Origin of the sequence: Streptomyces olivochromogenes, from assembly GCF_021538895.1 — a bacterium.
In the GTDB taxonomy this organism is placed as follows: Bacteria; Actinomycetota; Actinomycetes; order Streptomycetales; family Streptomycetaceae; genus Streptomyces; species Streptomyces olivochromogenes_A.
This window is the reverse complement of the sequence record NZ_JADDRL010000025.1, coordinates 1-57,671: the sequence shown is the minus strand read 5'-3', so window position 1 is coordinate 57,671 and position 57,671 is coordinate 1. Positions and strand designations below refer to the sequence as shown.

Annotated in this window: 43 protein-coding genes and 5 pseudogenes; 36 read left to right on the top strand and 12 right to left on the bottom strand. The window is 69.1% G+C overall.

Annotated features, from left to right (window positions below):
• Window positions 1-158: 158 nt before the first annotated feature.
• The gene (locus IPZ69_RS15370; RefSeq protein WP_235454679.1) at window positions 159-1,511 is read left to right on the top strand and encodes a hypothetical protein; all 1,353 of its coding nucleotides are present in this window, start codon (window positions 159-161) and stop codon (window positions 1,509-1,511) included.
• A gap of 425 nt (window positions 1,512-1,936) precedes the next feature.
• A pseudogene (locus tag IPZ69_RS15365) lies at window positions 1,937-2,488 on the top strand (transposase); the annotation flags it as partial.
• Between the two features lie 467 nt (window positions 2,489-2,955).
• Here the strand turns inward: IPZ69_RS15365 and IPZ69_RS15360 are convergent.
• Window positions 2,956-3,666: a TetR/AcrR family transcriptional regulator gene (locus IPZ69_RS15360; RefSeq protein WP_235454678.1), complete on the bottom strand. Its 711-nt coding sequence runs from the start codon at window positions 3,664-3,666 to the stop codon at window positions 2,956-2,958.
• Window positions 3,667-3,852: 186 nt separating this feature from the next.
• Here IPZ69_RS15360 and IPZ69_RS15355 point away from each other — a divergent pair, with 186 nt between their 5' ends.
• Window positions 3,853-4,905 carry an alcohol dehydrogenase catalytic domain-containing protein gene (locus IPZ69_RS15355; protein WP_235454677.1) on the top strand — a complete coding sequence of 351 codons (1,053 nt, stop codon included), beginning with the start codon at window positions 3,853-3,855 and terminating at the stop codon, window positions 4,903-4,905.
• Between the two features lie 85 nt (window positions 4,906-4,990).
• On the opposite strand, the gene IPZ69_RS15350 is transcribed toward IPZ69_RS15355, so the two are convergent.
• Complete coding sequence (locus IPZ69_RS15350; RefSeq protein ID WP_235454676.1) at window positions 4,991-5,434, bottom strand: hypothetical protein; 444 nt, start codon at window positions 5,432-5,434, stop codon at window positions 4,991-4,993.
• Between the two features lie 193 nt (window positions 5,435-5,627).
• On the opposite strand from IPZ69_RS15350, the gene IPZ69_RS15345 reads away from it, so the two are divergent.
• The gene (locus tag IPZ69_RS15345) at window positions 5,628-6,374 is read left to right on the top strand and encodes a phosphotransferase family protein (RefSeq protein ID WP_235454675.1); all 747 of its coding nucleotides are present in this window, start codon (window positions 5,628-5,630) and stop codon (window positions 6,372-6,374) included.
• A gap of 108 nt (window positions 6,375-6,482) precedes the next feature.
• Here IPZ69_RS15345 and IPZ69_RS15340 read toward each other — a convergent pair.
• The 3 genes and pseudogenes from IPZ69_RS15340 to IPZ69_RS15330 all read right to left on the bottom strand — a co-directional run.
• Window positions 6,483-6,931: pseudogene (locus tag IPZ69_RS15340) on the bottom strand (transposase); the annotation flags it as partial.
• A gap of 4 nt (window positions 6,932-6,935) precedes the next feature.
• Window positions 6,936-7,161 (bottom strand): annotated as a pseudogene (locus tag IPZ69_RS15335) (IS3-like element ISMyma3 family transposase); the annotation flags it as partial.
• A 247-nt stretch (window positions 7,162-7,408) separates the two neighbouring features.
• Window positions 7,409-7,693: a hypothetical protein gene (locus IPZ69_RS15330; protein WP_235454674.1), complete on the bottom strand. Its 285-nt coding sequence runs from the start codon at window positions 7,691-7,693 to the stop codon at window positions 7,409-7,411.
• Window positions 7,694-7,914: 221 nt separating this feature from the next.
• Here IPZ69_RS15330 and IPZ69_RS47395 point away from each other — a divergent pair.
• Window positions 7,915-8,259: pseudogene (locus IPZ69_RS47395) on the top strand (WhiB family transcriptional regulator).
• Window positions 8,260-8,268: 9 nt separating this feature from the next.
• Here the strand turns inward: IPZ69_RS47395 and IPZ69_RS15315 are convergent.
• A complete protein-coding gene (locus IPZ69_RS15315) occupies window positions 8,269-8,469 on the bottom strand; it encodes a cytochrome P450 (protein WP_235454672.1) in 201 nt (66 codons plus the stop codon).
• Window positions 8,470-8,506: 37 nt separating this feature from the next.
• On the opposite strand from IPZ69_RS15315, the gene IPZ69_RS15310 reads away from it, so the two are divergent.
• Window positions 8,507-8,728, top strand: coding sequence for a hypothetical protein (locus tag IPZ69_RS15310; protein ID WP_235454671.1), 222 nt, complete (start codon window positions 8,507-8,509; stop codon window positions 8,726-8,728).
• Window positions 8,729-9,403: 675 nt separating this feature from the next.
• Here IPZ69_RS15310 and IPZ69_RS15305 read toward each other — a convergent pair.
• A complete protein-coding gene (locus IPZ69_RS15305; RefSeq protein ID WP_235454670.1) occupies window positions 9,404-9,799 on the bottom strand; it encodes a hypothetical protein in 396 nt (131 codons plus the stop codon).
• 197 nt (window positions 9,800-9,996) lie between these two features.
• On the opposite strand from IPZ69_RS15305, the gene fabI reads away from it, so the two are divergent.
• The 13 genes from fabI to IPZ69_RS15240 all read left to right on the top strand — a co-directional run bounded on the left by fabI (window position 9,997) and on the right by IPZ69_RS15240 (window position 34,556).
• The gene (gene fabI / locus IPZ69_RS15300) at window positions 9,997-10,788 is read left to right on the top strand and encodes an enoyl-ACP reductase FabI (RefSeq protein ID WP_235454669.1); all 792 of its coding nucleotides are present in this window, start codon (window positions 9,997-9,999) and stop codon (window positions 10,786-10,788) included.
• A 149-nt stretch (window positions 10,789-10,937) separates the two neighbouring features.
• On the top strand, window positions 10,938-12,116 hold the full coding sequence (locus IPZ69_RS15295) for a zinc-binding alcohol dehydrogenase family protein (RefSeq protein WP_235454668.1): 1,179 nt from the start codon (window positions 10,938-10,940) through the stop codon (window positions 12,114-12,116).
• A gap of 11 nt (window positions 12,117-12,127) precedes the next feature.
• Window positions 12,128-13,474, top strand: a complete 1,347-nt coding sequence (locus IPZ69_RS15290) for an NAD(P)/FAD-dependent oxidoreductase (RefSeq protein WP_235454667.1) — start codon at window positions 12,128-12,130, stop codon at window positions 13,472-13,474.
• A gap of 50 nt (window positions 13,475-13,524) precedes the next feature.
• Window positions 13,525-22,245 (top strand): type I polyketide synthase, encoded by an 8,721-nt coding sequence (locus IPZ69_RS15285; RefSeq protein WP_235454666.1) that lies wholly within the window; start codon window positions 13,525-13,527, stop codon window positions 22,243-22,245.
• Window positions 22,242-26,654 (top strand): type I polyketide synthase, encoded by a 4,413-nt coding sequence (locus IPZ69_RS15280; protein ID WP_235454665.1) that lies wholly within the window; start codon window positions 22,242-22,244, stop codon window positions 26,652-26,654. The genes IPZ69_RS15285 and IPZ69_RS15280 overlap by 4 nt, the downstream gene beginning before the upstream one ends.
• Window positions 26,651-28,312: an FAD-dependent oxidoreductase gene (locus IPZ69_RS15275; RefSeq protein ID WP_235454664.1), complete on the top strand. Its 1,662-nt coding sequence runs from the start codon at window positions 26,651-26,653 to the stop codon at window positions 28,310-28,312. Before IPZ69_RS15280 ends, IPZ69_RS15275 begins: the two co-directional genes overlap by 4 nt.
• Window positions 28,313-28,376: 64 nt before the next feature.
• On the top strand, window positions 28,377-29,798 hold the full coding sequence (locus IPZ69_RS15270) for an FAD-binding oxidoreductase (protein WP_235454663.1): 1,422 nt from the start codon (window positions 28,377-28,379) through the stop codon (window positions 29,796-29,798).
• Between the two features lie 38 nt (window positions 29,799-29,836).
• Entirely contained in the window at window positions 29,837-30,091 is a 255-nt protein-coding gene (locus tag IPZ69_RS15265) for an acyl carrier protein (RefSeq protein WP_235454662.1), read from the top strand.
• A complete protein-coding gene (locus IPZ69_RS15260; RefSeq protein WP_235454661.1) occupies window positions 30,088-31,377 on the top strand; it encodes a beta-ketoacyl-[acyl-carrier-protein] synthase family protein in 1,290 nt (429 codons plus the stop codon). Before IPZ69_RS15265 ends, IPZ69_RS15260 begins: the two co-directional genes overlap by 4 nt.
• Before the next feature lie 138 nt (window positions 31,378-31,515).
• Window positions 31,516-32,235: an ABC transporter ATP-binding protein gene (locus IPZ69_RS15255; protein ID WP_235454660.1), complete on the top strand. Its 720-nt coding sequence runs from the start codon at window positions 31,516-31,518 to the stop codon at window positions 32,233-32,235.
• Entirely contained in the window at window positions 32,235-32,972 is a 738-nt protein-coding gene (locus IPZ69_RS15250; RefSeq protein WP_235454659.1) for an ABC transporter permease, read from the top strand. The genes IPZ69_RS15255 and IPZ69_RS15250 overlap by 1 nt, the downstream gene beginning before the upstream one ends.
• A gap of 26 nt (window positions 32,973-32,998) precedes the next feature.
• Entirely contained in the window at window positions 32,999-33,622 is a 624-nt protein-coding gene (locus IPZ69_RS15245) for a TetR/AcrR family transcriptional regulator (protein ID WP_235454658.1), read from the top strand.
• Window positions 33,623-33,920: 298 nt separating this feature from the next.
• Window positions 33,921-34,556, top strand: a complete 636-nt coding sequence (locus IPZ69_RS15240; protein WP_235454657.1) for a response regulator transcription factor — start codon at window positions 33,921-33,923, stop codon at window positions 34,554-34,556.
• A gap of 181 nt (window positions 34,557-34,737) precedes the next feature.
• On the opposite strand, the gene IPZ69_RS15235 is transcribed toward IPZ69_RS15240, so the two are convergent.
• Window positions 34,738-36,216: an AMP-binding protein gene (locus IPZ69_RS15235; protein ID WP_235454656.1), complete on the bottom strand. Its 1,479-nt coding sequence runs from the start codon at window positions 36,214-36,216 to the stop codon at window positions 34,738-34,740.
• On the bottom strand, window positions 36,213-37,304 hold the full coding sequence (locus tag IPZ69_RS15230; RefSeq protein ID WP_308407468.1) for an acyl-CoA dehydrogenase family protein: 1,092 nt from the start codon (window positions 37,302-37,304) through the stop codon (window positions 36,213-36,215). Before IPZ69_RS15230 ends, IPZ69_RS15235 begins: the two co-directional genes overlap by 4 nt.
• Window positions 37,305-37,771: 467 nt before the next feature.
• On the opposite strand from IPZ69_RS15230, the gene IPZ69_RS15225 reads away from it, so the two are divergent.
• From IPZ69_RS15225 to IPZ69_RS15185, 9 genes and pseudogenes are all read left to right on the top strand, one after another.
• The gene (locus IPZ69_RS15225; RefSeq protein WP_235454654.1) at window positions 37,772-39,091 is read left to right on the top strand and encodes a cation:proton antiporter domain-containing protein; all 1,320 of its coding nucleotides are present in this window, start codon (window positions 37,772-37,774) and stop codon (window positions 39,089-39,091) included.
• Window positions 39,088-39,837 (top strand): 4'-phosphopantetheinyl transferase family protein, encoded by a 750-nt coding sequence (locus tag IPZ69_RS15220; RefSeq protein ID WP_235454653.1) that lies wholly within the window; start codon window positions 39,088-39,090, stop codon window positions 39,835-39,837. Before IPZ69_RS15225 ends, IPZ69_RS15220 begins: the two co-directional genes overlap by 4 nt.
• 102 nt (window positions 39,838-39,939) lie before the next feature.
• On the top strand, window positions 39,940-40,230 hold the full coding sequence (locus IPZ69_RS15215; protein ID WP_235454652.1) for an acyl carrier protein: 291 nt from the start codon (window positions 39,940-39,942) through the stop codon (window positions 40,228-40,230).
• Window positions 40,231-40,428: 198 nt separating this feature from the next.
• On the top strand, window positions 40,429-41,073 hold the full coding sequence (locus IPZ69_RS15210) for a TetR/AcrR family transcriptional regulator (RefSeq protein ID WP_235454651.1): 645 nt from the start codon (window positions 40,429-40,431) through the stop codon (window positions 41,071-41,073).
• On the top strand, window positions 41,057-41,674 hold the full coding sequence (locus IPZ69_RS15205) for a TetR/AcrR family transcriptional regulator (protein WP_235454650.1): 618 nt from the start codon (window positions 41,057-41,059) through the stop codon (window positions 41,672-41,674). Before IPZ69_RS15210 ends, IPZ69_RS15205 begins: the two co-directional genes overlap by 17 nt.
• 131 nt (window positions 41,675-41,805) lie before the next feature.
• Window positions 41,806-42,507 carry a thioesterase II family protein gene (locus IPZ69_RS15200; RefSeq protein WP_235454649.1) on the top strand — a complete coding sequence of 234 codons (702 nt, stop codon included), beginning with the start codon at window positions 41,806-41,808 and terminating at the stop codon, window positions 42,505-42,507.
• A gap of 453 nt (window positions 42,508-42,960) precedes the next feature.
• Complete coding sequence (locus IPZ69_RS15195; protein WP_235454648.1) at window positions 42,961-43,260, top strand: hypothetical protein; 300 nt, start codon at window positions 42,961-42,963, stop codon at window positions 43,258-43,260.
• A gap of 751 nt (window positions 43,261-44,011) precedes the next feature.
• Window positions 44,012-45,201 (top strand): annotated as a pseudogene (locus tag IPZ69_RS15190) (IS110 family transposase).
• Window positions 45,202-45,299: 98 nt separating this feature from the next.
• Window positions 45,300-45,725, top strand: a complete 426-nt coding sequence (locus tag IPZ69_RS15185; protein WP_235454647.1) for a hypothetical protein — start codon at window positions 45,300-45,302, stop codon at window positions 45,723-45,725.
• An 83-nt stretch (window positions 45,726-45,808) separates the two neighbouring features.
• Here the strand turns inward: IPZ69_RS15185 and istB are convergent, their stop codons facing one another.
• Both istB and IPZ69_RS15175 read right to left on the bottom strand, forming a co-directional pair.
• Window positions 45,809-46,579: an IS21-like element helper ATPase IstB gene (gene istB / locus IPZ69_RS15180; RefSeq protein ID WP_235454706.1), complete on the bottom strand. Its 771-nt coding sequence runs from the start codon at window positions 46,577-46,579 to the stop codon at window positions 45,809-45,811.
• Between the two features lie 183 nt (window positions 46,580-46,762).
• The gene (locus tag IPZ69_RS15175) at window positions 46,763-47,632 is read right to left on the bottom strand and encodes a Mu transposase domain-containing protein (protein ID WP_235454646.1); all 870 of its coding nucleotides are present in this window, start codon (window positions 47,630-47,632) and stop codon (window positions 46,763-46,765) included.
• Between the two features lie 70 nt (window positions 47,633-47,702).
• On the opposite strand from IPZ69_RS15175, the gene IPZ69_RS15170 reads away from it, so the two are divergent.
• The gene (locus IPZ69_RS15170; RefSeq protein ID WP_268834604.1) at window positions 47,703-48,119 is read left to right on the top strand and encodes a CPCC family cysteine-rich protein; all 417 of its coding nucleotides are present in this window, start codon (window positions 47,703-47,705) and stop codon (window positions 48,117-48,119) included.
• A gap of 812 nt (window positions 48,120-48,931) precedes the next feature.
• Here IPZ69_RS15170 and IPZ69_RS15165 read toward each other — a convergent pair.
• Entirely contained in the window at window positions 48,932-49,861 is a 930-nt protein-coding gene (locus IPZ69_RS15165) for a hypothetical protein (protein ID WP_235454645.1), read from the bottom strand.
• A gap of 939 nt (window positions 49,862-50,800) precedes the next feature.
• On the opposite strand from IPZ69_RS15165, the gene IPZ69_RS15160 reads away from it, so the two are divergent.
• The 7 genes from IPZ69_RS15160 (at window position 50,801) to IPZ69_RS15130 (ending at window position 57,334) form a co-directional block, all read left to right on the top strand.
• The gene (locus tag IPZ69_RS15160) at window positions 50,801-51,130 is read left to right on the top strand and encodes a hypothetical protein (protein WP_235454644.1); all 330 of its coding nucleotides are present in this window, start codon (window positions 50,801-50,803) and stop codon (window positions 51,128-51,130) included.
• Window positions 51,131-51,210: 80 nt separating this feature from the next.
• Window positions 51,211-51,849, top strand: a complete 639-nt coding sequence (locus IPZ69_RS15155) for a hypothetical protein (protein ID WP_235454643.1) — start codon at window positions 51,211-51,213, stop codon at window positions 51,847-51,849.
• Between the two features lie 268 nt (window positions 51,850-52,117).
• A complete protein-coding gene (locus IPZ69_RS15150; protein WP_235454642.1) occupies window positions 52,118-52,315 on the top strand; it encodes a hypothetical protein in 198 nt (65 codons plus the stop codon).
• 757 nt (window positions 52,316-53,072) lie between these two features.
• Complete coding sequence (locus tag IPZ69_RS15145) at window positions 53,073-53,351, top strand: hypothetical protein (RefSeq protein WP_235454641.1); 279 nt, start codon at window positions 53,073-53,075, stop codon at window positions 53,349-53,351.
• 7 nt (window positions 53,352-53,358) lie between these two features.
• On the top strand, window positions 53,359-54,279 hold the full coding sequence (locus tag IPZ69_RS15140; RefSeq protein ID WP_235454640.1) for a helix-turn-helix domain-containing protein: 921 nt from the start codon (window positions 53,359-53,361) through the stop codon (window positions 54,277-54,279).
• Between the two features lie 800 nt (window positions 54,280-55,079).
• Window positions 55,080-56,258: an NAD(P)/FAD-dependent oxidoreductase gene (locus tag IPZ69_RS15135; RefSeq protein ID WP_235454639.1), complete on the top strand. Its 1,179-nt coding sequence runs from the start codon at window positions 55,080-55,082 to the stop codon at window positions 56,256-56,258.
• Window positions 56,259-56,329: 71 nt separating this feature from the next.
• Complete coding sequence (locus IPZ69_RS15130) at window positions 56,330-57,334, top strand: RNA polymerase sigma-70 factor (RefSeq protein ID WP_235454638.1); 1,005 nt, start codon at window positions 56,330-56,332, stop codon at window positions 57,332-57,334.
• The last annotated feature ends 337 nt before the right edge of the window (window positions 57,335-57,671 follow it).

Here is a 57,671-nt window from a genome sequence, read left to right as displayed (position 1 = left end):
CTTCTGTCCTTCTCTGTGATTACGCTGAGCGCAAAGAATGTCACTCTGTGCTGATTGCTGGCCGTCGGGTCACTAGCGTCGCAGGAGCCCGGCGGGGCACGCCTGACGGCGGCTGTCGTGGCCGCGTGCCGCCGTCACGACAGTCAGGAGAGAACACGATGGCCACCGAGGAATTCGTGACTGGGGAAGAGAACAGTACGGCTCCATCGGGCACCGGTCAGCCTGAGCCGTCGCCGCAGGCTGTAGATGAGGCCGAGGCGGCGCGTAAGGAACTCGCCGCCCGTGGACTGGAAGCCTGGGCCGTCACGAAGTGGTGGGGCTTCGAATTCCACCTCAACTCCGAGGCGGCCGACGTTGCTGGGCAGATCGCCTCCCTCGTCGGTGCCGTCGCCGGAGAGATCCTTCCGCAGCCATTCGGCAGAGTCGTGGAGGCGTACTGCGAGCTGAAGGAGCGGTGGATCAGCGAGGTGGACAGGGGCCATGGGGTCAAGCTCGTCTCTCCGTGGATTGCGCCGGGGATGCTGATCCCCATCGGTAAGGGGCCTGGTGAGGACCCCCGCCTGTGGTGGACCGTGTTCGAGCCGAGGAGCGGCTGGAACGAGGATCAGAAGTTCCGCGCCCACGTGAGCGCCTCGAACCCTGCCCTGGCTGAGCTCGACGGCCGGCTCTACTGCGTGCACCGCGGCGCCGGCGACGAGCGCCTGTGGTGGATGACGTACGACCCCGACAAGGGCTGGAGCGAGGACCGGCAGTTTCCCGCTCACGCCAGCAGCGACGGCCCGGCCGTGGCGAAGTTCGGCGGCAAGCTTCACGTCGTCCACCGAGGCGGTAACGGCGACACCAGTCTGTGGCATACCTTCTCCTCCGACGGCACCGCGTGGAGCCGCGACGAACGGCTGCCCGGTCACCACAGCTCACGTGGCCCGGCGCTGGCCGAGTTCGGCGGCGAACTCCATCTCGTCCACCGCGGCGCGGGCAGCGACCAGCGCCTGTACCACGCCACCTACAACGGCAGCTCCTGGAGCCCCGACACCCAGCTGCCGGGCCACATGAGCGCCGCGAACCCGGCCATGGCCGAGTTCGGCGGCAAGCTCCACCTCGTCCACCGCGGCTCCGACAACGACGCCCGCCTATGGCATGCCACCTACGACGGCAGCTCCTGGAGCACAGACACCGCGCTGCCCGCCCACCACAGCCTGGAAGGTCCGGCCCTGACTGTTTTCGACAGCAAGCTGTACTGCGTCCACCGCGGCTACGGAGGCGGTGACCAGAACCTGTACTGGGCCACCTGCAGCGGTACCTCGTGGAGCTCCGACCAGCTGTTCCCCGGTCACAACAGCGCTGCCGGCCCGGCCGCCGTCGCCTTCCGCGACCCGCGCGGCACCAAGAACCAGCTCCTGGTCGTACACCGCGGATACGGCCTGCAGGCTGCCGGCACCGACACAGCAGCGATGGAAGAGCTGACCGCCAGCGAACAAGCCGCCGCCGGAGAATCAGGCGCCACCGCGTAAGACGCGGACCAGGACGGAGTGCCCAGTCCCGGCAGAGCCCGGTCTGGGCACTGTGCAGCTGCCAGTAGATGCGATGCGCTGCGCCCACCCTGGACCAGCCACCACAGCCCTGGTGCTGGCTGGCTGTCGGTCGACCCCTCACATGTGGCGCTCGTCCACCAGTCAGCGAAGGTCCGCCTGGGGAATCAAGCAGAGCAACTCTGACTGGGCATCTAGCGATGGTCTATGTCGGTAAGTAGCTTTCATGGCCGTCAGGCTTGAGGCGTTTGCCCTATACGCGCACCCTTGTGTTCATCGAGCTGCGAACTTGGCCGCCCGTTTACTCCGGTTCTCGTGCACGAAGTCCGTCTGGTTTGAAGGTCAGCCAGAAACGCCCAGCAGCAGCGGAACAGCACCGTCCGCCGCATCCATGATCACGCTACGGCGTGAGCCATCGGAAGCCGTACCCCAGTGACCTGTCCGACGCCCGATGGGCCTTAATCGAGCCGACGTTGACGGCCTGGAGAAAGGCTCGGCTCGACCGCAGGTCCACCGGGCAGCCGGCCAAGGTCGACCTGCGCGACGTATTCAATGCACTCCTCTACATCAACCGCACCGGAACCCCACGGAAATACCTCCCGCACGACTTCCCCAATCACGGCACTGTCTACGCCTACTACGCCGCCTGGCGCGACGAGGGAATCCTCACCCAGCTCAACTACGACCTGACCGGCCTGGCCCGCGTGAAAGAAGGACGCAAGCCCGAACCGGCCGCTTCCGTGATCGACACCCAGTGCGTGAAGACCTCCACCATTGTGCCCCTGACCAGCCAGGGAACCGACGCCGCCAAGAAGACCGTCGGAATCCAGCTCCTTGACCAGGCCAAGAAGACCTACCCGACCCTCTCCAAGAGCGGGGTCGACACCGGCTTCAAGAACGCCGTCATCGAGCACGGCGCCAGACTCGGAATCGACGCCGACCTAGGACCAACCCGACCTGCCGTCAACCCAGACCACCGCCGGATTCAACGAACTACCGGTAGTAGGCAGCACTGAAAGGTCAGGCCGATGGACTTGGAACGCCGGACTGGGATCTGTCGAAAACCCGCGGAGCCAGTCGCCGGCTTAGCGCGCAGGACGCTGAACCGCCGTTTCCTGATGTCAAAGGGGGCCTGATCGGCATCGTGGAGCGCACCCACAGCCGCCCAGCAAGGCACCGCTTGACCCTGCCGGCCCAGCCGTCCTCCGAGTACCCCATGGCACCTTGCTATTTCCAGCGGTGTGCACGTGGGCCACGCCGAAGGTCCCGCAGAGGATAGGGAGCATCTCCCGCCCTGCCGGAGGCAGATCACAGCGGCACGAACGCGGCTGCTCGCTCTCGCTCTGGAGCGGCGCAAGCTCCCGCAGCGCGGGGAGACATGGGCGCCGCAATGCCCGCCGCTGTGCGCATCGGCTGCAAGGGCCGGTCAGCGAGTTGAGGCCTGCTGACGGGTCCGACCCTTCGGGCCTCGCTCGTGCAGCAATCGTGCGGTCTGCTCGGACACCGGTGTGGCCAGCAGTGCGGTAACCAGGTCCACCAGCCTGCTGGTGAACAGCCGGTCGTCCCTGCGAGGGCGGGCGGCGGCACGGGCGGCGAGTTCGGCGTGGCAGAAGCGCATGGCGGTGAAGCGGGTGTGGAGCACCGTGGTCGACTCGGTAGCCAGCAAAGGCTCCACCAGGCGCCGCCACGCGAAGATGCTGGACCCCTTCGTCACGACGACCTCCACCAGGGCTTCTGGCCGGTTGAGCAGTTCGGCCACGATCTGCAGGAACTCGCGGCCGCCGTCGGGATCAGCGAGTTTCGCGGCAGCCGGCAGTACCAGGGCGGCGGCGAGGGAGCGAAGATCGGCGGTCCCGCTGTCCTCGTACTGCTGCAGCAGTACCTCCCGGCGGGCATCCACCGCAGGGAGGTGCTTGTCGAGTATGGCCCGCAGCAGACCCGCCCGGTCGCCGAAGTGGTACTGCAGGGCCATCGCGTTTCGCTGGCCGGCGGCCCGCTTGATCTCGCTGAGCGACACGCCGTCGATCCCTCTCGCCGCGAACAACTGCTCGGCGGCCCGGATGAGTTTGCCGCGGGTGTCACGGGGCTCCCGGCTCCGAGACGGCGCGGCCTGTTCGGGCATCTCTTGGGCTGTCACGGAGCCCATGATAGCCTCTCATGCCAAAATGATACGGTTGCATTAAATGTTGATCCAAGCGTCTGAGGCGCGAGGGAGACCGGTCCATGTCCTGGGGCTTCCAGCCGACCCCCATGCTCTGTACCTCTCCACTCCGGCGTCCCCGTGCTGCACCGGCGCCGCCCCGCGCCCGGACGGAGGAATCCCATGAAGGCATTGACCTACCAGGGCCGCCACGACATCCGCTACGGAGACGTCCCCGACCCGGCCGTCACCAGCCCCACCGACGCGGTCGTCCAGGTCACCACGGCCGGCATCTGCGGTAGCGACCTGCACATCTACGGCGGCAACGGCTTCAGCCCGGAGACGGGCTACACCCCGGGGCACGAGTGCGTCGGGGTGGTCGTCGAGACCGGCAACCAGGTCACCCGCTTCAAGCCCGGCGACCGAGTCCTGGTTCCCGCCTCGGTCGGCTGCACCCTGTGCAGAACCTGCGCGGCCGGGCTCACGGCCCGGTGCGAGCGCGCCCAGTCCCCAACGGACCTCTGCTACGGAGTGAGCCCGCAGCTTCCGGGCAGCCAGGCCCAGGCCCTGGCTGTGCCACACGCCGACGTCAACCTGGTGCATCTGCCCGAAGGAGTCTCCGACGAAGCCGCCGTCGTCCTTACGGACAACGCTCCCACAGCCTGGTACGGCTGCCGCCGCGCCCGTATCCAGCCCGGCGAAACGGTCCTGGTCATCGGCCTCGGCCCCGTCGGCCTCATGGCCGCACAATCCGCCTTCGCCATGGGCGCCGCCCGTGTGCTGGGCGCGGACCTGGTCGCGGAGCGCCGCGCCTTCGCCGCCACCCTGGGTGTCGAGCCGGTCGAGGGCGAGGACGCACGGACAGCCATACGGGAGATGACCGCAGGACGCGGACCGCACGCCGTGGTAGAAGCCGTGGGCTCGGACGCCACCATCGAGCTCGCCCTCAAAGCCGTCCGGCAGGCCGGACGAGTCAGCGTCATCGGGGTCAGCCATAACAAGGCCTTCCCGTTCCACATGGGACTGGCCCAGGTCAAGGAGCTGGAGTTCGCCATCGGACTGTGCTCGATCCACTACGAGCTCCCTGCCCTGATCGCCCTCACCCAGGCCGGCCGGATCACACCGGAGGTCGTGGTCTCCCACCGCTATGGCCTCTCCGAGGGCCCCGCAGCGTACGAGCTGTTCAACAGCCGCGCCGACGGTGTCCACAAGATCCTTCTCAACCCTGCCCGTTGACCCGTTTTGGTGCTGCTGCCGCTTCACGTCTTCCGCGCCGGCGGCAGCACGAACCCCCGGCCACCCGTCACACGCCGGGAAGCGTTCAAGATCCGCGCCAACCCGCGCCGTCGGAAGCATTCCCCACCGGGCTCCACTCCTGGTCGTACCGCGACCACCACCGCCCACCGGCCAGCGCGCACTTCGGCCCGATCTTCGGCGCCTCCAGGGCCTTGGCGAGGATGACATCCTTGCGGGTGTTGCAGCCGTCGGTGGGGTTCAGTCCCTTGTTCCAGTGCCCGAACTGCTCGCGGCTGTAGCCGTCCCGGGAGCCTTCCTCTGCCTGTTCGATCCAGGCCAGCGCCGGGTACAGGGGCGCGTCTGCTGCCGAGGGCGGTGGGAGCGTCTTGCGAGCCGAAGCGGGCAGGGCAGCGGCCGACGGCCGTTCACCGGCCGGCCGGAGCGGGCCGGGAGTTGCGGTGGCGGGGGCGGCCAGGGGAATGACGGACAGAGCGAGCGCGGGCAGGGCGCGCAGCACGTTCTTGATCACGGCACGGGTGTACCGATGCCGAATGGGACCCGCCCGCGTTCGCCGCCGTCACTCAAGGTAGCGCTCGTGTAGATGCGCCTTTCAGAGGTCGGTGTCGTGCACGAGGCCGCTGGGTAGCGGGACGCGGTCAGCCGCGTAGTCGCACGCGAAATCCCGGCGACGTCGGCGAACATCCCCGGGATACTGGTCGCCGATGGATGAGGTCAAAGTCGTCGTCGCCCATTCAGAGCGCGCGACTCTGCGCGTGGGCGACGTGTTCCTGAAGGTGGACGCCGATCAGGCACGCATCGACGCCGAGGTCGAGGCGATGTCCCTCGCGCCGATCCCGACCCCGGAGGTCCTGTGGCGCAAGCCGCCCGTGCTCGCGACCGCCGCACTCCCGGGGACGACGCTTGGGCGCCTCGGCGGGCCGTCGGCCGGGTCGCCGGCGGCGTGGGCCGCGGCGGGCGCCGCCATCCGGAAGCTGCACGACGCGCCGCTACCGCCCCGGCCGGGCCGGGCCGGCCGGAGCATCGTCGCGCTGGCGGCGGAACTCGACGACGAGTGCGAGTTGCTCGTGACGAACGGCGTCCTGCCCGCCGACCTGGTCACCCGCAACCGCCAGGTCGCCGAGGCCGCCCTCCGGCCGTGGAGTCCGGCGTTCACGCACGGCGACCTGCAGATCGCGCACGTCTTCGTCGACGGCGACGAGGTCACGGGCATCATCGACTGGTCCGAGGCGGGCCAGGGTGATGCCCTGTACGACCTCGCCACCTTCACGCTCGGACACGAGGAGCACCTCGACGACGTCATCGCCGGCTATGGCACCGACATCGACCGCGACGTGATTCATGCGTGGTGGTCGTTGCGAAGCCTGCTGATAGTTCGCTCGCTGATCGAGCACGGCTTCGACCCCTTCGCGCCGGGCTGTGAGGTCGACGTGCTGAGATCCCTGATGTGAGGCTGCGCGGGCCCGACTGCCACGTATGCGTTCTGACGCATCGAGCAAGCCATCCCCTGGGGCGCATCGCCTGCCCTTACTCTCAACAAAGTGCCGTGCGCAGTCGTCGCGTCGCCGGCAGATGACGGCGCAGCCGAGGGTGACGAACGCGTGGTGGATGTCGTCGCGGATCTCCGAGCGGATGCGCAGGCGGCGGAACCAGTGCAGCAGCGCGATCGTTCCTTCCACGACCCAGCGGTTGACGCCCAGGCCAAAGCCGTGCCCGGCGCCGCGCCGGGCGATGTGCTGGGTGATCTGGAACCGGCGAACCTTGTCCCGGTAGACCTCGTGGTCATAGCCGCGGTCGGCGTACAGGTGCTTGAGGCGGCGCAGTGGCTGGCCGCGCTTGCCGCGGATCGGCGGGACGGCCTGGATCAGCGGGAGCAGTTGGGTGACGTCGTTGCGTTGCCGCCGGCGGTGATTGCCGCGAGCGGGATGGCGTGCGCCTCGACGATCAGGTGGTGGTGCTTGCTGCCGGCCTTGCCCGGGTCCACCGGGGACGGACCGGTGGCCGGCCCGCCCCCGCTTGATCTCCGCGGCCTCCTTCGAGGTCACCCCTGGGGCGCTGGCCGGCGTCGACTTCGGACTTGCGGACCCGCGTCCGCACCGTCTCAGCGGAACCGATGCCCAGCTTCGCGGCGACCGCCTTCATCGCAGCCCGCTCAGTCGGGTAGTTGGTGCGGATCTCCGCGACCATGCGCACCGCACGCTCACGAAGCTCGGCAGGGTAAGGCGATGGACGGGCTATGACTCGATCCTCTCAGGGAATCGAACCTCCACCAGCCCCGGAGCGCTTCACCTTCACCGCGGCACGTTTTGCCGTCGGTTCCGTTTTCGTGTGTCGAGCCTCAGTTGCCCCTCGCCGTCCTGCGGCGCGAGCTGGCCAATTCCAGGATCGCCCCGTTCCGCGAGCGGCTCGCCCGTTCGCTCCGCACCGGTCTGTCGGGTCAGGAGTAGCCCGCGAGCCGGGGGTGCGGAGCGAACGCCACGTGCCGTCAGGCGATGAACAGGCTCATGCCGGGGGCCGGTCGTACGACCTGACCTGGCAGCACGGCGCGCGTCACCTGTCCGGTGCAGTTGGGCCCTGACCACACGAAGGCCACCTCGTCTGTGAGGTTGGTGACCTTCGAGGGCGCGAAGTCCCCGAGCGGGAGGCAACCCGACGGGTCCGTGTGCAGCGCCCCGTCGATGATCAGCACGCCGTTGGCCGCCTGTGCTGTGCCCGGCGTCGCCAGCGCCAGTGTCAGCGTTGCCGCACATGCTCCGAGCACCCACGTCACGCGTCGCGTCCCACGCATCCGTCGTCCACCCGTCTCTTCCGTCTTGCCACGATCACTGTTCGTCACTGAAGGTAGCTGGCTGCCACGTTAGGTGACACGGTGACACGGCAGCGCAGGTGACGATCTTTTCTGCCCGGCTGCGGTTGCCGTACGGTCTCGCATTCGTGTTCCGCGTGTTGGGGGAGCGGGGCCGGTTGGTCGGGGAGAAGGGTGGCATCAGGATGGGCACGGACGAAGGGTGGAGCGAGCACGCGGCGTGCCGTGCGGCCGATCCGGATGAGCTGTTCGTCGAAGGCGCCACCCAGACCCGGGCGCAGACCGTCTGAGGAGACCGCAAAGTGCGGACCGAGCGCCTCGCCTATGCCCTCAACCACCGGATCGAGCACGGGGTCTGGGGCGGTATGACGGAGCGGGAGCGGCATGCCCTGGTGCGGCGTCGTCCGACGGTGTCCCGACGGCCCGCGGCACCCGGTACGCCAGTTCCCCCCAGCCTGGATGAGATATTCGGCAAGGGCGGCGTTGTCGCGGTGCTGGGTTTGGATTCCTTTTGTGGTTACGTAATATAATGCGCTGGCTCATGCTGGAAGGTTTCGCCCGTGCAGGTCGATCGACTTGGTGGCGCAGCGGAAGGTCGCGTCGCGTACGGGCGAGTCGTAGCGCAGGAGTTCCTCGATGGCGGTGGTGAGCAGCCCTGGACCGGTGTCCTGCGCGGTGAGGCGCGCGGCCTGCTCGGGGTGACCGAGCAGGGCGAGCATTCCGTTGCCGATCAGGTTCATGGTGGTGTCGTGGCCGACCAGCAGCAGAAGGTAGGCGGTGGAGCGCAGCTCCTCCTCTGTCTGGCGTGTCGAGGCGGTCGGGGACGCCGAGGATCGCGCTGATCATCCGGAACGTCAGTGGCGCCGCGAAGTCCGCGATCAGGTCGATGTGCACGCTGTGCTCGATCCCGTCCAGCAGGCGGTGTCCGGCTTCGGTGATGAAGGGTTCCAGCATCGCGATCCGGCGAGGCACGAACGCCGAGTTGACCAGAGCGCGTAGGCGAGTGTGGTCGGGGGGATCGGCGTGGACCAGGTGTCGGTTGAGCCCGGCCGGCCCCGGCACGTATCCGGGAACGCGGCCCGGGTCCTTGCTCAGACGGGGATCGGTCAGCAGGGCGCGTACGTCCTCGTACCGGGAGATCTGCCACACGGCAGGCCTGCCGGGGCGCCGCGCCAGGTGGGTGGGTGCATGACGGCGCAGCCACGCGAAGTACGGGTACGGATTACGCAGCCGGGCCGCCAACAGGTTGGCGGGTGGGTGGGCGGCGGTCGGGTCGGTCACTGCTTCTCCGGCACTCGGCGTCGATCGACTGACTGACACCCCACCAACGAAGGCCCCGACGCGAGGATGTGGCGCAGACCGGCCCTCATGGCGCACCCCGTCCCACCGGGGAGGAACAGGAATGCGCCGAGCGCACGCGTCCCCCAGGCGACGGAGTTCTCCGTGTACTGGACACCCGATTGGGTGAAGTAGCCGACGTTCGTGCACGCGGGGGAGTGGGAAGTTCGGCGGTCATTGGCGGACGCGGGCGCCGTGGCGAGGAGAGTAACCGGAAGGGGCGCGGCGCAGGCGGAAGTGCCGGCCTGCTGAGGGGACTGCGATGCAGGCCCGGAAGCCATTGGTCCGTACCATCTAGGTCAAGGGATGCGGCGGGGGTCGGCTCTTCGCCGGAGGTCAATACTCGGTCATCTGGTGCACCTCGGCCGTGAGGGCCTCGAACTCGGGGGACTGCAGGGACGGCATCATCGAGCGCAGTCGTGCGACATCGCCGCCCGGCCGGATCTTGCCGGTGATGAGGCCGACGAGCGCCTTGATCTCACCGGTAGTCAGTTTGACGCTGGTCCTGTACGCCATCCGCAGCGAGCACATGGGCTGCTCCAGCCTGCCGCGCCTGGCCTCGACGAGTCGGCCGTCGCGGATTCGGAAGTAGTACTCGATGTCACTGCCTTCCGGATTGTCCTTGATGATGTGCTGGATCTCCACGTTGAGCCCCGGTTTCTCGGGCATTCGCCAGCCCCGTTTTTCCAGCTCCGCCAGATACTCCGGGGAAAGATACTTGATCTTCGGCATGTCACGCTCCAGAGGCTTCGGTTCCAGGACCGTATCGGCTGCTGCCACCGTAAATCCTCATCCCTGGTGGGGAATTACTTGATCTCGATCACCGGGAGTCCCCTCCGAAAGAATGAGGACGTGCGGCCGTATTCACCGGGCTCCGGCACGTGAATTCTGGAGGGCTCAGAAGCCGGGACGGTCAGGGGAGCGGAGCCATGCTGCTGGAGAACAAACGTCTTCTCATCACCGGTGTGCTGACCGAGGCCTCGATCGCGTGGAGCGTTGCGCGGCTGGCGCAGGAGCAGGGTGCGGAGCTCGTGCTGACCGGCTTCGGGCGCGGACTGCGGTTGACCGAACGGGTGGCCAGGAGGCTGCCACACCCGCCGGACGTGCTGGAGCTCGATGTGACCCGAGAGGAGGACATCGCCGCCGTCGCCAAGGACCTCGACGCCCGCTGGGGGCGGGTGGACGGCCTGCTGCACGCGGTGGCCTTCGCTCCGCAGCACACCCTCGGCGGGGGTTTCCTGACCGCACCCTGGCCGGACGTCGCGACGGCGGTGCACGTCTCGGCGTACTCGTTCGTCGCCATGGGCCGGGGTTTCGGCGGGCTGCTGGCCAGGTCGGGCGGCGGCTCGCTGGTCGGCCTGGACTTCGACGCGACCGTCGCCTGGCCCGCGTACGACTGGATGGGAGTCGCCAAGTCCGCACTGGAGGGCTGCTGCCGCTATCTGGCGCGTGATCTGGGGGCCCGGGCGACTCGGGTGAATCTCGTCGCGGCCGGCCCACTGCACACCGCGGCGGCGCGGGCCATTCCTGGGGCGGAAGCGGTGAGCGGACCGTGGGCGCACCGTGCTCCGCTGGGCTGGGACCTCACCGACAGCGAGCCCGTCGCCCGGGTGGTCTGCGCTCTGCTGTCCGACTGGATGCCCACTGTCACGGGCGAGATCGTGCACGCCGACGGAGGGGTGCACGCGGTCGGTGCCGCTCCCGGTCCCACCAAAGGATGAATACTCATCCTTTGGTGGGAGGCCGGTGAATTCATCAGGGCGATGGAAGACGGGCGGAACGCTTCGAACGTAGATTCCGATGCGTCGCTCCGAGGGCTCGTGAACGCCCTGGTGCGGGTGATTCCGAACTCACCGAGGGGTCAACACAGGTGATCACCACCGAGGCATGGGTATTGCATGCGGGACCCGCCGGAGCGGAATCCGGAAATCCCGTTCCCGGGAAACTGGTGCGAGAGGAATTCAGTTTTCCGGATATCGGCGAGGACGAAGTTCTCGTGGAACCGCTCTACGGTTCCTGGGAAGCCAACATGAGTCATGCACTGGAACGTGCCCCGGTCGATGTGTGCCGGCAACGTGGCGAAGACCGCATGGTCATCGGGAACTTCGGGGTCGTACGAGTGGTGCGACCGGGCAAGCGCGTGACCCGGGTCAAGGAGGGTGACCTGTGCCTGATGCAGGCCTTCGCCCGCACCGACGACCACGGCTACGTCAAGTTGGTGCATGCCTACGACGCCCCGGGCACCATCGGTGTCCTGGCTCGCCGGACGAAGATCTGTGAGCGGCTGCTGTTGCCGCTGCCGGACGACACGCGCTATTCGCTCCAGCAGTGGGCCGCGTCGTACGGGCGCTACTGGACGGCATGGGACAACTGGAAGGTCGCCTACGCCTGCTGGCGCTCCCAGGTGCGCGTGAGCCCGGCGGACATGGATCCCCCGCCCCTGGCGTTCGGCTGGGGCGGGGGCGTGGCCGTGGCCGAGCTCGAACTGGCGCAACGCGCGGGCTTCCGGGCCGCGATGGCCTCCGGGAATCCGCAGCGGCTCGCCGAGATCGAGGCGAAGGGCATGACCCCGGTGGACCGCCGCCTCTTTCCCGACCTCGACCACGACGAGGACCGCATGGCGGCCGACCCGGACTACCGGCGGCGCTACCGCCAGTCCGAGCGGACCTTCCTCAAAATCGTGAACGAGCTCAGCGGGCGCCGCGGGGCCGCCGTCGTCATCGACAACATCGGCAAGCCCGTGCACCGGGCGACGCTGCGGGCCCTGGGCCGGCAGGGCGTGCTGGCCACTGTCGGCTGGAAGCACGGCATGCGGCTGGAGAACGTCCGGGCCAACGAGTGCATCAAGCGCCATATCCATGTGCACACCCACGCCTGCTGTTTCTACGACATCGAGGAGATTCTCGAATTCCAGGAGAGCTCCGGATGGATGCTCGAACTCGGCGACCAGCGTGTCTATGGGTTCGATGAGATCCCCCTGCTGGCTCGTGATTACGCCGAGGGAAATCTTGATTCATATTTCCCTCTGTTTCGAATAAACCAGGACTGAAAGGGAGAGCTGTGTCTGAGGTTGACTTCGATATCGGCATCATCGGTGGAGGTCCGGCCGGCTCCACGGCTGCTTCCTACCTTTCCAAAGCAGGTCTGAGGTGCGTGGTCTTCGAGGGTGATCTCTTCCCGCGCGAGCACGTCGGCGAATCGCTGATACCCGCCACGACACCGGTCCTCGCCGACATCGGGTTCCTGCCGCAGATGGAGGAAGCCGGATTCCCCAGGAAGTACGGCGCCGCCTGGACCTCGGCCACGGAGCAGAACATTCCCACCATGGGATTCAAGGGGATGTCCCACGGTTTCAGGTCCGCGGAGATCGAGTTCCATGAACGTGAGCAGCTCGGCGTCAATCAGGACTACACCTACCATGTGGACCGCGGGACATTCGACCTGCTGATGCTCCAGCACGCCAACACACTCGGAGCCAAGGTCTACGAGGGCATCCGCATCCGCAAGGTGGATTTCTCGGAGCCCAACCCGCGGATCGTGTTCCCGCTCGGCGGCCGCGAGTCCTCGGTCGACGTGCGGATGGTCATCGACGCCAGCGGCCGCAACACCTTCCTCGGGCGGCAGTTGGGGCTCAAGGTCAGCGACCCGGTCTTCAACCAGTACGCCATCCACTCCTGGTTCGACAACCTGGACCGCTCCGCCCTCGCGGTCGACAAGGAGCAGGCCGACTACATCTTCATCCACTTCCTCCCGGTCACCGACACCTGGGTGTGGCAGATCCCGATCACCGACACCATCACCAGCGTGGGCGTGGTGACCCAGAAGAAGCACTTCAAGGCATCGAGTTCGGACCTCGAAGGGTTCTTCTGGGAGTGCGTGGGCAGCCGCCCCGATCTGCGCGACGCGCTGAAGAACTCCCAGCAGGTGCGCCCATTCAAGTCGGAGGGCGACTACAGCTACGCCATGAAGCAGATCTGCGGCGACGGCTGGGCTCTCGTCGGTGACGCGGCCCGCTTCGTCGACCCGATCTTCTCCAGCGGCGTCAGCGTCGCCCTCAACGGCGCCCGCCTGCTCTCCGGCGACGTCATCGAAGCCGCCGAGAAAGGCGACTTCAGCAAGCCCTCGTTCGCCAACTACGAGTCCAAGCTGCGCCGCGCGGTCGGCAATTGGTACGAGTTCATCTCCATCTACTACCGGCTGAACATCCTGTTCACGGCCTTCGTGCAGGACCCGCGGTACCGCATGGACGTCCTCAAGATGCTCCAGGGCGACGTCTACGACGACGCCGAGCCCAAGGCGCTCGCCGCCATGCGGGAGATCACCCGCCAGGTCGAGGAGAACCCCGACCACTTGTGGCACAAGCACCTGGGCTCGCTTCGCGCACCGAGCGCGGCGCCCTTGTTCTGACCGCCGTACGGAACGGATCGAGAGCCGGAGCAGTTGGAGGAGACTGGCAGATGCACGCATCGACCGCGGTGTCCGGAGAGCCGTACGGGCGGGTCGTTCCGGAAGCGATCGCCATGGTGGGAGCGGGGTGCCGGTTTCCCCGCGGAGCCCACGGGCTGCCTGAATTCTGGCGCCTCCTGCGCGAGGAGACGGACGCCATCGAGGAAGTCCCCGCCGATCGGTGGGACGTGGACCGTTACTACGACGCCGATCCCCACAAGCGCGGCGCGATGTACAGCCGGTGGGGTTCCTTCCTGGACGGCGTCGACCAGTTCGATCCGGCGTTCTTCGGCATCGCACCCCGCGAAGCCCACGAAATGGACCCACAGCAGCGCCTGCTGCTGGAGGTCGCCTGGGAGGCACTGGAGGACGCCGGTCAGGTACCCACCGACCTGGCCGGTACCCGAACGTCCGTCTTCACCGGCGTCATCGGGATGGACTACACCCTGCTCCACGCCCACCAGGCTGGGCTCTCCGGCATCGGCGCCTGGTACGCCAGTGGGCGCGAATTCAGTTTCGGGCCCGGTCGGCTGTCCCACCTGCTGGGGCTACAGGGCCCCAGCATGTCCGTGAACACCGCCTGTTCGTCCTCGCTCGTCGCCATCCATCTGGCGTGCCAGAGCCTGCGCAGCGGCGAGTCCGACCTCGCTCTCGCGGGCGGCGTCAATCTGATCCTCTCCCCGGAACTCAGCATCTTTCTCTGCAAGGTGCGGGCCATGTCCCGGGACGGGCGCTGCAAGCCGTTCGACGCCTCTGCGGACGGGATCGTGCGGGGCGAAGGCTGCGCCCTTGTCGTCCTCAAGCGGCTATCCGACGCCCTCGCGGACGGCGACGACATTCTCGCTGTCATCCGCGGCACGGCGGTCAACCACGACGGGGCCAGCGCCGGACTCACCGTGCCCAGCGGGGAGGCCCAGCAACGGCTGCTGCGGGACGCCCTGGCCGCAGCGGGTGTCGCGCCCGCCGACATCGACTACGTCGAGGCCCATGGCACCGGAACGCCGCTCGGGGACCCTATCGAACTGAGCGCACTGAGGAACGTTCTCGGTCAGGACCGGCCACGCAGCCACCCGCTCTTCGTCGGCTCGCTGAAGAGCAACTTCGGTCACATGGACTCCGCGGCAGGCGTCGCAGGACTGCTCAAGACCGCCCTGGTCCTCCGGCACGGCCAGATTCCCGCCACCATCCACGTGCGCGAACGCAACCCGCGTATCCGCTGGGACTGGCCGGTGGACGTGGCCACCGAGCTCACCCCGCTGCCGGCGGCCGGCCAGGGCAGGCCGCGGTTGGCCGGGGTCAGCGCCTTCGGGCTCAGCGGCACCAACGCGCACGTGATCATCGAGGCAGCACCGCCACATGCCGACGCCCGGGCCGAGGAGCCGGAAGGCCCGGTCCTCCTGCCCCTCTCCGCCCGCAGTGACGCTGCGCTCACCGACCTGGCCCGTGCCTACCGCGACCGGCTGACCGCCACCGCCGACGTGCCCCCGCTGCGGGATCTCGCGCACACCGCCGGCGCGCGCAGGACCCACCACAAGGAGCACCGCCTCGCGGTCATCGGCAGTGGTACCGGCGAACTCGCCGCGCGACTCGGCGAATTCCTCGAAGGCAGGCCGTCACCCGGCCTGAACCGTGGAAGCGGAGAGACGGAAGGAGAGCGGGAGGCACGCGTCGTCCTCGTCTTCTCGGGCCAGGGCTCCCAGTGGCCCGGCATGGCCCGCGAACTGCTCGGGCGCGACGGTGACGACTGGCGTGCCTTCCGTGACACCTTCGACGCCTGTGACGCCCTCGTCCGTGAGCAAGCCGGCTGGTCGCCGAGGGAGGAGATCTCCGCCCCGGAGGCCGATTCCCGGCTCACGCGCACCGAGTTCGCGCAGCCGGTGATCTTCGCCGTACAGGTCGCGCTCGCCGCGCTCTGGCGTTCCTGGGGCATCGAACCGGCGGCGGTGGTCGGACACAGCATGGGCGAGATCGCCGCGGCGCAGGTGGCCGGGGCACTCACGCTGGAGGACGCGTCGCGGGTCGCAGTCCACCGCGGCCGGCTGCTGGCCGAGTCGACGGGCCAGGGCCGCATGGCCGTGGCCGAACTCTCCGAGCCGGACACGCGGCGCGCGCTCGAACCCTATGCCGGGCTGCTCTGGCCGGCCGCCGTCAACAGCTCCCGCTCGACCGTTGTCTCCGGTGACGCGGAGGCCGCCGAACGGTTCGTCGCCCACCTCACGGAGCGGGGGATCGGCTGCCGCATGCTGCCGGGCGACCACCCCTTCCACAGCCCGTACATGACCCCCTATCAGGACCGGCTGGCGAAGCTTCTGGACGGCTTGCGGCCCAGCCCGCCCACCGTCCCGGTGGTCACCACCACCCACGGCGGAACCGGGGACGAGGAACTCTTCGACACCGCGCACTGGGTACGCAACATCCGCGAACCCGTTCAGTTCGCGGCAGCCGCCGATGCATTGTTGGGCCAGGGGTACAGGACCTTCCTGGAGATCGGCCCTCACCCGGTCCTGACCTTGCCCCTCACACACGCCTTCGAGGACACCGGTAACGAAGGCACGCTGGTGGTGCCGTCCCTGCGGCGCGGTGTCGCCGCGACGGAGACACTCCTGACCTCGGTGGGAGCGCTGTACGCCGCCGGGGCTCCGGTCCGCTGGAAGTCGGTTCCGCCCTCGGGCGGCCGACCGGCCAAACTCCCCTCCTATCCCTGGCAGCGCCGGCGCTACTGGCTCCAGCAGACGCAGCCGCCGTCGAACGAAGGACCGGCGTTGACACCGCAGTTGCCGGTGGCACAACAGTCGTTGGAAGAGCGGTCCGAACCCCCTGTCGCTCGGAATCCCCAATCCCCCCGGGACCGCCGCCAACTGGAGGATCTGGTGGCCAGGTCGGCGGCTCGGGTGCTGGGGCACGAGCCCGGCTCGATCCGGCGGCGGCAGGGGTTCGCCGACATGGGCATGGATTCCCTCACCTCGCTCGAACTCCGGGATCTGCTCCAGCACCAGGTAGGCCCGCTGCCCGCGACCGTCGCGCTCGACCACCCCACGGTGGAGCGCCTGACCACGTATCTGTGGGACCGGCGTGCCGAGCGGCAGGCTCCTGAGGCCGCAGCTCCCGAGCAGGTGGCGGAGAGGCAAGCGTCTTCCGTGCCCGCGGCCGGCCACGAGCCGATCGCGGTCATCGGTCTCGGTTGCCGATTCCCCGGTGGAGGCAACGGGCCCGACGGCTACTGGCGCATGCTGAGTGACGCGACCGACGCGATCGCGCAGTCTCCCGAGGGCCGCTTCGACGACCGCAGCCGCTGGAAGGGCGCCTGGCTGGACGACGTCGATCACTTCGACCCCCGGTTCTTCCGGATACCGCCTCGCGAGGCAAAGGTCATGGACCCGCAGCAGCGGCTCTTCCTGGAAGTCGCCTGGGAGGCCCTGGAGCACGCCGGCCAGACTCCCGACCGGCTGACCGCCACCCGTACCGGCGTATTCGTCGGGATGAACTCCCACGACTACGCCGAGCTCATCGCCAACGCCCCGCAGAACGTCGACGCGTTCTACGGCACCGGCAACTCCTTCTGCTCCACCCCCGGACGTCTTTCCTACTTCCTGGGTGTGCACGGGCCCAGCCTGGCCGTGGACACCGCGTGTTCCTCGTCGCTCGTCGCCGTACATCTCGCCGTCCGCAGCCTGCGCAGCGGCGAGAGCGAGGTCGCCGTCGCCGGCGGGGTCAACGTCATCCTGCGCAGCACCATCCACCGCGCCAGCCAGGCCGCGGGCGCGCTGGCCGGTGACGGGCGCTGCAAAACCTTCGACGCCTCGGCCGACGGGTACAACCGTGGCGAGGGCTGCGGTGTGGTCGTACTCAAACCGCTAGGCAAAGCCCTTGCCGACGGCGACCGTGTGTTGGCGACGATCCTGGGTTCGTCGGTCAACCAGGACGGCCCGAGCAGCGGCCTCACCGTTCCCAACGGGCCTGCCCAGAGTGCCCTCGTCCGTGACGCGCTCGTCGACGCGCGGGTGTCGCCCGCCGAGATCGGGTACGTCGAGGCCCACGGCACCGGCACACCGCTCGGTGACCCGATCGAACTCCAGGCCCTCGGCGCGGCTCTGAGCGCTCTCCCCGGCCGGCAGCGGATCACTGTCGGGTCGGTGAAGACCAACATGGGACACCTCGAAGCGGCCTCCGGTATCGCGGGCCTGATCAAGACCGTCCTGGTCCTGCAACGCGGTGAGATCCCGCCGCATCTGCACTTCAGCGAGCCGAACCCCGCGATCCCCTGGGCCGAACTGCCCTTCGACGTATCGACCCGGCCGGTGCCGTGGCCGCAGGACCGGCACGCGGCCGGGGTCAGCGCCTTCGGCTTCAGCGGCACGAACGCCCATGTCGTACTCGGCCGGGCGCCCCGGCAGTCCGAACCGTCTTTCGGGCAGCTGCCCGATGACGGTCGGCCGTACCTGCTGCCGCTCTCGGCTTCCGACGAGGAGGCGTTGACCGCCCAGGCCGGCAACTACCGTGAACTGCTCACCGGCGGTGCGGAGCGGCAGCCGGGCGCCGACGAGACCACCAGCGCTTCCGGCATCCCACTGCGCGACCTGTGCTACACCGCGAGTACCCGCCGCGCTCATCAGACCCATCGCCTCACCGTCGTGGGCCGCACCCGCACCGAACTCGCCGAGCGGCTCGCCGCGTTCGAGGACGGCGACCGTGGCCTCGGCGTCTCCACCGGCCGTGCGGACGGCCGCGCCGAGCGGAAGCTGGCCTTCGTCTTCTCCGGCCACGGGTCCCAGTGGCGGGGCATGGCCCGGCTCCTGCTGCGGCAGGACCCGGCGTTCCGCGAGGCCATGGCCTGGTGCGACGACCGGTTGCGCCCGCACATCGGCTGGTCGGTGCTCGACCACCTGGAGCGAGGCGCCGACACCCCGTTCGGGCCGAAGCAGCAGGAGCTGGTCTTCGCGGTCCAGATCGCCCTCGCCCGCCGTTGGCAGTCACTCGGAGTCAGGCCCGCCGCGGTGGTCGGCCACAGCATGGGAGAGGTGGCGGCGGCGCATGCGGCCGGCGTCCTCGGCATCGAGGACGCGGTACGGCTGATCCATGAGCGCGCCGCCGTCCAGGAACGCCTGGTCGGGTCCGGCGCCATGGGAGTGGTCGGCCTGCCGGCGGACGAGGCCGAGACGGCGCTCGCCGGATACGAGGACCGGCTGTGGGTGGCCGTGAGCAACAGCGCCCGCAGCACGGTCCTGTCCGGTGACGAGACAGCCCTCGAGGAGGTGTTGGCCGCCCTCAAGCGGCGCCAGGTGTTCAGCCGCCGGATCGACGCCGCGGGCGCGGGTCACTGCCCGCGCGTCGAGCCCCTCGACCGCGAACTGGCCGGCCGTCTCTCCTGGATCAGGCCCGCCGACGGAGACCTGCCGTGCTACTCCTCCGTGACGGGGGGTCTCCTGGACGGAGACGCGTTCGGTGCCGCGTACTGGGGCCGGAACCTGCGTGACCGGGTGCGGTTCTCCAGCGCGGTCCGGGCCATGGCGGGCGACGGGTTCGACACCTTCCTGGAGATCTCCCCTCATCCGCTGCTGCTCACCTTCATCGAGCAGGACCTGCGGGATCTCGGAGTGGACGGCGTCCTCGTGCCGTCCCTGCGCCGGGACAGCGACGATTTCACTGTCATGCTCGACTCGCTGGGCACTCTGCACGCCCACGGCTACGTCGTGGACTGGGAGCGGATGTACCCGGCGGGCGGGCAGTTGACCGACACCCCCGCCTATCCGTGGCAGCGCAAGCGCTACTGGCTGGCAGGCCCGCAGGGTGGGGCGCCGGGTGCCGTACCGCCGCGAGATGCTGCCGGGGCTGTGCAGGACAGGCCCCCACACCCGCTGCTGGCCCGCCGGACCCGGACCGCCGGGAGCGCGGACACGCGCCTGTTCGAGGCCGACCTGGACGGCGGACTGCTCGGCGCACTGCCCGTGGGGAAGCTGTGGGGGGCCGGGCTGGTGCCCGGCGCGGCCTGGCTGGAGATGGCGCTCGCCGCCGGCCGGGAACGTTTCGGCGCCGGGCCGCTCTGTATGGAGGCGGTGGAGCTGCCGGAGCCGCTGCTGCTCGACGGGGCGGTGGGCGGACCTGAGGGAGAACCTGCCGCGACGGTCGCGCAGTTGAGCTTGACGGACACGGACCACATCCATGACATCGCGGGAGCGGCGGACACGGCGCTCTTCACGGTGCACACCTTCCCCGCCTTGCCGGAGACCGGGACGACGACAGCGCTCCGGGCCCGGGGCCGGCTGATGGCCAGCGCGGACACGGCAACCGCCGCTCGGCCGGCGTTCACCGGCACCGACGAAGTGGTGGACCCCGCGGAGCCGGGCGAGGCGCTGGCAGCGGCCGGCGTCGGCATGGACGGTTTGCGGGTGACGGCGGCCGGGCGCGCCGACGGCACCTTCACGGCCGAGTTCGAGAGCGCCCCCGACGGAGCGTGGATCCTGCCCCCCGGGCTGTTGGAGGCAGCGTTGCGCACGCTGGCGCTTGCAGCGGGACAAGACCCGCAGGTGCCGCCGCTGCTGCCACGGTCCGTGGCGCGGCTGGTCCTTCTCCGAGCCCCGGACAGGCCGCGGCTGACGGTGCACGCCTGCCTCACCGACCGCACCGGCCCCGGCGTGCGCGGTGACGTCTCCGTCCTGGACGAGGACGGAACACCAGTCGCCCTGCTGTCCGGTGTGACTCTGGAACCGCCGTCTGTGACACCCGTCGCGGCGGGGACCCGCGACCGGCTCGACGCCCTGCTGTACACCCACCGGTGGCAGCCGTCGCCCCGTGCCGCCGCACTTCCCGCGGCCGAGCCGGTGGACGGCGCTTGGTGGCTGGTGCTGGCGGACCGGGGCGGCGTGGCCGATGCGCTGACCGCACGACTCGCCGCACGTGGCGAGCGGACCGTACTCATCGCCCCCGACGCCGCCGCCGGCCACGGCGGGCTCGCGAAGCTGGTCCGGGACAGTCTCCGCACCCCCGGTTGCCGTGGCGCCGTCCATCTCTGGGCACTGGACCTCCCCGTCGGTGCGGGCACTGCCGCCCTCACCGACCCGGCTGCCGGATGCGCCTACGACGCGGTACTCAACCTCGCCCGCGCACTGGGGGCCAGCGGGACCGCACGGCCCGTCTGGTACGTCACACGCGGCGCCTGCGCGACCGGGACATCCGGTACGCCAGGCCTGCCGGTGGCCGAGACCCAGGCACCGCTGTGGTCCCTGGCCGGAGTCGCCGCCCTCGAACACCCCGCCGCCTGGGGCGGTCTGCTCGACCTGGACCCCCGTACGACCGGCCCTGACGCCGAAGCCGCGGTGCTCGTCGACGAGTTGGTGGCCCCGGACGGCGAGGACCACGTCGCGCTGCGATCCGGGCGGCGTCTGGTGCAACGCGTGGCGCGGGACCGTACCGCCGGGCCGGTGCTGCCCCTGGGACGGATCGAGCCCGGTGGCGCGTACCTGGTCGCCGAGGGCGCGAGCCGCCTCGGCCTGCACATCGCTCGCTGGCTGTCCGAGCGCGGCGCTGGACGTGTGGTCCTCACATGCGGGCCCGAAGCCGATGTGTCCGGAGGGGACTTCGAGGAGGAACTGGACCGGCTACGTGCCGTCGGCGGCACCGAACTGCTGATCGTGCGGTGTGACCCCGCCGATCGCGCCGCCCTGGCCGGTCTGCTGGAGGCCGCGTGCGACGGCGGCCTGCCGCTGCGCGGAGTGGTCTGGCTCGCCGTTGACTGGGAACTGGGCGATACCGCGGCCGTCGGCCTGTCCGAGATCACCGATTCCGTCCGCAGCCGCGCGCTCGGCGCCTGGCACCTGGACGAGTTGCTGAATGCCCAAGGCGCTGACAGCGGACTGGAGTTCTTCGTCGCCTTCAGCGGCATCGCCTCGTTCTGGGGTTCGCTGGGCGTGGCCCGCCAGGCCCCGGCCGACGCGCTGCTGGCCGCCCTGGTCCAACGGCGCCGGGCACAGGGCCGTGCCGGTCTGTGCGTGCGCTGGGCACCGTGGGAGGAGGCCGGGAATCTTACCAAGGACAGCAGGGCGATGCTGGTCCGGGCCGGTCTGGAGCCGCTGCGGCCCGAGACGGCCGTGGAGGTGCTCGACCATCTCGTCGCCGCCGGGTCCGTCGAGGCAGGCGTATGCCAGGTGGACTGGGGCATCATGCTGCCCCTCTACCAACAGGTGGGCTGGCCGCTCTTCCACGACCTGGAAGCGAGCGACGACACGGCGGGTGCCACCGCGGCGGCCTCGCTGCTCCAGGAACTGGCGGCGCTGGACCCCGAGGAGCGCCAAGGCCTCCTCGTGGGCCACGTGCTGACCGAGACAGCCGTGGTGCTCGGCGCCGAGTCGGGTGATGAGTTCGACTCCCGTCAGGGCTTCTTCGACCTCGGCATGAACTCGATCACCGCCCTGGAGATGAAGGTCCGGCTGCAACGGCGCTTCGACTGCACGCTGCCCAACACGCTCGTCTTCGAGTATCCGAACGCCGAGGCTCTGGCCGGATTCCTCGCTTTGGACGTGCTCGGCCTCGGCATCGCGGACGCCCCCGGCCGCACCGGTCACGACCCCACTGGGACCGAACGCCCCCAGACCGCCTCGGAGTTCACCGTCGACGTCGGGGACGACGACCTCACGGCCCGCTTCGAGCGCGAGATGGCCGGGGTGGAGGCCCTGGGACTTGGGCGTGCCGACTGGCCCCGTACCGACACCAAGTACCGCGGAGAGGCGGAGCAATGACCGGAACCGACACGGACGACCGGGCCAGGCTGAGCCACGCCCTCGATACGATCGCGCGGCTCAGGACCCGGCTCGAGCAGTACCAGCAGACGGACGGTCCCGTCGCCATCATCGGCATGGGCTGCCGCTTCCCCGGCGGAGCGGATTCGCCCGAGGCGTTCTGGCAGGTTCTCCGCGAAGGTACCGACACCGTCACTCGCTTCCCGGCCGACCGCGGTGACGCGGACGCCGTGTACGACCCCGACCCGGACGCGCCCGGCAAGGCGTACTGCGTCGAGGGCGGGTTCATCGACCGGCCCGACGCCTTCGACGCCTCACTCTTCGGCATCTCGCCCGCCGAGGCGGTCGCGATGGACCCGCAGCAGCGCATCACGCTGGAAGTGAGCTGGGAGTCGCTCGAGCGTGCCGGTATCGCTCCCGACAGCCTGGAAGGCACCGCGACCGGTGTTTTCCTCGGCGCCAGCACCAGCGACTACGCACGCATGCGCCAACAGCTCACCGCCGCGACGGACGTCGACGCCTACCAGCTGATGGGGGAGCCGGCGTTCCTCGCCGGGCGCGTCGCCTACCACTTCGGGCTGCGGGGTCCCGCGCACGTCGTCGACACGGCCTGCTCCTCGTCGTTGCTGGCGGCCCACCTCGCATGCCAGAGCCTGCGCCGCGGCGAGTGCGATCTCGCACTGGCCGGAGGAGTCAACCTGATGCTGACGCCCTATGGGTTCGTGCTCGTGAGCAAGGCGGGGGCACTCTCGCCCGACGGGCGCTCCAAGGCCTTCGACGCCTCGGCCAACGGGTACGCACGCGGCGAGGGGTGCGGTGTCGTCGTACTGAAACGGCTGGCGGACGCGCTGGCGGACGGCGACCCGGTGGTCGCCGTCATCCACGGGAGCGCGGTCAACCACGACGGACGTTCCAGCGGCATCTCGGTGCCCAGCGGCCCGGCACAGCAGGAGGTGATCCGGGCGGCCCTGGCGGACGCCGGTGTGGCCCCCGGTGGGATCGGATACATCGAGGCGCACGGCACGGGCACACTGCTCGGCGACCCCATCGAACTCCGTGCCCTGGAGGCGGTGTTGGGTCCTGGCCGGCCGACGGACCGCCGCGTATACGTCGGGTCGGTCAAAACGAATGTCGGCCACCTGGAGGCCGCAGCAGGTGTGACCGGGTTGATGAAGCTCGCGCTGGCCCTGCGGCACAGGGAGATTCCGCCGAGCCTGCACTTCAGCGAGCCCAATCCGAACCTGGACTGGGAAAGCCTGCATCTGACCGTCCCACGGGACCGGACGGCCTGGCCCACGACGGCCGTCGGCCGCTACGCGGGCGTCAGCTCCTTCGGGGTGAGCGGCACCAACGTTCATCTGGTCCTTGGCGAGGCCCCCGCGTCGCCGGCCGAGAAACCCCAGCAGACGGCGCCGGTGGCCTCGCACAATCTGCTGGTCCTGTCCGCGACGTCCCAGGCTGCCCTGAGCGACCTGGCCGCCCGCTACGCCGCCCGCCTCGGTCTGCCGCAGGAGTCCTCCTCGGAGACGGCCGCGGACAGCACGGGCGACAGCACTCCAGGTGGTGGTGCCTCGTTGGGGGATGTGTGCCGGGCCGCCGCTCTGGGGCGGGCCCAACTGCCGCAGCGGGTGTCGCTGGTGGCCCGTTCGGCGGGTGAGCTGCGCGACCGGCTGGAGCGGTTCGCCGCGGGACAGGCCGGGCCGGGGGTCGTCACCGGGCGGGCGTCGACCCGCAGGCGGGCGAAGGTCGCCTTCCTCTTCACCGGCCAGGGCAGCCAGTACCCCGGTATGGGGCGCGGACTGTATGACACCGAACCCGTGTTCCGTGCCGCCTTCGACGAGTGCGCTGTCCTGCTCCGCGAACATCTCGACCGCCCGCTGTCCGACGTCGTCTACGGCAGTCCCGACGACACCGCGTTGCTGGACCGGACCGCCTACACCCAGCCCGCCCTCTTCGCCGTCGAGTACGCCCTCGCCCGCCTGTGGCGCTCCTGGGGAATCAGGCCTGCCGCCGTCCTCGGGCACAGCGTCGGCGAGTACGTGGCCGCGTGCGTGGCCGGGGTGTTCAGTCTGGAGGACGCCCTCGCGCTGGTCAGCGTCCGTGCCGGGCTCATGCAGCGGTTGTGTGAACCAGGCGCCATGATCGCTGTGCCGCTCTCCGCCACCGAGGCCGAGGCCGAGGCCTCCACCGATGGCGGTGCCGTCTCGCTCGCCGCCGTCAACGGCGAGCGCCAGACGGTACTTTCCGGTGCCGCCGACGCCATCGACCGCATCGCCGCCCGGCTCGGCGGACGTGGGATCCAGGCTCGCCGCCTGCGTGTCTCGCACGCCTTCCACTCGCCGCTGGTCGAGCCGTCGCTGGCGGAGCTGCGCGCGGCGGCGTCGCGGATCGGTTTCTCCGCGCCGCGTATTCCTGTCATCTCCAACCTCACTGGTGAGGCCGTCGGTTCCGACACCCTCGCCGACCCCGACTACTGGTGCCGGCATGCCCGTGTGCCCGTCCGGTTCGCCGACGGGGTGCACACCCTGGATCGCCTCGGTTTCACCACGTTCCTGGAGACGGGCCCCGGCCGGACCTTGCTCGGCCTCGGCGCCGCCGCCCTTCCCGGGCCGGACCGCAACTGGTTCGCCTCCCTGCGCCGGACCACCGACGACGCCGAGCAGATCCGCACGGCGCTGGGCGGCCTGTACGTGCTCGGTACCCCTGTGGACTGGCGGGCGGTGCACGCCGGGGCACCCTCCCGGCCTGTGGCGCTTCCCACGTACGCCTTCCAGCGGGACCGCTACTGGTTCGACGAGCGAGAGCCGGCGGTGCCCGCCGTCAGCACGAGCACCACCACCGGGACCGCCGGCACCGACGAACCGCCGGCGCTGCTCGCGCGGCTGTCGAAAGCGGTCGCGGACATGCGGCCCGGCCTCGTCGCCGCCCACCTGCTGGAGCAGCTCTCCGCCGCGCTGTGGACCCCCGCGGAGGAGATCGGCCCCGATGCCGACCTGCTCGAACTCGGGGTGGACTCGCTGATGGTGATGCAGGTGGTCACCGTCTGCAAGAACGAGCTGGGGCTCAGTCTCTCGCCGCGCGAACTCTTCGAGCAGCCGACCCTCGCGGAGTGGGCGGCCCTCATCGCGGCACGCGCCACGCAGGACCACGGCCTGTCCGGCGCGGCGGAGCAGGGCGATGCGGCCGTGGCCACCGACTGGACCGACCCGGCCGTACTCAAGGCCCAGGCGGTGCTGGACCCGGACATCAGTCCTGCGGGCGACCTGGGGGAGGCCTGGCGCGACCCGGCCGATGTCCTGCTCACCGGTGCCACCGGCTTCGTCGGCGCGTACCTCCTGGACGAACTGCTCCGCTCCACCAAGGCGACCGTCCACTGCCTGGTGCGCGCCGACGATCCGGACGGCGCGCTCGCCCGGCTGCGTGCCAACACCGAGCGCTATCTGCCCTGGCGGGAGGAGGACGAGGAGCGGATCGTGGCGGTCCCCGGCGATCTCTCCCAACCGCTCCTCGGCCTCCCGGAGAACGTGTTCGACGCACTCGCCCATCGCGTTGACGCGATCTACCACAACGGCGCCAACGTCAATTTCATCCAGAGTTTCCGGCAGCTCCGGGCCACCAACGTGGGCGGTACACAAGAGATACTGCGGCTCGCTTGCCGGGGCCCGCTCACCCCCGTCAACCACGTCTCCACCTTCGCCGTCTGGGGGGTGCCCGACGACCTCACCAGTACCTTCGGCGAGGACGATGCCCTGGACCGGGCCGGCCGACTGCCCAACGGCTATCTGCAGACCAAGTGGGTGGCGGAGAACCTCGTCCAAGCCGCCCGTGAACGCGGAGTACCGGTCAACGTCTACCGACTCGGCCAGATCATGGGCGACTCGCGCTTCGGCGCCTGTGTCACCAACAGCTTCACCTGCGCGGTCATCAAGGGCTGTATCCAGTTCGGCTCCGCGCCCGAACTCGACATGCTCGTGGAGATGACCCCCGCCGACTACGTCAGTCGGGCCCTCGTACACGCCTCCAAGACGAGTGACTTCGGGAAAAACTTCCATCTCCTCAACCCTGACCGCATGCCGTTCCAGGAACTGGTCGGTTACATCCAACGGCGCCAATGGCCGGTCGGTCAGCGGCCGGGACCCGAGTGGGTGGCGGACTTCCACGCCGGCGTCGGCGTCGAGGACAACGCGCTCCACCCGCTCATCGACACCATCAGCGAGATCGTCCGGGTCGGCCAGGACTCCATGACGTATCAGGTGGACAACCTGCTGCGCGCGCTGGACGGAAGCGGCATCACCTGTCCACCGCTCGACGACGCCCTCCTCGACACGTACTTCGACTGGATGGTCCGCACCGGCTTCCTTCCCTCTCCCGGCCAGCCCGCCGCACAGTCCCGGACGGAGCAGCGATGAACACGCGCGATCCCGAACACGCCCATGAACAGGCCCCCCGCGACGTCGCCATCCTCGGCGGTGGGATAGCTGCGGCGACCCTGGCGACTGTCCTCGCGGCCAACCAGGTGCGGGTCACTGTGGTCGACGAGGCCGAGCCGCCGCGATTCCCGCAGGGCGAGATGGGGGTGCACGCGGCCGGGCTCTTCCGCATCCTGGCCGAGCGCTACCAGGTGCCGGAACTGGCCCGGCTCTCCACGGTCAAGGACATCCACGAGCACATCACCCGAACTGTCGGTGCCGAACACTGCCACAGCTTCGTCTACCACCGGGAGGGACGGCCCCAGGATCCGTCCGAACTGCTCCAGGTCTGCCCGCCCAAGGGAGCCCCGCCCGAGCCGCACTTCTACCGGGCGGACATCGACGCCCACCTGCTGCGGGCTGCCGAGAACCGGGGCGCCGACGTGCGCCGGGGCGTCAAGGTCACCGGGGCGGTGCCGGGACCGGCCGATGTGCTGGTCTCCCTCTCGGATGGGGGACGGATCCGGGCGCGGTATCTGGTGGACGCCACAGGCCCCGACTCACCGTTGGTGGCCGCGTTGGGGCTCCGCGAGGAACCCGCGCGCTTCACGACCGTCAGCCGCACGCTCACCACCCATATGACGGGGGTGCGGCCGTTCGCCGATGTGGTGGCCGACCGGGCCGCGGCGTACAAGGCTCCGATGCCGTGGGCCCGGGGAAGCATGCACCATCTCACCGACGGCGCGTATCTCGCGGTGCTGCCCTTCGACAACCACCCGGTTCCCGCCGCCGGCGTGGTCAGCGTCGGTCTGACGCTCGACGCCCGCCGCTTCCCGGCCGAGGACTTCGCCGGGCTTTCCGCCGAGGAGGAGTTCCGGGCGTTCGTCGCGCGCTTCCCCACCCTGGCAGCCCAGTTCGAGGACGCGGTCGCCGAGCACGGGTGGCTGTCCACCGAGCGCAACCAGTACGCGGTGAGCCGCACCGTAGGGGACCGGTGGTGCCTCGTCGCGGATGCCGCAGGTTATGTCGATCCCTTCATCTCAAGGGGACTCGGCATCGCTCTGGAGACCGTGAACGTCCTCGCCCGGCGGCTGCTGGACGCCGTGGCAGACGGTGACTTCTCTACCGAACGCTTTGCGCTGGTGGACGACTTCACCCGCGGCCACCTCGACGCCAATGACGAGCTTGCCGCCATGGCGCACGCGTCGCTGCGCGACCCGGCGCTGGTGAAGGCCGTGCTCTTCGTATTCGAAGTCGGCTTCCGTTTCGGCGGGTTCCCCCTGCTCACCGCCTATTCGGAGCTTCGTTCCACGGGCAGCGACGCGGCGCTGCGGGCTCTGGAGACCGTGCCGTACCGCGGGCACATCTTCGCCGGCCACGAGGGCTACCACCTGCTCTTCGCCGCCACCGGTGCCACCTGCGCGGCGGTGGCGGCCGGCGAGCTCGACCCGCGCACCGCGAGCGAGCGGATCTTCCGGTCGGTCCGCGAGGCGGAGTTCGTGCCCGCGGCCTTCAAGCTCAACGATCCGACCGCCCGTTTTCTGCAGATCACCCCGGTGACCCTTCTCCGGCTCGCCCTGTGGACGGTCCGCGGAGCGCCCAAGGACATCGCCCCGCTGATCCGCACCGGGATAAAGACCGTCCTGCGGGGCGGCTGATCCGAGCCGGTACCGTCCCGCCCTCCCCCGACTGCCACACACAAGGAAGAACCGAGGAGCACGCATGGGAACCCCTGCCCGTTTCACCGGCACCGTCCTCACCCCGGGGGACGCCGGTTTCGAGGACGCGAGCCGCACATGGAACGCGTGCTATGCCTCCCGGCCCCGCGAAGTGATGGTCTGTCACAGCGCCGAAGCCGTGGCGGAGGCTCTGGGGAGTGCGCGGGGTCGCGGTATCCCGTTCCGAGTCCGCTCGGGCGGTCATTCCATGGCCGGGCTGAGCAGCGTGGCGGACGGGGCGATCATCGACCTGGGCGGTCTCGATGCCATCACCCTCAGCGAGGACAGTTCGCTGGTGACCGTCGGTGGTGGGGCCCGTCTCGGTGACATCTACCGTGAGCTGTGGAAGGCCGGTGTGACCGTACCGGCCGGCACCTGCCCGCGGATCGGTATCGGCGGCCATGTGCTGGGCGGCGGCATGGGTGTCCTTTCCCGGTCGCGCGGCGCGCTGGTCGACCACCTCGTGGGCCTGGAACTCGTCGGTGCCGACGGTCGGCTGCGCCAGGTCGACGACGACGAGCACGCCGACCTCTTCTGGGCCTGCCGGGGCGGCGGAGGCGGCAGTTTCGGCATCGCCACCTCGTACACCTTCCGTACCTCGCCGATCTCAGAGGTCACGATCTTCACCATCGCCTGGAGCTGGGCGCAGTTCGCCCCGGCGGTCAAGGCCTGGCAGGGCTGGCTGGCTTCGGCGGAGGACCGCATCAACACCTTCCTCTCGCTCTTCCCGCGACAACAGGACCTGTTGGTGGCCTTCGGCGTCTTCGACGGCCCGGCCGCGGAGTTCGAGGAGCTGCTGCGTCCGCTCGTGGCTGCGGCGGAGCCGCAGACATTGGTCGTCGAGCCGGTGCCGTTCATCCAGGCGGTGGACACGGTGGAGGCTCTCCAGGGTGAGGCGGCCGCGGCCGATCAGGTGCGCGCCCAGGGCAGTTCGGCCATCGTCGCCGAGCCGCTGAACGAGGCAGCCATCGCGACCCTCCAGGAGTTCCTCACCGATCCGCCGAGCCACCGCGCCGAGGTGGCCGTGTACGGCATGGGAGGGGCCATCGGCCACCGGGCGCGCACCGACACCGCGTTCGTGCACAGGACCGGACTGATGGCCTTCGAGTACCGCACCGACTGGGATCTGCCGGAGGACGACGGGAAGAACCTCGCCTGGGTCAGGGCGCTGCGTCACTCGATGGCCGAGCACACCACGGGCGCCGCGTACGTCAACACCATCGACCTGGCCCTGGAGAACTGGCTGTGGGCCTACTACGAGGAGAACCTGCCGCGGCTCATGCAGGTCAAGCGCCAGTACGACCCCGGCGACGTCTTCCAGCACCCGCACAGCATCCCGGTGTCCCTCACCGCGGAGGACATCGCCCGTCACGGCATTCCGGAGCAGGTGGCCGCGGAGATCCGGTCCGCCGGGCTGCTGAGCTGACGACTCATCACATCCAACGATCGAGGAGGTCGTACGACATGGCACGGACCGAACAGGAGATTCTGGCCGGCGTCGCGGAGATCCTGCATGACGTCTGCGGGATCGAACCGGCCAGGAGCACCGTGGACAAGGCCTTCGTCGACGACCTGGACGTCGACTCCCTGTCCATGTACGAGATCGGCATGACGACCCAGGACCGCTTCGGCGTCGAGCTGCCGGACGAGGACATGAGGGGACTGCGCACTGTCGGCGACCTGGTCGACTACATCCGGATGGCGGGAGTCTCGGCATGACCGACGGCCGCCCTGCCGGCCCCGGCTGTCCTGTCTCCGAGGACCGTGAGGTGGTCGTCACCGGGCTGGGGACCTCAAGCCCGGTCGGCGGCGATGCCCCGGCGACCTGGAATGCCCTTCTCTCGGGTGTCTCCGGGGTGCGGGGCATCAAAGAGGCGTGGGCTGACGTACTGCCGGTGCGGATCGCGGCCCCCGTGGCCGTCGAGCCGGCCGAACGACTTGCGACGTACGAAACGCGCCGCCTGGGCAGGGTGCAGCAACTGGCCCTCCTGGCCGCCCGCGAGGCGTGGCAGGACGCGGGGGCACCGGAGACGCCGCCGGAGCGGTTGGCGGTGGCCGTCTCCTCCGGAGGCGGGGGAGTGGGGAGCCTGCTCGATCAGTACGACGTGCTGCGGGAGCGCGGATGGCAGCGGCTCTCCCCACTCACCCTTCCGATGTACATGGCGAACGGCCCCGCGGCCTGGATCTCCGTGGAGTTCGGTGCCGCGGCCGAACTGCACGCCCCCGCCAGCGCCTGTGCGTCGGGCGCCGACGCGCTGGCCCGCGGCCGGGAACTGATCCGGTCCGGTCAGGCGGACGTGGTGCTCGCCGGAGGCGCCGACGCGATGATCCACCCGGTCATCGTGGCCGGGTTCGCGGCCATGCGTGCACTGTCCCGGCGCAATGAGGACCCGGAGGGCGCCTGCCGGCCCTTCGACGCGGGGAGGGACGGATTCGTCCTGGGGGAGGGCGCCGGGGTGATGGTGTTGGAGGCTGCCGGGCATGCTGCACGGCGCGGCGCCCGCGTGTATGCCGAGCTCGCCGGGGCGGGCCGTTCCGCGGATGCCTATCACATCGCCAACCCCGATCCCTCGGGCGCGGGTGCCGCTCGCGCGATGCGCCGGGCACTCGCCGACGCGGGAGTGAAACCCGGCGAGATCGCGCACGTCAACGTACATGCGACCGGTACGACGTTGGGGGACGCGGCGGAGGCGGTGGCGCTGCGGCAGGTGCTGGGGCCGGGCCTTTGCGGGGCTTCGGTGGCCGCGACCAAGTCGCTGACAGGTCATCTGCTGGGCGCGGCGGGTGCGGTGGAGGCGGTGATCACCGCGCTGACGCTCCATCACGGCGTCGTCCCGCCCGCCGTCAACCTCGACGAGCCCGATGCCTCGATCGGTGACGACGTTCTCCGGGCCGTGGTCCGAGGCGGTCCTGGAGTGCTTCCCGAGGGCGCGGCCGCGGCTCTCAGCAACTCATTCGCCTTCGGCGGCCAGAACGTCTCCCTGGTTCTGCGCCGCCGGAGTTGACGTCCGCCGACGCTCACCTCCGCCGACGTGGGCCGTCCCGACCCCGCATCGGCCGGCGAGCACCGGCAGGGTTCACGGCCGGAAGTCTTTCACCTACTGTTGAATTCAACGTCGGGCGAGTTTCCGCAAGGAGAGATCATGAAGACCGCGATCGAGGTCCAGGACCTCGTGGTGACCCGCGGCGGGAAAGAGGTACTGCACGGCCTCTGCACCCGCATCCCACATGGAGGAATCACTGGGCTGCTGGGGCCGAGCGGCAGCGGCAAGACCACGCTGCTGCGTTCGATCGTGGGTGTGCAGCGGGTGAAATCGGGCCGGGTCACCGTGCTCGGCGACACGGCGGGTGCCCCGGCGCTGCGCCGGAAGATCGGCTACTTCACCCAGTCGCCCAGCATCTATGCGGACATGACCGTCCGGGAGAACGTGCGCTATTTCGCCAGTTTCTACAACCTCGGCCAGGCGGCGGCCGAGGAGACGATCAAAGAGGTCGGCCTGCAGGAGCAGGCCGGCCAGATCGTCCGTACCCTCTCCGGCGGCCAGCACAACCGGGCGTCGCTTGCCTGCGCTCTGGTCAGCCGCCCCGAACTGCTCATCCTGGACGAGCCCACGGTCGGCCTGGACCCGGTTCTCCGCGAGGAACTGTGGGCCCACTTCCGCCAGTTGGCGGCCGAAGGCACCACGCTGGTGGTCTCCAGCCACGTGATGGACGAGGCCAACCGGTGCGACCGTCTGATCCTCCTGAGAGAGGGTGCAGTCGTGGCCGATGACACCCCGCAGGCGATCAAGGACAGGGCCGGTACGGACGATCTGGACCGGGCGTTCCTCACCCTGGTCCAGGGAACGCTGGAGGTGGCGTGATGTCGGTGCGACTGACGCTGAGCACCACGGGCCGGGTGCTCGGGCAGCTCAGGCACGACCGGCGCTCCGTCGGCCTCCTGATCGGCGCGCCCCTGCTGCTGCTCACCCTGATCTACTTCATGTTCGAGAAGAACGGCCCGCTCCTCGACCGAGTCATGTTAATCATGCTCGGGGTCTTCCCCTTCCTCCTGATGTTCCTGGTCACCAGCATCGCCATGCTGCGGGAACGCACCTCGGGCACGCTGGAGCGGCTCTTCACCACTCCCTTGGGCAAGCTGGACCTGCTCTTCGCCTATGGTCTGGCCTTCGGTCTGGCCGCCACCGTGCAGGCGACCGTGGCGACGACGGTGGCGTTCTGGCTGCTCGGCCTCGACACGGCAGGCAACGGCGCGCTGGTGGTGCTGATCGCGGTGGCGGACGCCCTGCTCGGCGTCGGCCTGGGACTGCTGTGCAGCGCGTTCGCCCGGACCGAGTTCCAGGCCGTGCAGTTCCTGCCGGTCGTGGTGCTGCCGCAGATCCTGCTCTCCGGCCTCTTCGTGCCGCGGGCCGATATGGCAGGCTGGCTGGACGGCGTCAGCACGGCGATGCCGCTGGCCCACGGGGTGGAGGCGTTGCAGGACGTCGGAACCTCGGCCGACGCGACGGGGGACATGTGGCGCGGCTACGGCATTGTGATGGGATGTGTGGTGCTGGCCCTGGTGCTCGCCGCTGGGACCCTACGGCGGCGCACCGCTTAGCTGTCACCTGGTGAAGAGGAGCGCTCGTGCGCAGACGTAGCGGCCGCCGTCCCGGCAACCCGGACACACGCGGGGCGATCCTGGAGGCCGCTCGCCGGACGTTCGCCGAGCGCGGTTACGACGGCTCGTCCATCCGTCACATCGCGACGAGCGCCGGTGTGGATCCGGCGCTCGTCCATCACTACTTCGGCAGCAAGGAAGATCTCTTCCTGGAAGTCGTGAAGCCGCCCATTGAGCCCGGGGCCGTGATGGACGAAATCTTCGCCGCCGGCATCGAGGCCGTTCCCGAGAATGTCGTGCGTACTTTCCTTGGCGTGTGCGAGGGCCCGGTGAGCGGCCCGGCCTTCCTCGGGTTGCTGCGCGGCGCGGTCGCTCATGAATGGCAAGCGCTGCTCCTCCGCGAGTTCTTCACCACCCAGATCGCCCGCCGGGTGGTGCGCCGCCTCGGGGCGGTCGTCGATCCCGCGGAGGTGCCGTTGCGGGCGTCGCTGGTTTCGAGCCAGCTCTTCGGCCTCGCGATGGTCCGGTACGTCCTGCGTATCCAGCCACTGGCGGGCGCGCCGGAAAAGGTCGTCATCGCGGCTGTGGCGCCGAATATCCGCCGGTACATGGTCGGGGACCTGAGCGCGGAGGATGACCTAGCCGTCTGAAGGTCGACCCCCAACGGGCCAATTCGCGCTGTCCGGATTCATCTCATTGTTTACGGCGGATTTACCGTCACGCTGAGCCGTGGTTTTGCGATCATGTCCGCAGCACATGGAATATTCGCCTCAACATTACGAGTCGGTAGAATTGCTGCGGAAGTGTCAAGTGGTTCTTGGGTAAAGGTTCCCCTCCGACCGTCTTCTATGTTAGCTTGATTAAGCGATGAAGTGCCAGATGGGGGGTTCTTTGCTGATGCGCATATTAGTCGTCAGTGACAGGACGGTCATCCGGGCCGGTTACCGCATGCTCTTCGACGGTAAACCGGATCTTGAAGTTTCCGGAGACGCTGGAGATATACCGCAGATCGCGAGCAGCGTGAGCGATCTGCGACCCGATGTAGTCGTCATAGATTCCGAGACGAATTCGCTGGACGCGGCTGAGGTGGTCAGGTTCCTGGGGTCGGAGGCTCCCGGTTCCCCCTCGCTGGCGCTCGTCGGTGAATTCGACGATCAGGTGCAGAGGCTGCTGCGCGCTGGTGTCCGTGGCCTGCTGCTCAACCGCTCGTCCCCAGTGGAGATCGTATCGGCGGTTCGGCTGGTCGCAGCCGGATACGCCCTGCTCTTCCCTTGTCGTGGCCGGAGGCTCGTCGACTGGCAAGCCCCGGCCGACGGCGACAAGCAGGAAGCCCGGCACGAAGCGCTGAGGAAACTGACGCGGCGTGAAGTGGACGTGCTCCGGCTCATCGCGCGCGGTTGCAGTAATGCCGAAATCGCCGAGATGCTTTTTGTGAGCGAGAGTACGGTGAAATCCCATGTGCAGCGCATGCTGGACAAGCTGGAGCTGCGCAATCGCATACATGCCGTAATCTACGCGTACGAGATCGGAATGGTCCGGACGGCCGGACCGTCGGCACGGATTCCGGTCTCGCCCGTGGGATAAATGTGAGAGCCGCCTTTTCGGGCAGCTCGCTTCAACGGGAAGTCTGACGATCATCCTGTCGGACGGTCCGAGCAGGTCAGCGGCTTGCTGTCCTGCACCACCGAAGCGGCGTTGCCCTATTCAGGTAGGCTCTCACTTTTATCCCCACACGTGGTTCCGATATTGGCGGCGAAATTCTCCGTCACATCATTGTCCGGCCCGTCGTGATGTCCTGGACCATACGCCTGCGGTCCTTCTTGCCGTTCCCGGTGCGCGGCAACTCATCGACCACGTGCAGGGCGTCCAGGATCATGTACGGGGGCAGCCGCTGCGCCGACCACTCCTTCAGCCCGAGCAGCGAGACGGACGACTCCGGGCACGTCTTCGTGACCACCGCGTGGAGCGCGGCCTCCAGGCCGGACCCGACGACCACGACGGCGGCGTCCTCCACTCCCGGATGGGCACCGAGAACGCTTTCCACCTCGCCGAGTTCCACCCGCTGGCCACGCACCTTCACCAGGTGGTCGCGCCGGCCGATGAGTTCCAGGTTCCCGTCCTCGCCGACCCGCACGATGTCGCCCGTCGCATACGGCCCGGTGTGGGGTTCCTGGCCCCAGTAGCCGAGCATGACCGTCGGGCCGGAGATCAGCAGCTCGTGCTCGCCTTCCCGGTCCTGCGGCGCCAGCGTCATCGAGTCGCCGGAACAGACCGTTCCGATCGGCACGGCCGTGGAGCGCCGCACAACGGCCGGCGTCACCTCGTACGAGGTGCAGACATTGGTCTCGGTGGGGCCGTACCAGTTGAACATCCGCACCCCGGGCCACTGGGCACGCAGCTGCTGGACCAGCGGAAGCGGGAACGGCTCACCTGCGAAGAGACAGACCCGCAGAGCCGGCGGCGGGACCTCGTCGAAGAGCCCTCCTTTGGACATCATCAGTGAGAGGGCCGATGGCACCGAGTACCAGACGGTCAGCTCGTGACGGCGCAGGAACCGCACCAACTGCTCCGGTGCGTAAGCCATTTCCTGAGAGATGAGAAAGACCGAGGCCCCGGCGTGGAACGCGGCGTAGAGGTCGAAGACCGAGAGGTCGAAGTTGAAGGGGGCGTGGTTGGCGAGCCTGTCCCGCGGCCCGAGATCCAGCAGCTCACAGGCCCAGGTCACGAACGCGAGCGCATTGCGGTGGCTCAGGCACACGCCCTTGGGTTCCCCGGTGGAGCCCGAGGTGTAGAGGATGTAGGCGGGGTCGTCCGGGGATCCATCCGCCGGCGCCGAAGGTGCTCCCGTCTCCTCGGTCAGGAGTTCCTCCAGTGTCGCCAATGGGCCCGCGTTCCACTCCGCCCCCGCAGCGCGCACTGCCCCGCCCGCATCCGTGACGGTCAGCGCGGCGCCGCAGCCCCGGCCGATCCGGGCGGCCCGGACGGGCGGATTGGACTCGGTCACCGGCACATAGACCGCCCCGCGCCGCAGGCACCCCTGCATCAGCGCTACGGCGTGCGTGCTCTTCCCCGCCCACAACAGCACCCGGTCGCCCGGCCGGACACCCCGCGCGGCCAGAGCCGCGCTGTAGCGATCGGCGAGTGCGTCCAGTTCGCCGTAGGTCAGGCGCCCGTCCCAGGCGTGCACAGCCAGAGCCTCCGGGGTGTGCCGGGCAACGTCGCTGACCAGCTGATGCAGCCTCACAGTCCCAGCTCCTTCGCGGCCAGTTCCTTCTGGATCTCCGATGTGCCGGAGAAGAGGAGGCTCGGCACGGCGTTGCGCAGCTCGGCCTCCACACCGACGTCCGCGAGGAAGCCGCCTCCACCGAATATCCGTACCGCGTCCAGGGCGTTGGCCACCGCGCCCTCGGACGCGGCGAGTTTCGACAGCGCCACTGCCAACCGGGCGGGCCGACCCTGGTCCATGTCCCAACAGGCGCGGTAGAGCAGCAACCGGGCCGTTTCCAGCCGCATCGCCATGTCCACGATCCGGTGTGACACGGCCTGGAAGTCGGCCAGCCGACGGCCGAACTGGCGCCGCCGCCGGGCATGTTCGACGGTCCGCTCGACCAGCCGGGCCATCATCCCGACGTAGCCGGCGAACAGACAGGCCCGCTCCCAGCCCATCGAATGTTGGAAGATCGTCGCCCCCATCCCAGGGACACCCAGCACTTGACGGGCGGGTACGAAGCAGTCGGTGAACGTCACGGTACCGGCCGGGGTGGAGCGCAGGCCCATCTTGTCGAACGGCTCCCCCGCCCGTACGCCTGCCGTGTCCGCGGATATCACGAAGGCCGTCTGCCCGAGATGGCCCGCCTCCGGGTCGGTCGTCGCATAGGTGACGAAGAGGCCGGCGGCGGGGCCGTTGCTGACAAAGCTCTTTTCCCCGTTCAGCAGGTGGCCGCCGTCCACCGGAGTGGCGGTCAACCGGAGTTTCGACACATCGGAGCCCGCGTCGGCCTCGGTCATGGCGTTCCCCGCGATGACCTCTCCGGAGCAGATGCCGGGCAGCCAACGGGACTTGAGGTCGTCGGAGCCGAACTCCGAGATCGGCACGGCGCAGGCGAAGAGATGCGCGCTGGCCGCGAAGACCAGCCCGGTGTCGCTGCAGCCCTCACCCAACGCCTCGTACAGTCGCGCGGTGTCCAGTGCTCCGAGCCCCAGTCCGCCGTACTTGTCGGGCAGACACGCGCCGAGCAGCCCCAGGCGTCCCAGCGTCCCCCAGTCCGTCCGGCTGAACGGCTCCTGCGGAACGCGCCCGGCGGGGAAGGCGCGGCGGACGTCCTCCAGCATCTGCCGATGACGTCCCTCCTGATCAGCGGACCATTCGAAATCCATAAGATTCCCCGATACACGATCGTTTGATGGTGCGCCAGAGATGCCTCTGACGGTTCGTCAGGGATACTGCGGGGCCCGGCGCGGCGGTTTCGGCTTTCGTCGGGCCGGCCACGCAGCGGGATGTGTCCCCGGCGTCGGACCGATCCGCTCACGGACCGTCCAGTACTTTGCCCGCGCACGACGCCGCGAGGCGCCCTGCCCACAGCAACCCTGCCGTGCGAAACCGGTGAAGCACATCGGCACGGCCGAGAATTCATCCCTTCTACCGTGTCTCCTCCTCCCGGCCCCTCATAGGTGCTGATGGACGGCCCAGGTTTCGCTCTCAAGGCCAATGGTGGGGAATCCGTCCCCCTCGGAAGAATCCTCACTCCCGTGCCATGGCCGGACGCGCCGTACGGCACGCCGACACGTCTGGAGGACTGATGGCAGCGGAGGGACTTCCCGTGGAAGCGATAGCCATGGCCGACGTGGCCATCGTGCTGCTCGCGGGCCGCCTGTTCGTCAGGCTGAGCGGACGGTTCCGCCAGCCGCCGGTGGTGGCGGAGATCGCCATCGGCATCATGCTCGGACCGAGTCTTCTCGGCCTGCTCCCCGGGGACCTGCCCGGGCGGATCTTTCCCGACGAGGCACGGCCCATGCTCTCCGCCGTATCTCAAGTGGGGTTGCTTCTCTTCATGTTCCTGGCCGGCTGGGAGATGGACCTGGGCCGGCTGCGTGGACGCGGCCGGTCGGTCGGGGGCATGGCCGGGCTGTCCATGGCCGTGCCGTTCCTGCTCGGAGCCGGGACAGCGGCCCTGCTCGCCGGGCGCTACGCCGACAGCAAGCGCAGCACGACCGCTTTCGTCCTTTTCCTGAGCACGGCCTTCGCCATCACCGCCTTCCCGGTGCTGGCCCGCATCATCAAGGACAGCGGACTCACCGGCACCCGCGTGGGATCCACGGCGATGGCGTGCGCCGCGGTGGGAGACGTGTTGGCCTGGTGTGTCCTCGTGCTGGTGGTGGCCGTCTCCGAAGCGGGCGGTCCGGGGCACTTCTGGACGGTCCTCGGCCTCACGGCGGCGTACGGCCTGGTGATGGGGATCGCGGTGCGGCGCCTGCTGCGCTTCATGATCGGCCGGTCGCCCCGGGCGGCGTCCGGGGCGAATCTGCTGGTTCTGATCGCCTCCGGAGTCTTCCTGTCCGCCTGGGTGACCTCCTGGATCGGCATCCACGCCATCTTCGGGGCGTTCGCCTTCGGACTGGTCATGCCGCGAGAGTCCCGGGAGGATCTGCACCGGCGGGTGGCGATGCCGCTCGGCGGGGTCGTGGCGCTGCTGCTGCCGGTCTTCTTCATCGTGACCGGACTGTCCGTGGACGTGGGGGTGCTCGGCCTGGCGGGGCTGGCGTACCTGGGGCTGATCCTGTGCACCGCCATCGTGGGCAAGTACGCCGGGACCGTGCTGCCCGCCCGGATGTCGGGGATGTCCTGGCGGGAGGCCGGTGCGTTCGGGACCCTGATGAACACCCGTGGCCTCACCGAGATCGTGATGCTCGACATCGGGCGCCAACTGGGCGTCATAGACACCGAGATGTTCTCCATGATGGTGATCATGGCGCTGGTCACCACGGCGATGGCCGGGCCGCTGCTGCACAGGCTGGGGATCACTCACACCGCCGCTCCGCTCGACGGGACCCACAGCCAGGACCCGGCCCGGCCGGAAGGCGACACCGGGCGGCTCTCGTTGGCGAAGCTCCGGCCGTGACATCGGCGCTGCGTGTCAGCCGTTGTCTGCGCCTGTGGCACGGTACCGCCGGCCGGCCGACGGCCCGGGACTGGATCGCTCTCTCGCCGGAGGAACGCGCCCGTGCCCACCGCTTCATGGACCCCGCCGAGGCCGGGCACTACGTCTACGCTCACGCCACCGTACGGCGGATCATCGCAGGGCTGCTGCACTGCTCGGCCGAGGCGATCCGCTTCGGTCGCGAACAGTGTCCGGGCTGCGGCAGTGGTGAGCACGGCCGTCCGCGCATCGTGGCCCCGCCTGCCGTGCTCGGCTTCAACCACTCCCGCAGCCATGCCACTTGGCTGCTGGCGGTCGCCACGGAGGGGCAGCGGGTGGGTGCCGATGTCGAAGAGATCCGGCCACTCAGCGCGTTCCAGGGCCTGATCGACACCTGCCTGGCCCCGGACGAGCGGATCTACGTCACCCAAGACACGGACCCGGTGCGGCGACTCCGTCGTTTCTACCGTTGCTGGGTCCGGAAGGAGGCGGTGTTCAAGGCGGTCGGCACGGGCCTCGCGGGCGGGCTCGCACGGCTCGACGTAAGGCCGTACGAGGCAGGCTCTGCGGTGATCACAGTAGGCGGCCCCGGCAGTGGGCGCTTTCTCGTCCACGATGTTCCGCTGGGCCCTCGACTCGCCGCGGCGGTCGCCGAGGAACTGATCGCCGGATGGACTGAGTTGTCCCGGGACTCATCCGAAAGGACTGGTCCCGAGTTCATCAACTGAGCCGAAGAAATGCCCGAATGTGCTGGCTAGTGTAAGGCTCGCGGACATCATGGTCCGCGCGGCAATCCATTCCTTGCGGTCAGATCAACGGAGGTCACGCGCATGCCGGAGAGTACCAACCTGCCGGGGTTCGACGAGGTCATCGCCGATTTGACGGGCTATGTGGAGACGCGCTTCCTCCCCGAGGGGGAAGGTGGCCTCCAGCCCGGCACTCCGCTCCTTGAATGGGGGATACTCACCTCGCTCACCACCACAGAATTGATCTCCTACATTCTTGACCGCTACGGGGTTGCCGTTCCGCCGGAGAAAATCGTCGGCGCGCACTTCAAGAATCTCGATGCGATTTCCCGGCTGGTGGTCTCGCTGCAGGGCGACCCTGCCGGCCGGGCCTGACCGCCTCGGCGCCGGCCGCCTGAGCGGCGGTTGCCCGGTCCGGCGTCGTGTGACGGTCGGGCCGGGCGCACGCGAGCTCCGGCCAGGCCCGCCGGTCAAACCCGGCCATGTCTTGCCTCCGAGGTGTCCCGGACACGGAGGACCACCTACTGTATTAACTCACTGTTCGATGAATTCCTTCTTCGTCAGGGGTGGCCCGTGAACGGTCGACCGACCAGAGACCGCATCCTGGACGCCGCACGGGAAGAGCTGGCGGCACACGGCTACAACGGCACCTCGACGCGTGGCGTGGCCCGAAGAGCTCAGGTGGACATCCGGCTGATCCACCACTACTTCGGTTCCCGGAACAGCCTGCTGCGCACCGCCCTGCAGCCCAGCCGCTGTGCCACCGGGACCCGAGAGGCGCCCGGGGAACCCGACACGCCGGACGGCCCGTTGCCCGACGCCCCCGAGCATGACACCGGCTCGCAGGCCGCCCGGCTGACCCGGCGGCTGAGGGATCTGTGGAGTACCGATCCGCTTGGCCGGCGGGCCCTGGTGGCCTCCGCCCTGACCGACGGGCCGACCGGGTCCCGCCTGGTTTCCTACGTCACCGGGCTGCTCTGGGAGCCGGCTGCCGACCTGGAACAGGATGAGCTGAACTACGACCAGCTGGGCCGTGCCATGGTGGCCGCCCAACTGCTCGGGCTGGCGGTGCTGTGCGAGTCCGGAGCCCTGCACAGGCTGGCCGCGGCAAGCGGCGAAGCGGACTGCCAGGCCGACGAGTTCAGCCTGGAGTCCCAACTCGCCGCGGTGCTCGCCGCGGTGGCCGCCACAGGAGGCGTCGATGCCGTACGGAGCTGAGGCCGGGAAGTGGAGCAAGCGCCCCCTCCCGCACCGCACCGCCAGCCGTGCCCTCATCCTCCGAGCCGCTCGGGAGGAGCTGTCGGAACACGGTTTCGGGGGCAGTACCGTACGCGGCATCGCCCACGGCGCCGGGGTCAACACCAGCCTGGTCCACTACTACTTCGGTTCCAGGGACGGTGTGCTCACCGCGGCGCTGCGCGAGGCCAGCCGACTCGTCGTGTACGCCCGGGACGACGCGGCACCCGGCGGCCCGGAACTCACCGGAGAGGAACTGCTCCGCCGCGAACTGCCGTTGTGGGAGTCCGAGGAGCGGCGCAGCGCGGTCCTTGCCCTGATCCGTAGCTCGGTGACACAGAGGGACGCCGGTCAACACCTCGCCGAAGCCCTGCGCCGCCTGTTCCCGGACGCCTCCGGACCCTGCCCCCACACCGTCATGATCGGCGCCCAGCTGATCGGGCTCATGGTGGTGCGGCACATCACGCCCGTGGAACCGCTGGCGTCCGCAGACATGGACGACCTGATCGCCCTCCTCGCGCCCGTGGCCCAGCACTTTCTCACCGACCACAGCGAACACTCCACCCACTTGCCCGGCCACTGAAACAGAGCCCTGGCTCGGAGAGGCCCGCCATGGACGACCGCGGAGCAGACGGCTCGGGAACAGACGGCTTGCCAACGGTCCACCACCTCGGATCAGCGGGCGACTCGGTCGCGGACGTGAGGAGCCGGCCGGTGCGACCCCAGCTCTTCTGCCTGCCGCACGCGGGCGGCAGCTCAGCGGGGTTCGCTCCGTGGAGTCGCCATGTTGCCTCCCACGTCCGCGTCCGCCCGGTGGAACTGCCCGGCCGCGGCACGCGCTGGGACGAGCCGCCCCCCGACCGGCTTGCCACCCTCGTCGTGGACCTCGCCACACGGATCAGGGCCGAGGCGGACGGCCCCTACCTCCTCTACGGCCACAGCTTCGGCGCTCTGCTGGCCTACGAACTCGCCCACGCCCTGCGCCCTTCCCTGGGCGAGCCGGCCGCCCTCCTGGTCTCCGGCCGCAACGGTCCTGGCGTCTCACACCCCTCGATACCACTGTACGGTCTGCCGAGGGACCGGCTGCTCGAACAGCTGCGGGAGCTCGACGGCGTGCCGATCGCCCTGCTCGACAAGCCGGATCTGATCGACCCCTTCCTCCCCGTACTGCGCGCCGACGCCCGGCTTGCCGAGCTTTATCGACGCGGCCGTCATCCCGTGCTGAGCTGCCCGGTTCGGGCGCTGGCGGGTGAGAGCGATCCGCTGGTCGACCCGGCCGGGCTGCACCGTTGGTCGGAGGAGACTACGGCCGACTGCCTGGTCGAGATCGTCCCGGCGGGCCATATGCTGGCGAGCCGCCCGGCCTTTCTGGCCTGGCTCCGCCGGACGCTGAACGCGCTGACGGCTGAAGCCTGAAGATCCCCAAGGCAGATGGAGGGCGGGCCACCGGCGTTCCGGCGGTCGGGAGTCTCCCGCGGCCCGGATCCGGCCGGTGACGTCGCCGAGCACGATGCGTCCGCCTCCAGTGCAGGGTGCCGTGCCGCTGACCGTCACCACGTCACCAGGCGCTGTCACGTTGGCTGATGGGATGGGATGATCTTTGGGTTGAGCGTCCGCTGAGCGGCGTCTGCAAATTGCCACCAGTCGGGGTGACCTGTTCTACCGTGCTGGCCACGGGCCACTGCGTCAGCCGGGCGCGGCGGTGGCGACTGGCTGCGCGAGGGGCGGAATGAGGCCGCCGGGCTGGCGATGCCGTCGATGAGCTCACGCTGCATCGCGGCGAGCTCCTGGGTCCTGAGGTGATCCCTTTCCTTCCCCGGGCCGACTGGGGAGGTCGTCGTTTTCGTCACCGCGATCCATGCGTTCAGTATGGTCCGGCCCGCTGAGAGGGGCACTGGCGAATCTCACCGCGCCTCTGCGGTTCTGGGCTGGGAGGGCTGGGGCCGGGCTCCGGAGGGTTTCGACGCGGCCGCCCTCTACGTCTACACGCTGCTCCAGCCGGACACCGCCGCCCGCGTCCGCGACACCTTCCCCGTCCTGGGCAGTCCGGCCAGCGTGGCCGCCGAAGCCGTCGCGTGCGCCATGATGCTCCAGACCGTGGCCCGTGGCGACAGCCTTGTCCTCGAAGACCAGCTCCGGACGTGGACTGAGGAACTGCACCGCTGCTGAAGGGGCTGTCCGGGTGCCGCTGCGGAATGCCGGCCAAGCGGTTTGAGTATGTCGATGACGGGCAGCAACGCCTGCCGGTGAGTTCCAGCAACGACTGGGTGGGGTCGGCGTCTGCAATGTCGATGAGTTTCAGCAACGCCGCCGGGGCTGCAGTCAGTGTCCGCTGACGCTGAACCTTGACCGATTGCCACTTGAAGTTTGACCGACGAGTTTCATCCGGGGGACAGCGCTCGAAGTTCGCCGTCTGGTTACTGTGCTGTGGCTTTGCGCTCCCTGCGGGACCGCAACCACGGGACCAGGATCCAGGAGGCCACCACCGCCGCGGACGTCACCGCCGTGGTCAACCAGCCCCTGTAGATGTCCGCGAAGCCGGTGACGAAGCGCATGACAACGGTGAACACAGCCCAAACCACCAGCCAGCGAGCCGCCTTGACCATTCGTCCCTGTCGTCGCATGGCGCGAGCATATCCGCGGGCCTGAAGGGGAACGGACGAAGGGTCGTGGCTCACACAGAGGTCAAACTTCCCTACGTTGTCTGCGGGAGGCGGCGCGCCCTTCGTATGGTTCACCCACCCAGGGGTGCCGGGTGTGGCTTTCAAACTTCTGCCGTTCGAGGCTTCCATCGATTGGCCGCCCGGCGCCCCACGACGACTCGGCTGCCAATTAGGAATTGCGAATGATCGCTCCGTAGGGAATCGACAGCGAGGTCGTCCGTGGGAGGAACCAGCAGCACACCGCACGGAGGCACCACATGGCCGCGATCTGGGCTGGCATCGACGCAGGCAAAGCCCACCACCACTGCGCCGCGATCGACGAGAGCGGCCACCGGCTGCTGTCACGTCGCGTCGCCAATGACGAACCCGAACTGCTCGAACTCTTGGCCGATGTCCTGGCCTTGGGCGACGAGGTGACCTGGGGCATCGACCTGGCCGACGGCGGAGCCGCCCTGGTCATCGCGATACTCCTCAACCACGACCAGCCGCTGCATTACATCTCCGGTTGGGCCATCCATCGCGCCTCCGAGAGCTACCGCGGCGAGGGCAAGACCAACGCCAAGGACGCCGCCGTCATCGCCGATCAGGTCCGCGTCCGACGCGACCTGCACCCCTTACGCACCGGCGACGACACCATCACCGACCTCAAGATCCTCCCGGCCGCCGCATCGACCTGGTCGCCGACCGCACCCGCACCGTCAACCGCCTCCGCGCCCAACTCACCAGCCTCTTCCCCGGCCTGGAACGGGCGTTGGATCTCACCAACGCCGGCCCGCTCACCCTGCTGACCGGCTACCAGACCCCTGCGGCCATCCGCCGAATCGGCGCCAAGCGGCTCGAGACCTGGCTGCGCAACCGCCACGCCGTCCGCCCCGACCGGCTCGCCGAGACCGCCGTCCAGGCCGCCGAACGGCAGCACACCAGCCTGCCCGGCGAGAAGCTGGCCGCCGAGCTGGTGCACACACTGGCGAAGGAGGTGATGCTCCTCAACCAGCAGGTCACCGAGCTCGACAAGGCGATCGAGGCCCGGTTTCGCGACCACCACGCCTTCGGCGTGATCAACAGCATGCCTGGCATGGGCGTCATCCTCGGCGCCGAGTTCCTGGCCGCCACCGGCGGCGACATGACCGTCTTCGGCACCGCCGTCCGCCTCGCCGGTTTCGGCGGCGTCGCCCCGGTGCCCCGCGACTCCGGAAGGATCAGCGGCAACCTGCGACGCCCGCAGCGATACAACCGCCGCCTCCAACGCATCTTCTACACGTCGGCGTTGTTCAGCATCCGACACTGCGACGAGTCGCGTCAGTTCTACGACCGCAAACGCGCCGAGGGAAAACTCCACGCCCAGGCCGTCCTCGCCCTCGCCCGCCGCCGCGTCAACGTCCTGTGGGCTCTCCTCCGCGATGGACGGTGCTACCAGGCCGCGCCACCGGAACCACTCGTCGCATGACGCCCCGTTGCCGAACCCTGATCCGCGGACAACTCAGTCGCCGGCCTGCAGTGCTTGCGGCAGGATCAGACAGAACGACATCGTGGGGAGAAATACCAATGATCACCGTCACACAGGGAGTGAAGGTCACCTCGACCTGCGTGGCCTGTGGTGGCGTATTGGTCCGCGATCTTGGTCAGTTCGTCGACCGGGGCCAGCTGCGCTGGGGCATTGAAGGGCGATGCCAAGCCTGCCCCAACGCGTGGTGCGAGACGGGCGCAGGCCCAGCTCCCCAAGAGATCAGACAGGCACTGCTTGCCGAGCACGGGGCAACTCGGCTTCGCCTGGCGACCGAGGAAGCCAGTCTCGTCCCCGTGTTGCGAGCCCTGCGCGAAATGCGCCACCTGTCGCTGGGCGAAGCCCGGCTGACGGCCGCCGAGCTGAGTGGAGCCGGCATGGTCGGCACGTCCGTGGAAATGGCGCATCTGGCGGAAGGACTTCGCAAGCGGTCCATCGTCACGACTCTCGTTTCGTTGTCCGCCTGACCGCCCACGAAGCTGCTCGGACGAGTTGACAGACGGCATTAGGAATCAGTGGCAATCGGTCAAGTTTCAGCGTCAGAGGACAGTCAGGCAGCGGCTGGCTGCTCGGCACTGCTCCGGGTGTGGGCGAGTCGGTAGGAGTCGGTGCCGGTCTCGATGATCGTGCCGTTGAAGGTGAGCCGGTCGACGATCGCGGTGCAGAGCCGGGGATCGGTGAAGGTCTTGGTCCAGCCGCCGAAGGACTCGTTGCAGGCGATCGCGATGGCCTTGTTCTCCTCCCGTTCTGTCAGCACCTGGAACATCAACTCGGCGCCATGATGGTTGAGTTCCATGTAGCCGAGTTCGACGATGCACAAAAGGTCGACGCGTCCGTAGCGGGCGATGGTCTGGCTCAGCTGCTTCTCGTCCGCTGCCTCGACCAGTTCGTTCACGAGCTTCGTCGCCAGGGTGTACTTCACCCGGAAACCAGCCATTGCTGCCTCGGTGCCCAACGCGATCAGCAGGTGGGACTTGCCGGTGCCGGAATCTCCGATCAGGCAGAGGGGCTGGGCCTTCTTCACCCACTCGGAGGTGGCCAGGGTGTGGATCACGGCGGGGTCGATGCTGGGGTGGGTGTCGAAGTCGAACTCCCGGACCGACTTCTGCCTCGGGAACGCGGCGGCCTTGATCCGGCGCTCGGAACGGGGCCGGGCCCGGTCGTCGCACTCGGCCGGCAACAGCTCGGCGAGGAAGGTGAGGTAGGACATCTGCTCGCGGGACGCCTGCTCGGCCAGGTCGGGGAACTTCGCACGGATGGTGGGCAGCCTCAGCATGCGGCAGGCGCCGACCACGGCGGTCTCCGCCGCCTGCTCGCTCATCCGGTGACGGCTGGGAGTACTCACGGCAGCGACTCCTTCGGCGCGGCGGGACGACGGTGCAGCAGCTGGTCATGGGCGGCCAGCGAGGGCAACGGCCGAAGTTCGGGCGGAAGGTGAGTGAGACGACACTGCGTCAACGGGGCCACGGAAGACGGCTCCTGGGGCTGGACCAGGGCGGCATCATCATCGGATTCGGCGGCCTTGCGGGCCTCCAGGGCGACCGCGTCCGCGGTCGGCGCGCCCACCCGTAAGGACGCGGCGAGCCCGGCGACCAGGTGCTCGTGCGGGATACGCCGGTGCAACAGCAGCACCTCGATCAGAGCTTTCGTGCACGCCTTGTCCCCGCGGGCCTTGCGGGCGGCGGACCACCACGCGTCGTGGATCGGGGTGAACTTGCCCGCCTGCGAGCCTGTTCCAGCGCGGTCGCCCCGGGCAGGGCACCCCCGGCTTGCGCAGCAGCGTGTCCAGGTAGTGATCGAGTTCGAGACGCTCGCTGGCCTTGGCGACCAGCCGCTCGTGGCGGGCGATCTCGGTGGGGCCGTCGTAGACGGCCAGCTCGTTGGCGTGCAGCACGAGGCGGACCCTGCGCTCGATGTAGCGGGCCGGCACCGAGTAGAGACCGGCCCGGGCCCAGACGCGGCTGTGCCGGTCCACCCGGGTCTCGATGACCTGCCCGGCGTCGAACACTTCGGTGGGCAGCGGCGCCAGTAGTGGCTGCTCGACGGCGAAATACTCCCCGACCGTGCGTGGCCGCATCCGGATCCGGCGGGCCTCGTCCTCCTCGTCCCACCGCTCGACCAGCGTGTTCAGCTCGGCCAGCGAGCCGACCTCCGGGACGGGAACGAAATGGTTGCGGCGGAAGCGGCCGATGTCGCCCTCGACGCCGCCCTTCTCGTGGGCGCCGGCCAGGCCGGGGCGGCAGCAGAAACTGTCGACGCCGTAGTGCTCACGGAAGGCGAGCCACCGTGCACTCTCCTTCCGTTCCCGGGCGAACCCGATCACCTTGACGACCGCGGCCTTCAAGTTGTCGTAGCGAACCCTGCCCCTGGGCACCCATCTAATATGCGGGTCTCCCTGTCAACTCCCTAGAAACCAGTTGGTCCTCGCGGTGGGGTCGGACAGGATGACGGGCGTGATCCTGAAGTACCCCTGCGTGAGCTGTGGCCGTCTGACTATGGATGAGCCGCCGGGCTCGTATCAGATCTGTCCAGTCTGCTTCTGGGAGGACGACGCTATCCAGCTTCGTTGGCCGGACTACTCAGGCGGAGCAAACCGACCTTCGCTGATCGAGGCCCAGGAGAACTACCAGGCTTTCGGAGCTTGCGAGGAACGGTCCGTGGAGCATGTCCGCCCGCCTGAGGACGACGAACCGATGGACCGAAGCTGGCGCCCTATCAATCCCGAGCGAGACCACTTCGAGCCCACAGGCATTCAGCTGGCCGCGTGTCCCGACGATCGCACTGTCCTCTACTGGTGGCGCTATCGGAACACGGGTTTTTGGCGTCCCGCCCGACGGATGATGCCGTCACCCGGCCTGTAGGCCGAGTCGGGCCAGGAGGCCGTCGAAGATCTGCTCGCGGGCGATTTGGCCCTTGGCCGCCGCGACATCCCGCCAGCGTTCGAGCGTGGGCCGGAACCCGATGGTGGTGACGAAGAGGTGTAGTACTCGCAGATCGACTCCAAGTCGCAGTCCATTTCAATGAGGCGAGCGCAGTAGCAGTTGCCGAGCATGCTGTGGTGCATCTTCCGGCGGAGCTTGGCTAAGTCCGTTCCCTCGGCGTCGGCCGGGTGCTGCCCGCGCTGAACGACAACCGTTGCTGAAACTCGCCCCCATACTCACCCATGCCCACCACATCCCGCCCGAGGCGGGCTACATAGGAAAACCGGCGCTGGGGGGGGTGTCCGACCAGGCTTTGACTGCGCCTCCCACGAAGTCTCGCGTCTCGTCCTCTGTGTTCGGCCCCCACGTCTGATAGCGACAAGCCTCCGCCAGACACGCCCACGAGTGAATGGCTGGCCAATCCTCCAAAGTGATCTTGTCCAGGGTCACCGAGCGTTGATTCATGAGGCGATCATGTCCACTTCAGCCTGTCGCCTTCCCGGGCAAGCCATACGCGTGCTCATGCTCGTCACCCTCTCCACTTCCTTCTACGCTCAATCAAGTGGAGGGAGGAGCATCACTGGCGAGATCCAGAATCTCAACAGGATCTCAACCAGGCCTGTGGGGGGAGCTGTGTCGCAAACGATGGCTCCCGTACGGCAGCCAAGCGCTGGAAGTTCGGCGCCTGCTACCGCAAGGTCTGGCGGGCCCGAAACGCTCCCCCGGCCTTGCGTTGCGTATCTGGTGCCGGGTCAGACCCGCGCGGACGTGCGGGCGTCCTCGGCAGGTGTCACGGGCGCCGCCGCAGGGCCGCTGCCGTGCCCTTCCGGGGACCCGAAGCAGGCCACTGCCACCGCACCCGATACGGCGAGCACGAACCCGGTGATCGCCGCCCAGGCGAAGCCTGGACGGGAGGCATCGCCGAGCCACAGCACGCCGATCATGCCCGGCAGGACGGTCTCGCCGACGACCAGCGCGGCGGTAGCGCCGTTGACCGAGCCGATCTGCAGGGCGACCGTGTGCAGGTACATGCCGCCGATGCCAGCCACCAGGATCGCGTAGAGCGCCGGGTCGCAGAGCAGCGCTCCCAGGTCGAATGGGTCGATGCCGTTCAGCACCCGGACCCCGACACCGAGGGCGCCGAAGCCCAGTCCGGACAGCAGGCCGGCCAGGATCGCGGCGCGCGCCCCCAGTAGGCGTACGACCACGGTGCCGCCCACGATCAGGAGCAGCGAGATCCCCAGCAGCCACCAGTGCGTGGAGGTCGGGGTGTCGCCGCTGCCTTCCGGGCCCGCCGCCGTCGCCAGCAGCACCAGCGCGGAGCAGACCACGGCGATCGAGGTCCATTCGGCGTGGTTGAGCCGGATGCCGAGTAGCTTGATGCTCAGCACCGCCGTGATCACCAAGTTGGCGCTGATCACGGTCTGCGACAGGAACAGCGGCAGGAGGCGCGCCGCCAGTGCGCCGAGCCCGAAGCCGACGAAGTCCAGGATGGTCCCGACGATGAACTCCCAGGTCATCGCAGCCTTCGCGGTGGACGACAGGCTCGGGCCGCCGTGCTGGGTCACGCTGCCCGCGGGGGCCTCCCGGCGGGCTGACTTCCGTGATCCGACGGCCTGTAGGACGGAGCCCGTGCCGTAACAGATCGATGCTGCCACGGCGGTGAGCAGTCCTGTGAGCACTGAAAGCTCCGTTCATGTATGGGTCGGTGGGGTTCGGTACCGTTCCCACTGGCAGACGTGGGTTTCGGCGCGGAAGTTGCTTTCCCGCGAGTCAGTTACCGGCGTATCTCCTCCACAGGCCATCTACGGTTTGAGAGGTGGGGCAACTCACCCCGGTTCCCTGGGGGCTGCCGAGGCTGTTCAAGAAATGGGCGCCAGCTAGCGCGCTATAGGGCGTGAGGGCTAGCACAGCTCATAGGACACCTCATCGGGTCGGGCCTGACCCCCGCACAGGCGTGCGTCCTGGCGGTCGCGTCATGCCCAGGGGTGACGGACGTCCTCATCGCGGCCTCCACTGCGCCACACCGGAGGCAGGCGACCGACGCTGTTGCTCAACCCTCCTTGACCGCCGCCCAGTTGCGGGAGATCACCGGTGTACTCGCCTCCCACTGACCCGGACACCGAACGGCGGATGCGTGCCCACCATGCGCGCGCCGCAAAGGTCCTGGCGGTCCAGGTCGAACCGGCCGGAGAGTTCTGGGGGTGGGCCGGGCGCACCCTGGTGCCCCGGCCCGCACCGCCGCCGACGGCCCCACGTGGCTGCGGCTGGTCTCCGCACCAGTGGACAAGGCCTGGGGGGAAGCTGTGGGACGGCGCCGTCGATACCCAGCACGCTTTCGGCGACCTCGACGGGCACCGGCCCGCGCTCCTGGGCGTGCACGACATGTTCGACGACGGCACCGCCTACCGGGCGGAGCTCTCCGCCCGAGTGGATGAGCTGCTCCTGTCCGGCGACCCGATCCTCCAGCACGGCCTCCAACTGTCCGACGAGTGGTGGACGGACCTCGCCGGGACGCTGGAGAAAGTGGCGGTAGCCGACACCGACCGTGTCGCCGTACGGCAGCAGTACATGGACCGGGCCATCCCCGAGTTCGTCGGCATCCCGGCACCAGCCGTCGCATGCTGGACCACCGCCCACGGCGACCTGTACTGGGCGAACCTCACCGCACCCCTGAGGCTACTGGACTGGGAGGGCTGGGCCGCGCTCCGGAGGGTTTCGACGCAGCAACCCTCTACGCCTACACGCTGCCCCAGCCGGACACCGCTGCCTGCGTCCGCGACACCTTGCCCGTTCTGGGCAGCCCGACCGGCCTCGCTGCCGAAGCCGTCGTGTGCGCCATGGTGCTCCAGACCGTGGCCCGCGGCGACAACCATGCCCTCGAAGACCAGCTCCGCACCTGGGCAGAGGAACTGCACCGCCGCTGCCCGCGGGGCGCGGCACTGCGGTGATTGCGGAAGGCCGATGATGGAGGTCGGAGCGGTGCCGCTCTTCAGCGAGTTCACAAGTCATCGACAGGAAGACGGAATTGATGTCTTACGGGTTCCGTACCACTGCCTTCGCTCTCTCCATCGGTCTTGCTCTCACCCTTGCGGCGTGCGGCTCTGGCGACGGCCCCAGTTCCCCGGCGAGGACGAGTGTCGCCGCACCCTCCACGTCCACGACACCCTCACCGGCGTCGAGCACCAACGCCGGCGGCACCCTCAAGGGCGGGGCCAAGGTGGAACTGGGGCACCCGGCCCTGCTCACGTATGAAGGCGCCAGTGACAAGGGCATCCTCCAGGTGACGGTCACCCGTATCGAGAAGGGAAGCCGGGCAGACTTGAAGGGGCTGTCGGGACTGAGCAAGGACCAGCTCAGGGCCACGCCGTACTACGTGCGCTCCGTCATCAAGAACGCCGGCACGACGGATCTCTCCCACGCCTTCATTGAGCCGCCGACGGGGCTCCTCAAGGACGGTACCGAGGCCGGCAAATTGGTTGTCTTCGGGGGGTTCGGCCCATGCGATTCCCCGGCGAAGGCGAAGACGGACCACTTCGGGCCCGGCGCCTCGTACGAATACTGCGCCCCGGTCCTGGCTGACCCGGGTACCACCGTCACCGGCGCGGTCTGGACGGGCCAGGGCTACGCCGACTTCCCGCCGTCCGCCGGCGTGTCCTGGATGCCGTAGGGCGAGCTCGGACGCCCGGCTCGATGTCCGTAGTCGCTGCAGGCCGGCGCACAGTACGGTCCGCGCCCCGGAGGGGCCGGGGCGGCGTCGCACGGCATCCGGGTTGAGGCCCGCGGGGGCGGTTGTCGTTGCCGCGAGCGTGGTGCAGCCCATGGCACCTCGGCACCAGCGGTCCGGACTCGGGGCGGGCAGGCATGTCACGTTGGTCAGGCCCGTAGCTCGCCGGTGAACCTGTGCCTGGTGGGGTCCCGCGGGGCAAGCGGGCGCCATGCTTGCCGCGACCACGCTCGGCAGGCTCCGCTTGCTGTACGGCATCGTGCGCCCCTGCCCCGAGTTGGTCTGCCTCTCGCCGCAGCTGGAGTTCCAGCAGATCCTGGTCCGCAATGCGCGGGAAGCCGGCCAGCTGGGCGAGGTGATGTCCGGGCGGTCCCGCGTCACGCACTTCGGCCTGCCGGACGCTGAGTAGCCTCACACGGATGCCTTTGGGAGCGGCCGACGCCTGACAGGCCCGTGACCCGGCGCCGTCGGACGCGTTGACCCCCGTGACGCGTGTGCGGGTCCGGCCCGGTGGCCTTTGGACAGGATTCGCCCCGCTCGCGGCCCCGGAACCCGCCCGGCCCGGGGCCGCTTTTGCTCCCCGACCAGAGGGCGGCGGTCACCGTCGGGCCTCACTGCCACTGCACGGTCTGCTCGTGCCTCGGGCCGGTGATCGCCGCTGCCAAGCGGCGGCCACCGGCCCGGTATCTGTTTGGCCGCGTGCCAATCGCGGCCATGTTGTATCTACCCCGGTCCAGCCTCACCAGCGATGCCATGCAGGGCCACGACTCCGCTTTTGTACAAAGTCGGTTCGTGATGGTCAGTGTGGAACCCGGCGTCCGCCTTCGTCCAAGACACGAGCGGGACAGAGCGTGAGCCAACCCTCCGGCGCCGGAAGAAGTCCGCAGATCAGTGCCGCCAAAAGCGTCGGCAAGCGAATAGAGACGGCGCCTGAGCCAACGTCAGAGGGATTAACGGCAGGCCGTTCGGCCCTGGAAACCTGGGGACTTGCGGGCCCCGGGGGGATCCCAGCGGACTGTATGCCAACAGGCCGTACCCCTTGGTGCCGGCCGGACCCACGATCGCGTCCGGGACGTCATGCCAAGCCGTCCCGCGATCTCCCGGTTCGCTTCTCACCAGCAGGCGGCGGCCCCCGGGCTGCCGCCCCACATGCAAAGGGGTCCTCCATGGACCAGAGCTCTGCGGTTGCGGTCACCTCCGATTCCGGGGCCCAGACGCGCTTCGGCATGGCGCAGGCCTTCGTCATCCTCGGCTTCCTGACCGCTGCGGTCGTACTGCGCCTGCTCACGCCGATGACAGTCCACGACATCCTCGTCCTGCTGGCAGTCGCCGGCCTGACCGGCGTGGCCGTCCTGTGCCTCTTCACCGTCCGCCTCCGCAACGGCGGTACCGGTCGTCGGCTGCTGCGGCTGCTGAACGCCCTGGCGTCCGGCTCGGGAAGCTGAGGGCCCCATGGCGCGTCCGGAAGCACCAGTCGACCACACCGTGCCCGAGCTGGGCCGGTTCGCGGAGCACCTGCGGGCCATGCGGCACGCTGCGCACCTGACCTACCGGGACCTGGCCTCCCACATGGGCTACTCGGCAGCGACCCTGAAGCGCGCGGCGAGCGGGAAATCGCTCCCCTCGCCCGCGGTGGCGACCGTGTACGCCCTCGGTTGCGCGACGATCAGCAAGGACAATGACGCTGCCCAGGCCGCGGCGAGACTGCACAAGGAGGCGGCGGAGGCCGTCGCCGAGGCCCGACGCCGCTCTCGCCGATCGAAGGTCCTGCCCAAGCCGCAGCTCGCCCGCGACGAAAGCGACCTGAGCGGCGCACTGCGCGATGCGTGGCGCCGGGCGGGGGAACCTTCGTTCCGATCCATGGAAAGGTCCGCCGGTACTCACGGCGAGCTGCCCCGCAGCACGGCCCACGCCATCGCCAAGGGGCGCACGGTCCCACGGGAATTCCTGCAGTACATCCTTTTCCTGGAAGCCTGCGGCATCAGCGGCAGCGACCTCATCCCCTGGATCCGCGCATGGTGGAAGATCTGCGGCTTCCCCGCCCCCGTGGAGTTGAGGACCATCGTCCGCGGACTCAAGGGCCCGGCACGGCAGGCCTACGTGGACATGACCCTGCGGGACACCGACGACTACGCGGCCGCGCGCGCACAGATCCAAGCTATCGTCAAGCGCGTCCTCACACCCTCTGTGGTGGCCACGAGGGGAGACAAGCCGACTGTCACCGACATGGTGGCAAAGTTCGCGGCTTTCGGGCGCGACCGACCGGCGGAGAACCAGATCGGCTGCGCGGCATGGACCGCCCCGGGCAGCCGGGCCGTCGCAACGGCCCGGCTGCCCGGAGATGGACCCCTACTGGCTCCACGTTTGCGCTGACCAGCGCGGCCTCTACAAGGGCCTGCCCGACGAGGCGCGCCGCGACATCGCGGTCTGCCTCGTCGATGCCGTCCACGACCCGCTCGGCGCGCAGCATGGAACGTCACCGCAGAAGACACAGCCCACAAGGGAAGTGAGAGGCAGTCAGCGTAGGGGTAGAGCTGTGAACCGCTGTCGCATGTCCGACTTGCGGTGACACCGTTGCTGCGGAGCGGTGCGATGTTGGGCGGTTGGTTTTCAGCGGTCGGTGTTTTGGTTTCAGTGGGGGAGCGGGCCTGATGGGGGTGGGTGGGCTGTTCATTTACTGAAGTCGTGGTGCTGGCCTGGTGCTGAAAGGTGCTGGTGAAGTGGGGGTGTGGTTCGTGCCGGGTCTGTAGTGCGGCGGTGCGGCGTGTCTGGTTGCGCCAGCGGCTGGCTTGTCTGCGCGGCGAATGGGCTGTGAGCTGGGATTGTGCGGATGGACTGGTGAGCGGCGCGCTTGATCACCCAACGAAGGTGTGAGTGCCTGTCAGTCTGCGCCGTCGAGGATCTGGTGCTGGAGTCGTACGCGGAGTTCGGCTTCGTCGGGGGCGGAGGGGTTCGTGGGCTCAAGGCCGCGGCAGCAGCCGTTGTCTTGGGCGTCCAGCTCCGTTTGGGCCGGGCCCGGTACGGCCCGGCGGGTGGTGCATTCTTTCCGGCCCGCCAGCACCGGCGCTCGGTGTGACGTGGGTCATATCGGCGGCCTGTCACGTCCGGTGGGGGGTGGTTGTCCCATGGGCGTCACCGGCACCGAGGCCAGTGACCGACCTTGGGAGATTGAGATGACGAACGGCCACCACATCGTCGTTCTCGGCGCCGGCTACACGGGTATGTTCAGCGCTGTCCGGCTGGCCCACCGCACCCGCCGGACCGGTGTGAAGATCACCCTGGTCAACCCGTCGAGCCGGTTCGTCGAGCGGCTGCGGATGCACCAGATCGCCGCCGGGCAGCAGCTGGCCGACCACCGGATCCCCGACCTGCTCGCCGGTACCGGTGTCACGTTCGTCCAGGGCACCGTCACCGCCATCGACCCCGAGACCCGGCGCATCACCGTCGACGGCGCCATGTCCCTCGGCTACGACACGCTCGTCTACGCGCTGGGCAGCCAGGCCGACACCGGCAACGTCCCCGGCGCCGACGTCCATGCATTCACCCTCAACAACCCGGAGATCGCCCGCCGGTTCGCCGCGCGGCTCACCGAGGTCGCCGCGGCCGGCGGCACGGTCGCTGTCTGCGGCGCCGGCCTGACCGGGATCGAGGCGGCCACCGAGATCGCCGAGAGCCACCCCGGTCTGGATGTCACGCTGATCAGCCCGGACGAGCCCGGCGGCATGATGGGCGCCAAGGCCCGCGCCCACGTCCACCGCGCGCTGGACCGCCTCGGCATCACTCTGGAGACCGGCGCCCGCGTCACCAAGGTGCTGCCCGAGACCGTCGAGCTGGCCGACGGCCGGATCATCCGCTCCGACGCCTGCCTGTGGACCGCCGGCGTCAAGGTGTCGCCGCTGGCTGCCGACGCCCGGATCGCCACCGACGACCGCGGTCTGATCTTGGTCGACGCCACGCTGCGGTCAGTGTCCCACCCGGACATCCACGCCATCGGCGACGCCGCCGCCGTCCGCCTGGCCTGGGGACAGCTCCACGGCTCCTGCCAGAGCGGACTGCCCACCGCCCAGTACACCGCCGACACCATCGCGCGGCTGGTACGCGGCAAGGCCGTCAAGCCGTTCCGCTTCGGCTACTACCATCAGCCGGTCAGCCTCGGCCGCAGGGACGCCGTCATCCAGTTCACCAGGACCGACTTCACTCCCCGCCGCCTGCACCTCACCGGCCGCGGTGCCGTGGCGTACAAGGAGACGGTCAGCGCCAGCCCCCTCGTGACGTACCGGTTCAGCAAGCGCATGAACGTCACCACCATCGTCTCCAAGGGCGGCCGCGCCACCCGCAGGCCCGCGGCATGACCGGCACGCCCGCTCCCGGCGCCGTGATCCACGCCTTGCCGTCCGCTTCGCGACGCTGGCAGCATGAGCCGGTGATCGACACCGGCGCCGGGCAGGACCCGTACCTCGAACACCGCAGGCTGCTGTTCGCCACCGCCTACCGGATGCTGGGCAGCGTCACCGACGCGGAGGACGTCCTGCAGGACGCCTGGCTGAAGTGGAGCACCACGGACCGCGACGCGATCAGCCACCCCAAGGCATACCTGGTGCGCACGGTCACCAACCTCTCCCTGAACCGCCTCACCTCCGAGCGGGCCACCCGCGAGACCTACGTCGGCCCGTGGCTCCCCGAACCCCTGCTGACGTCCCCGGACATCGCCTCGGAGGCCGAATTGGCCGACTCCGTCTCCACCGCCATGCTGGTCGTACTGGAAACCCTCAACCCCGTGGAACGCGCCGTCTTCCTGCTCCGCGAGGTCTTCGGCTACTCGCACAGCGAGATCGCCGAGACCCTCGAACGCCCCGAGCCGACCGTCCGTCAGATCGCCCACCGTGCCCGCGCGCACGTCCAGTCCCGCCGCCCCCGCTTCGACGCCGACCCCGACCGGCGCCGGCAGATCACCGCCCAGTTCCTGGAAGCCTGCGCGGGCGGCGACCTGAACGCCATGATGGAACTGCTCGCCCCCGATGTGACCGCCTGGTCCGACGGCGGCGGCAAGGTCACCGCGGCCCGTCGCCCGCTCCACGGCATCGACCACGTCGCGCGCTGGCTCCTGGGCTTCCTGGCCAAGCCCGAACTGGCCGCCCTGACCATGGAGCCGGCCATCATCAACGGCGAACTCGGCATCCTGGCCACCCTCGACGGACACACCGTCGGCGCCCTCTGCTTCGACCTCGGCGACGACCGCATCCACAACCTGCGCTTCCAGGTCAACCCCGACAAGCTCAGCGGCCTGACCCCCGACAACAGCCTGGCGCCCCCTGAAGCGTTCAAGCGTGGAGCCATTCCGGCAGGGCCCCGGGCCATGGCGAGTCATCCAGGGCCGCCGCAGCCCGTTGCTTGCGACGCCGAAGGCTCCCTCGACGGAGCTGAGTAGCCCCGAGGCCTTCACACGCGGGCGATTCCGGCCCCGTTGACCAAGGCAACCGCCTGGGGAGCGAAGGGCATCGCCGGCCGATTTCAGAGATCCGTATCAACCGCGTACTGGTTCACGGACGATGCCGCCCCCTTTGTTAGGGGGGCGGGCGTTGTCGGGAAGCCCCAACGCGCGGCCGCCGGGGGCTCATTGCCCGTGCAGGCCCCACTTGTCGAGTCCCGAGTACACGAGTGCCACGCGGCGCACGCGGCCGGAGAAGCATTCCGCCTCGCCGTTGTGCAGCGCCACCAGCGAGTCCGGGCCCCGCCACCATGTGTCGACGATGCCCCGTACCTCT

Bases quoted from the DNA above. Each gene is read 5' to 3' on its own strand.
- IPZ69_RS15370 (WP_235454679.1), top strand. From the start codon at position 159: ATGGCCACCGAGGAATTCGTGACTGGGGAAGAGAACAGTACGGCTCCA.
- IPZ69_RS15355 (WP_235454677.1), top strand. From the start codon at position 3,853: ATGAAGGCATTGACCTACCAGGGCCGCCACGACATCCGCTACGGAGAC.
- IPZ69_RS15345 (WP_235454675.1), top strand. From the start codon at position 5,628: ATGGATGAGGTCAAAGTCGTCGTCGCCCATTCAGAGCGCGCGACTCTG.
- IPZ69_RS15315 (WP_235454672.1), bottom strand. From the start codon at position 8,469: ATGAACCTGATCGGCAACGGAATGCTCGCCCTGCTCGGTCACCCCGAG.
- IPZ69_RS15305 (WP_235454670.1), bottom strand. From the start codon at position 9,799: ATGCCGAAGATCAAGTATCTTTCCCCGGAGTATCTGGCGGAGCTGGAA.
- fabI (WP_235454669.1), top strand. From the start codon at position 9,997: ATGCTGCTGGAGAACAAACGTCTTCTCATCACCGGTGTGCTGACCGAG.
- IPZ69_RS15285 (WP_235454666.1), top strand. From the start codon at position 13,525: ATGCACGCATCGACCGCGGTGTCCGGAGAGCCGTACGGGCGGGTCGTT.
- IPZ69_RS15280 (WP_235454665.1), top strand. From the start codon at position 22,242: ATGACCGGAACCGACACGGACGACCGGGCCAGGCTGAGCCACGCCCTC.
- IPZ69_RS15275 (WP_235454664.1), top strand. From the start codon at position 26,651: ATGAACACGCGCGATCCCGAACACGCCCATGAACAGGCCCCCCGCGAC.
- IPZ69_RS15270 (WP_235454663.1), top strand. From the start codon at position 28,377: ATGGGAACCCCTGCCCGTTTCACCGGCACCGTCCTCACCCCGGGGGAC.
- IPZ69_RS15265 (WP_235454662.1), top strand. From the start codon at position 29,837: ATGGCACGGACCGAACAGGAGATTCTGGCCGGCGTCGCGGAGATCCTG.
- IPZ69_RS15260 (WP_235454661.1), top strand. From the start codon at position 30,088: ATGACCGACGGCCGCCCTGCCGGCCCCGGCTGTCCTGTCTCCGAGGAC.
- IPZ69_RS15255 (WP_235454660.1), top strand. From the start codon at position 31,516: ATGAAGACCGCGATCGAGGTCCAGGACCTCGTGGTGACCCGCGGCGGG.
- IPZ69_RS15250 (WP_235454659.1), top strand. From the start codon at position 32,235: ATGTCGGTGCGACTGACGCTGAGCACCACGGGCCGGGTGCTCGGGCAG.
- IPZ69_RS15240 (WP_235454657.1), top strand. From the start codon at position 33,921: ATGCTCTTCGACGGTAAACCGGATCTTGAAGTTTCCGGAGACGCTGGA.
- IPZ69_RS15230 (WP_308407468.1), bottom strand. From the start codon at position 37,304: ATGCTGGAGGACGTCCGCCGCGCCTTCCCCGCCGGGCGCGTTCCGCAG.
- IPZ69_RS15225 (WP_235454654.1), top strand. From the start codon at position 37,772: ATGGCAGCGGAGGGACTTCCCGTGGAAGCGATAGCCATGGCCGACGTG.
- IPZ69_RS15215 (WP_235454652.1), top strand. From the start codon at position 39,940: ATGCCGGAGAGTACCAACCTGCCGGGGTTCGACGAGGTCATCGCCGAT.
- IPZ69_RS15205 (WP_235454650.1), top strand. From the start codon at position 41,057: ATGCCGTACGGAGCTGAGGCCGGGAAGTGGAGCAAGCGCCCCCTCCCG.
- IPZ69_RS15195 (WP_235454648.1), top strand. From the start codon at position 42,961: ATGGTCCGGCCCGCTGAGAGGGGCACTGGCGAATCTCACCGCGCCTCT.
- IPZ69_RS15185 (WP_235454647.1), top strand. From the start codon at position 45,300: ATGATCACCGTCACACAGGGAGTGAAGGTCACCTCGACCTGCGTGGCC.
- istB (WP_235454706.1), bottom strand. From the start codon at position 46,579: ATGAGCGAGCAGGCGGCGGAGACCGCCGTGGTCGGCGCCTGCCGCATG.
- IPZ69_RS15170 (WP_268834604.1), top strand. From the start codon at position 47,703: ATGACGGGCGTGATCCTGAAGTACCCCTGCGTGAGCTGTGGCCGTCTG.
- IPZ69_RS15160 (WP_235454644.1), top strand. From the start codon at position 50,801: ATGCTGGACCACCGCCCACGGCGACCTGTACTGGGCGAACCTCACCGC.
- IPZ69_RS15155 (WP_235454643.1), top strand. From the start codon at position 51,211: ATGTCTTACGGGTTCCGTACCACTGCCTTCGCTCTCTCCATCGGTCTT.
- IPZ69_RS15150 (WP_235454642.1), top strand. From the start codon at position 52,118: ATGCTTGCCGCGACCACGCTCGGCAGGCTCCGCTTGCTGTACGGCATC.
- IPZ69_RS15145 (WP_235454641.1), top strand. From the start codon at position 53,073: ATGGACCAGAGCTCTGCGGTTGCGGTCACCTCCGATTCCGGGGCCCAG.
- IPZ69_RS15140 (WP_235454640.1), top strand. From the start codon at position 53,359: ATGGCGCGTCCGGAAGCACCAGTCGACCACACCGTGCCCGAGCTGGGC.
- IPZ69_RS15135 (WP_235454639.1), top strand. From the start codon at position 55,080: ATGACGAACGGCCACCACATCGTCGTTCTCGGCGCCGGCTACACGGGT.